This window comes from Parabacteroides sp. Y3-G-102 (assembly GCF_023656845.1).
Classification (GTDB): Bacteria; Bacteroidota; Bacteroidia; order Bacteroidales; family Tannerellaceae; genus Parabacteroides; species Parabacteroides distasonis.
The window spans coordinates 1-57671 of sequence record NZ_JAMOKU010000029.1 but is presented as its reverse complement, the minus strand read 5'-3'; the positions used below and the strand labels follow the sequence as shown (position 1 = coordinate 57671).

General features: G+C 46.2%; 47 protein-coding genes (1 of these 47 running past the window's edge). 27 read left to right on the top strand and 20 right to left on the bottom strand.

Translation table 11 applies throughout. From position 1 onward, the window contains the following. The 8 genes from NBH16_RS15005 to NBH16_RS14970 all read left to right on the top strand — a co-directional run. A protein-coding gene (locus NBH16_RS15005; RefSeq protein ID WP_122297420.1) for a SusC/RagA family TonB-linked outer membrane protein crosses the window boundary here: on the top strand, positions 1-418 show its 3' portion. Its footprint begins 2780 nt before the window's first position; 418 of the gene's 3198 nt are visible here — the last part of the coding sequence; its start codon lies off the left edge, out of view; it ends in the stop codon at positions 416-418. A 22-nt stretch (positions 419-440) separates the two neighbouring features. Next, a complete protein-coding gene (locus tag NBH16_RS15000) occupies positions 441-2009 on the top strand; it encodes a SusD/RagB family nutrient-binding outer membrane lipoprotein (protein WP_048928384.1) in 1569 nt (522 codons plus the stop codon). A gap of 481 nt (positions 2010-2490) precedes the next feature. Beyond that, complete coding sequence (locus NBH16_RS14995) at positions 2491-3762, top strand: replication-associated recombination protein A (RefSeq protein ID WP_005865358.1); 1272 nt, start codon at positions 2491-2493, stop codon at positions 3760-3762. A 132-nt stretch (positions 3763-3894) separates the two neighbouring features. Beyond that, complete coding sequence (gene serC, locus NBH16_RS14990; RefSeq protein WP_005855647.1) at positions 3895-4962, top strand: 3-phosphoserine/phosphohydroxythreonine transaminase; 1068 nt, start codon at positions 3895-3897, stop codon at positions 4960-4962. A gap of 17 nt (positions 4963-4979) precedes the next feature. Next, positions 4980-5903, top strand: a complete 924-nt coding sequence (locus NBH16_RS14985; protein WP_250788824.1) for an NAD(P)-dependent oxidoreductase — start codon at positions 4980-4982, stop codon at positions 5901-5903. Between the two features lie 72 nt (positions 5904-5975). Beyond that, positions 5976-7223, top strand: coding sequence for a DUF1015 domain-containing protein (locus tag NBH16_RS14980; protein WP_217773601.1), 1248 nt, complete (start codon positions 5976-5978; stop codon positions 7221-7223). Positions 7224-7345: 122 nt separating this feature from the next. Further along, the gene (locus tag NBH16_RS14975) at positions 7346-7978 is read left to right on the top strand and encodes an HAD family hydrolase (protein ID WP_048928386.1); all 633 of its coding nucleotides are present in this window, start codon (positions 7346-7348) and stop codon (positions 7976-7978) included. 38 nt (positions 7979-8016) lie between these two features. Continuing rightward, positions 8017-10398, top strand: a complete 2382-nt coding sequence (locus NBH16_RS14970) for a hybrid sensor histidine kinase/response regulator (protein ID WP_250788823.1) — start codon at positions 8017-8019, stop codon at positions 10396-10398. 69 nt (positions 10399-10467) lie between these two features. Here the strand turns inward: NBH16_RS14970 and galE are convergent, their stop codons facing one another. The 9 genes from galE to NBH16_RS14925 all read right to left on the bottom strand — a co-directional run bounded on the left by galE (position 10468) and on the right by NBH16_RS14925 (position 18666). Further along, entirely contained in the window at positions 10468-11508 is a 1041-nt protein-coding gene (gene galE / locus NBH16_RS14965) for a UDP-glucose 4-epimerase GalE (RefSeq protein ID WP_250788822.1), read from the bottom strand. 25 nt (positions 11509-11533) lie between these two features. After that, on the bottom strand, positions 11534-12106 hold the full coding sequence (gene rsxA / locus NBH16_RS14960; RefSeq protein WP_158532476.1) for an electron transport complex subunit RsxA: 573 nt from the start codon (positions 12104-12106) through the stop codon (positions 11534-11536). 12 nt (positions 12107-12118) lie between these two features. Beyond that, positions 12119-12703: an RnfABCDGE type electron transport complex subunit E gene (locus tag NBH16_RS14955; protein WP_008771709.1), complete on the bottom strand. Its 585-nt coding sequence runs from the start codon at positions 12701-12703 to the stop codon at positions 12119-12121. 17 nt (positions 12704-12720) lie between these two features. Further along, positions 12721-13335 (bottom strand): RnfABCDGE type electron transport complex subunit G, encoded by a 615-nt coding sequence (locus NBH16_RS14950; RefSeq protein ID WP_008771710.1) that lies wholly within the window; start codon positions 13333-13335, stop codon positions 12721-12723. 2 nt (positions 13336-13337) lie between these two features. Then, on the bottom strand, positions 13338-14306 hold the full coding sequence (locus NBH16_RS14945; RefSeq protein WP_005855664.1) for an RnfABCDGE type electron transport complex subunit D: 969 nt from the start codon (positions 14304-14306) through the stop codon (positions 13338-13340). Between the two features lie 12 nt (positions 14307-14318). Further along, entirely contained in the window at positions 14319-15650 is a 1332-nt protein-coding gene (gene rsxC / locus NBH16_RS14940) for an electron transport complex subunit RsxC (protein WP_005865372.1), read from the bottom strand. 11 nt (positions 15651-15661) lie between these two features. Then, positions 15662-16594: a Fe-S cluster domain-containing protein gene (locus NBH16_RS14935; RefSeq protein ID WP_172514325.1), complete on the bottom strand. Its 933-nt coding sequence runs from the start codon at positions 16592-16594 to the stop codon at positions 15662-15664. 9 nt (positions 16595-16603) lie between these two features. Further along, positions 16604-17020, bottom strand: a complete 417-nt coding sequence (locus NBH16_RS14930) for a SoxR reducing system RseC family protein (RefSeq protein WP_005865376.1) — start codon at positions 17018-17020, stop codon at positions 16604-16606. Positions 17021-17121: 101 nt separating this feature from the next. Then, on the bottom strand, positions 17122-18666 hold the full coding sequence (locus NBH16_RS14925) for a DUF3078 domain-containing protein (protein WP_121962406.1): 1545 nt from the start codon (positions 18664-18666) through the stop codon (positions 17122-17124). A gap of 417 nt (positions 18667-19083) precedes the next feature. On the opposite strand from NBH16_RS14925, the gene pyrG reads away from it, so the two are divergent. The 3 genes from pyrG (at position 19084) to NBH16_RS14910 (ending at position 24577) form a co-directional block, all read left to right on the top strand. After that, entirely contained in the window at positions 19084-20691 is a 1608-nt protein-coding gene (pyrG, locus tag NBH16_RS14920) for a CTP synthase (RefSeq protein WP_005865380.1), read from the top strand. 10 nt (positions 20692-20701) lie between these two features. Next, positions 20702-22603 (top strand): membrane protein insertase YidC, encoded by a 1902-nt coding sequence (gene yidC, locus NBH16_RS14915; protein ID WP_250788821.1) that lies wholly within the window; start codon positions 20702-20704, stop codon positions 22601-22603. A gap of 249 nt (positions 22604-22852) precedes the next feature. Then, a complete protein-coding gene (locus tag NBH16_RS14910; RefSeq protein ID WP_227713851.1) occupies positions 22853-24577 on the top strand; it encodes a DUF6057 family protein in 1725 nt (574 codons plus the stop codon). 16 nt (positions 24578-24593) lie between these two features. On the opposite strand, the gene kdsB is transcribed toward NBH16_RS14910, so the two are convergent. Beyond that, the gene (kdsB, locus tag NBH16_RS14905) at positions 24594-25346 is read right to left on the bottom strand and encodes a 3-deoxy-manno-octulosonate cytidylyltransferase (RefSeq protein ID WP_121961317.1); all 753 of its coding nucleotides are present in this window, start codon (positions 25344-25346) and stop codon (positions 24594-24596) included. 17 nt (positions 25347-25363) lie between these two features. Continuing rightward, positions 25364-27634, bottom strand: a complete 2271-nt coding sequence (locus NBH16_RS14900; protein ID WP_008771717.1) for a monovalent cation:proton antiporter family protein — start codon at positions 27632-27634, stop codon at positions 25364-25366. Between the two features lie 70 nt (positions 27635-27704). Between NBH16_RS14900 and NBH16_RS14895 the strand changes: the two genes are divergently transcribed. Further along, positions 27705-28340, top strand: coding sequence for an AlbA family DNA-binding domain-containing protein (locus NBH16_RS14895; protein ID WP_005855682.1), 636 nt, complete (start codon positions 27705-27707; stop codon positions 28338-28340). 6 nt (positions 28341-28346) lie between these two features. Here the strand turns inward: NBH16_RS14895 and NBH16_RS14890 are convergent, their stop codons facing one another. Continuing rightward, the gene (locus NBH16_RS14890; RefSeq protein ID WP_158532472.1) at positions 28347-29726 is read right to left on the bottom strand and encodes an NfeD family protein; all 1380 of its coding nucleotides are present in this window, start codon (positions 29724-29726) and stop codon (positions 28347-28349) included. Positions 29727-29991: 265 nt separating this feature from the next. Between NBH16_RS14890 and NBH16_RS14885 the strand changes: the two genes are divergently transcribed. Continuing rightward, entirely contained in the window at positions 29992-30501 is a 510-nt protein-coding gene (locus NBH16_RS14885) for an RNA polymerase sigma factor (RefSeq protein ID WP_005855686.1), read from the top strand. Positions 30502-30551: 50 nt separating this feature from the next. Here the strand turns inward: NBH16_RS14885 and NBH16_RS14880 are convergent, their stop codons facing one another. After that, positions 30552-32210, bottom strand: coding sequence for an AMP-binding protein (locus NBH16_RS14880; protein ID WP_005855687.1), 1659 nt, complete (start codon positions 32208-32210; stop codon positions 30552-30554). Positions 32211-32350: 140 nt separating this feature from the next. Between NBH16_RS14880 and mtgA the strand changes: the two genes are divergently transcribed. Genes mtgA through NBH16_RS14865 form a run of 3 tightly spaced genes read left to right on the top strand, consistent with a single transcriptional unit; the run spans position 32351 to position 34696 of the window. Then, positions 32351-33151, top strand: coding sequence for a monofunctional biosynthetic peptidoglycan transglycosylase (gene mtgA, locus NBH16_RS14875; protein WP_005865395.1), 801 nt, complete (start codon positions 32351-32353; stop codon positions 33149-33151). Further along, positions 33097-33762, top strand: coding sequence for a lipoyl(octanoyl) transferase LipB (gene lipB, locus NBH16_RS14870; protein ID WP_008771720.1), 666 nt, complete (start codon positions 33097-33099; stop codon positions 33760-33762). Before mtgA ends, lipB begins: the two co-directional genes overlap by 55 nt. Before the next feature lies 1 nt (position 33763). Further along, complete coding sequence (locus tag NBH16_RS14865; protein WP_122383122.1) at positions 33764-34696, top strand: tRNA-dihydrouridine synthase family protein; 933 nt, start codon at positions 33764-33766, stop codon at positions 34694-34696. Here the strand turns inward: NBH16_RS14865 and NBH16_RS14860 are convergent. Further along, positions 34653-39116 carry a translocation/assembly module TamB domain-containing protein gene (locus tag NBH16_RS14860; protein ID WP_350457263.1) on the bottom strand — a complete coding sequence of 1488 codons (4464 nt, stop codon included), beginning with the start codon at positions 39114-39116 and terminating at the stop codon, positions 34653-34655. The genes NBH16_RS14865 and NBH16_RS14860 overlap by 44 nt on opposite strands. A gap of 139 nt (positions 39117-39255) precedes the next feature. On the opposite strand from NBH16_RS14860, the gene tsaD reads away from it, so the two are divergent. Both tsaD and NBH16_RS14850 read left to right on the top strand, forming a co-directional pair. Then, the gene (gene tsaD / locus NBH16_RS14855) at positions 39256-40275 is read left to right on the top strand and encodes a tRNA (adenosine(37)-N6)-threonylcarbamoyltransferase complex transferase subunit TsaD (RefSeq protein ID WP_048928394.1); all 1020 of its coding nucleotides are present in this window, start codon (positions 39256-39258) and stop codon (positions 40273-40275) included. Positions 40276-40337: 62 nt separating this feature from the next. After that, the gene (locus NBH16_RS14850; RefSeq protein ID WP_005855698.1) at positions 40338-40874 is read left to right on the top strand and encodes a CinA family protein; all 537 of its coding nucleotides are present in this window, start codon (positions 40338-40340) and stop codon (positions 40872-40874) included. A 12-nt stretch (positions 40875-40886) separates the two neighbouring features. Here the strand turns inward: NBH16_RS14850 and NBH16_RS14845 are convergent, their stop codons facing one another. Beyond that, complete coding sequence (locus NBH16_RS14845; protein WP_250788819.1) at positions 40887-42626, bottom strand: SGNH/GDSL hydrolase family protein; 1740 nt, start codon at positions 42624-42626, stop codon at positions 40887-40889. An 82-nt stretch (positions 42627-42708) separates the two neighbouring features. Here NBH16_RS14845 and NBH16_RS14840 point away from each other — a divergent pair, with 82 nt between their 5' ends. The 5 genes from NBH16_RS14840 to serS all read left to right on the top strand — a co-directional run bounded on the left by NBH16_RS14840 (position 42709) and on the right by serS (position 48520). Further along, positions 42709-44700, top strand: coding sequence for a retaining alpha-galactosidase (locus NBH16_RS14840; protein ID WP_146376285.1), 1992 nt, complete (start codon positions 42709-42711; stop codon positions 44698-44700). Between the two features lie 99 nt (positions 44701-44799). Continuing rightward, complete coding sequence (locus tag NBH16_RS14835; protein ID WP_250788818.1) at positions 44800-45822, top strand: sensor histidine kinase; 1023 nt, start codon at positions 44800-44802, stop codon at positions 45820-45822. Further along, positions 45819-46529: a LytR/AlgR family response regulator transcription factor gene (locus NBH16_RS14830; protein WP_011966047.1), complete on the top strand. Its 711-nt coding sequence runs from the start codon at positions 45819-45821 to the stop codon at positions 46527-46529. The genes NBH16_RS14835 and NBH16_RS14830 overlap by 4 nt, the downstream gene beginning before the upstream one ends. Before the next feature lie 129 nt (positions 46530-46658). Beyond that, the gene (locus NBH16_RS14825) at positions 46659-47198 is read left to right on the top strand and encodes an NlpC/P60 family protein (protein ID WP_005865414.1); all 540 of its coding nucleotides are present in this window, start codon (positions 46659-46661) and stop codon (positions 47196-47198) included. A gap of 47 nt (positions 47199-47245) precedes the next feature. Next, entirely contained in the window at positions 47246-48520 is a 1275-nt protein-coding gene (gene serS, locus NBH16_RS14820) for a serine--tRNA ligase (RefSeq protein ID WP_008780959.1), read from the top strand. A 75-nt stretch (positions 48521-48595) separates the two neighbouring features. On the opposite strand, the gene NBH16_RS14815 is transcribed toward serS, so the two are convergent. The 5 genes from NBH16_RS14815 to NBH16_RS14795 form a co-directional block, all read right to left on the bottom strand. After that, the gene (locus tag NBH16_RS14815) at positions 48596-51064 is read right to left on the bottom strand and encodes an FAD-dependent oxidoreductase (RefSeq protein ID WP_121962419.1); all 2469 of its coding nucleotides are present in this window, start codon (positions 51062-51064) and stop codon (positions 48596-48598) included. Between the two features lie 67 nt (positions 51065-51131). Further along, positions 51132-51497, bottom strand: a complete 366-nt coding sequence (locus tag NBH16_RS14810; RefSeq protein ID WP_005855716.1) for a MarR family winged helix-turn-helix transcriptional regulator — start codon at positions 51495-51497, stop codon at positions 51132-51134. Between the two features lie 209 nt (positions 51498-51706). Beyond that, positions 51707-52684: a dihydroorotate dehydrogenase-like protein gene (locus NBH16_RS14805; protein ID WP_250788817.1), complete on the bottom strand. Its 978-nt coding sequence runs from the start codon at positions 52682-52684 to the stop codon at positions 51707-51709. Between the two features lie 29 nt (positions 52685-52713). Continuing rightward, the gene (locus tag NBH16_RS14800; protein WP_022193158.1) at positions 52714-53382 is read right to left on the bottom strand and encodes a YggS family pyridoxal phosphate-dependent enzyme; all 669 of its coding nucleotides are present in this window, start codon (positions 53380-53382) and stop codon (positions 52714-52716) included. A gap of 4 nt (positions 53383-53386) precedes the next feature. Continuing rightward, positions 53387-53890: a DUF4494 domain-containing protein gene (locus tag NBH16_RS14795; RefSeq protein WP_005855722.1), complete on the bottom strand. Its 504-nt coding sequence runs from the start codon at positions 53888-53890 to the stop codon at positions 53387-53389. Between the two features lie 155 nt (positions 53891-54045). On the opposite strand from NBH16_RS14795, the gene NBH16_RS14790 reads away from it, so the two are divergent. The 4 genes from NBH16_RS14790 (at position 54046) to NBH16_RS14775 (ending at position 57612) form a co-directional block, all read left to right on the top strand. Next, positions 54046-54978, top strand: coding sequence for a tyrosine-type recombinase/integrase (locus NBH16_RS14790; protein WP_009276318.1), 933 nt, complete (start codon positions 54046-54048; stop codon positions 54976-54978). A 509-nt stretch (positions 54979-55487) separates the two neighbouring features. Next, complete coding sequence (gene nusG, locus NBH16_RS14785; RefSeq protein WP_250788816.1) at positions 55488-56600, top strand: transcription termination/antitermination protein NusG; 1113 nt, start codon at positions 55488-55490, stop codon at positions 56598-56600. A gap of 5 nt (positions 56601-56605) precedes the next feature. Then, positions 56606-57010, top strand: coding sequence for a hypothetical protein (locus NBH16_RS14780; RefSeq protein WP_005863167.1), 405 nt, complete (start codon positions 56606-56608; stop codon positions 57008-57010). A gap of 173 nt (positions 57011-57183) precedes the next feature. Continuing rightward, positions 57184-57612 carry a BT0820 family HAD-type phosphatase gene (locus NBH16_RS14775; protein ID WP_250788815.1) on the top strand — a complete coding sequence of 143 codons (429 nt, stop codon included), beginning with the start codon at positions 57184-57186 and terminating at the stop codon, positions 57610-57612. Positions 57613-57671 lie beyond the last annotated feature (59 nt).

Here is a 57671-nt window from a genome sequence, read left to right as displayed (position 1 = left end):
TACAAGTAAGTTATCTGGAGAGGTTCGTAAGAGTGATAAATATCATTTTGACTATGCTGCTGTTGAACAGAAGGGCGTAGATGCGGATGGTAAACCTATCTATGTTCCCTATACGGGTGGAGTGAAAGGATCAGATGCAGAGGAGTATTTCAAAAGCGTGAGGGGCATTGACGAAGCCTATGTTTATGACAACTCGTTCTTGAAATTGCGTGAACTTTCATTGTCATATCCTGTATATAAGAAAGATAACTTGAATGTAAACGTGAATGTTTTCGCCCGTAATATCATTGTATGGTCTGAGATAAAAGGCTTCGATCCAGAGGCTACTCAAGGAAATAACAATATGGCTGGCGCTTTCGAGCGTTTCTCCTTACCGGGTACATCTAGCTACGGTTTTGGTGTCAACGTAAATTTCTAATTTATAAAGAAGACAGATATATATGAATACAATAATAAAATCATTTAAAGGGTTGGCTGTTATGTCGGCCGTATCCTTGGCATTGGCTGGATGTTCCGAGGATGTAATGGATCGGATTAACCAAGATACGAGCCATACAAATAGCGTGGATGGCAAATTTATCTTGGCCGACTTGATTACTTCTACTGCATTTTCCAACGTTAGCGGAGACTTCAATACCTATTCATCTTCCTACGTGGAATATGAAGTGGGTATCGAAAACCAGTTATATAACGCGGAAATTCGTTTGAATGAGCCTTCTGCCTCTTCTACGTTTGAGAATACGTGGGGAAATGTTTATACAAGCTTGAAGAACGCTCGTGTTATTATCGGTCAATGTCAAGAAGGTAAGCGTGATGAGGGAAATTTAGTGACGAGAGGTATCGCTGAGGTCATGGAAGCTTACAATGGCGCTCTATTGGCGGATATATTTGGAGATACACCTTATAGTGAAGCTTCTTTATTGGATGAGAATGGCTCACCGGTGAATATGAATCCTAAAATAGATAAGCAAGAGGAGATTTATGTCTCTATAATAGCCTCCTTGGACAAGGCGATCGAGGATTTGAATCAGTCTGATCGTTCACCGGTTGGTACGTATGATTATTTGTATAATGGAGATGCCGAGAAATGGATTAAATTCGCTTATGGTTTGAAGGCTCGTTATACGATGCGTCTGATCAATCGTTCCACGGATAAGCAAGCTGATTTGAATAAGGTTTTGGACTATGTATCAAAATCTTTTACTTCTGCGGATGACGAGGCTGCATACGCTGTCTATGATGCGAATAATATCAACCCATTCTTTGGTTACTTCGATTCTCGCGCTGGTTTTGCCAATAGCCAGAGCTTGACGGACAAGTTGATTGAGCGTAAAGATCCTCGATTGGAAAGAGTGATGCTTTCTCCTACTACGGCTGACAAGAAACGCGTACAGGTTACAGGCTCTGCTGATAAGAACTTAGTTCCGGCCCCGAATGGTACTCCTGAGCAGAATATGCAGAAATATGGTGTTTCCGCCTTTGTATATTCAAACACGGCTCCTACGATGTTGATGAGTTATCATGAGTTGAAATTCTTGCAAGCTGAGGCGTTATGTCGCTTAAACCGTACGTCTGACGCCGAGAAAGCGTTGAAAGAGGCAGTAGCTGCCGGAATCGCAAATGCTGAAAGAAGTGTCTCTTCTGCTATCACTTATATGGGTAGCAAAATGGTCGTGAATTCAGAAAAAATGACAGAGGAGACGGCCAATACATATTTCGATAACCAAGTTAAACCACTGTTTGCTGTAAATCCTTTGAAAGAGACCATGATCCAGAAATATCTGGCTTTGTGGGGAGCATCGGGAGAGGCTACCGAGACTTTTAATGATATCCGTAGAATGAAAGGATTAGGAGAGAATTTCGTGACATTGGCGAATACGAAAAAATTCCCTCTTCGTATGCCTTATGGTAATAGTGACGTGGTATCAAATCCGGAAGTAAAAGCCGCTTATGGCGACGGTCAATACGTATATTCAGAGCCTGTATGGTGGGCTGGCGGAACTCGCTAATCTAACATATATAATATAATGTATAGGGTGCCTCTCCGATTATGGAGGGGCATCTTTTTTTGTTATATATCTTACATGTTTTGATAGCTTCCCTTATCCCATTTCCTTGGAAGGCTTATTGGTTTTATATGGAAATATAGATCATCTAACAATTGGTGCATGATCATCTAACAGTCGTTGCATGATCATGCACCAACTGTTGGACGATCATGCACCAGTTGATAGATATTTAATGCTTCAAGAAAGAAGGTATAATGTGTTAAGAAGATATCGCTAAAAGTATGGGATAAAAAGGATAGGGAACTAAGGGAATGTTAAATTTTTATTGTCATAATGTTAGTATATTATATGGGTAAAAGTGTGTTTGTGATGATTACTCTTTCATTATGTCACTATTTCCTGTTGTTTAACATTCTTTTTATACGATAAATTTCTTGACTTATCCTTTGAAAAGTAAATAAAATGTCCGACTTTTGCTTCCATGATGAGTCAACCATTAGCAGAGAGATTACGTCCGAAGACGTTGGATGATTATATCGGACAGAAGCACCTGGTAGGCCAGGGAGCCGTGTTGAGGAAGATGATTGATGCGGGACGGGTTCCCTCTTTTATATTGTGGGGGCCGCCGGGAGTCGGGAAGACTACCTTAGCGCAGATCATAGCGAATAAGTTGGATGCGCCTTTTTATACGTTAAGCGCGATCAGTTCGGGAGTGAAGGACGTGCGGGAGGTGATAGAGAAGGCCAAGAGCAACCGCTTCTTCAATACGGTATCACCGATATTGTTTATTGATGAGATACACCGGTTCAGTAAGTCGCAGCAAGACTCATTGCTGAACGCCGTAGAGACGGGCGTGGTGACGCTGATTGGGGCAACCACGGAGAATCCCTCGTTCGAGGTAATCCGTCCTTTGTTATCCCGTTGTCAGGTGTACGTGTTGAAATCGCTGGACAAGAATGACTTGCTTACGCTATTGCATAAGGCGATCGCCGAGGATGTCGTTCTGAAGGATAAAAACATAAGGCTGACGGAAACGGATGCCATGTTACGTTACTCGGGAGGAGACGCTCGGAAGTTGCTGAATATTCTGGAACTGGTGGTGTCTGCCGAGGAGAGTGACGATATTGAGATTCTGGATGAGAAGGTAGTGGAGAGGTTGCAGGAGAACCCTGCGGCGTATGATAAGGGAGGGGAGATGCATTACGATATAATCTCCGCTTTTATCAAGTCGATCCGGGGTAGCGATCCCGATGGCGCCATTTACTGGCTCGCCCGTATGGTGGCCGGGGGAGAAGACCCTGAGTTTATCGCACGGCGGTTGGTGATCTCCGCTTCTGAGGATATCGGATTGGCGAATCCGAATGCGCTTTTGCTGGCGAACGCATGTTTCGATGCCTTGAAGAAGATCGGCTGGCCGGAGGGCCGGATCATCCTGGCCGAGACGACCGTTTATCTGGCTTGCAGCCCGAAAAGTAATTCGGCCTATATGGCGATCAACGACGCTTTGGCACTTGTTAACCGGACTGGGAATTTACCCGTACCGCTTCATCTACGCAACGCGCCTACCAAATTAATGGCTGAATTGGAGTATGGCAAGGAATATAAATATGCGCACGACTACGAAAATCATTTTGTAAAGCAGGAGTATCTTCCGAAGGAAATTTTGGGCGAACGTTTGTGGAAAGGACAGGAAAATCCGGCCGAGCACAAACTAATTGAGCAAATGAGGCGCCTTTGGGGAGATCGTTTTTAATTGACATATTCTGATTGTAAATTAAAAAATGCTCGAAAAGTGTCGGCAAATGAGAAAAAATAGTTACATTAGCCGCCTGTTTTTGAAAAAATACTTACTTTATTTATAATAACATTCTAAAAAGACATTGGTATGAAGAAGCACAATTTTTATGCAGGTCCTTCTATCTTGAGCGAGTATACAATTAAGAATACAGCCGCTGCGGTAGAAAATTTTGCGGGTATGGGGTTATCACTTCTTGAGATCTCTCATAGAAGTAAGGAGTTTGTAGCCGTAAACGACGAGGCACGTGCGTTGATCAAGGAATTACTGGATGTTCCGGCAGGCTATGAGGTTGTATTCATGGGCGGTGGCGCCAGCATGCAGTTCTGTATGGTTCCTTACAATCTGTTGAATAAGAAAGCCTCTTATTTGGATACCGGCACATGGGCTTCGAACGCTATCAAGGAAGCTAAGTTGTTTGGGGAGGTAGATGTTGTCGCTTCTTCCAAAGACAAGAACTATACTTACATCCCGAAGGGTTATGCGATCGCTGATGACTCGGATTATTTCCATTTTACTTCTAATAATACGATTTACGGAACAGAGATGCGTAAGGATCCGGATGTGAAGCAACGTTTGGTTTGCGATATGTCTTCCGATATTTTCTCTCGTCCGATCGATATTTCCAAATATGATATTATCTATGCGGGTGCTCAAAAGAACTTGGCTCCTGCCGGCGTGACTTTGGCTATCGTTCGTGTGGACGCTTTAGGGCATGTAGACCGTCCGATCCCGACCATGTTGAACTACGCTACCCATATTAAAAAGGATTCCATGTTCAATACACCTCCTGTATTGCCTATTTACGCGGCTTTACAGACCTTGAAATGGTATAAGGAACAAGGTGGTATCGCCGCTATGGAGAAGAAGGATCTTGAGAACGCGGCGATCTTATACGATGAGATCGATCGCAATAAGTTGTTCCGTGGTACGGTAGCGGAGGAAGATCGTTCGATCATGAATGTTTGTTTCGTGATGAATGATGAGTATAAGGAGTTGGAGGACGAGTTCAGTAAATATGCTACTGCCGCTGGTATGGTAGGTATCAAGGGACACCGTTCTGTAGGTGGTTTCCGTGCCTCTCTTTATAACGCGATGCCGAAGAGCAGCGTGGAGGCTTTGGTAGCTTGCATGAAAGAGTTCGAGAAACAACATTAATTAAGGAGGATTCAGACATGGCAAAGATATTAGTTGCTACAGAGAAACCTTTCGCCGCTGTCGCTGTGAAAGGCATCCGGGAGGTAGTGGAAGGCGCTGGCATGGAACTGGCTCTTTTGGAGAAATATACAGAGAAGGCGCAATTGCTGGATGCGGTTAAGGATGCTGATGCCGTGATTATCCGTAGCGATAAGGTGGACGCTGAGGTATTGGATGCCGCTAAGAACCTGAAGATCGTGATTCGTGCCGGTGCGGGGTATGATAACGTGGACTTGGATGCGGCTACTGCCCATAAGGTATGCGTGATGAATACGCCGGGACAAAACTCTAACGCTGTCGCCGAATTGGTATTCGGTATGTTGGTGTACGGGGTTCGTAATTTCTATAACGGTACTTCCGGAACAGAGTTGAAAGGAAAGAAATTGGGTATCTTGGCTTATGGAAACGTGGGCCGTAACGTGGCTCGTATCGCTAAAGGCTTCGGTATGGAGGTTTACGCTTACGATGCGTTCTGTCCGGCTTCCGTGATTGAGGCCGATGGTGTGAAGGCTGTAGCTTCTACAGCCGATTTGTTTAAGGCTTGCCAAATCGTCTCTTTGCATATTCCGGCTACGGCCGAGACGAAGGGTTCTATCAATTTCGAGTTGATGAATTCCATGCCGAAGGGAGCTATCGTAGTGAATACGGCTCGTAAGGAGGTGATGGATGAGGCTGGACTCGCTAAGATGTTGGAAGAGCGTCCGGACTTCAAGTACTTGACAGATATTATGCCCGCTATCCATGCGGAATTGGCCGAGAAATATGCCGGTCGTTATTTCAGCACCCCGAAAAAGATGGGTGCCCAGACCGCCGAGGCTAATATCAACGCTGGTATCGCCGCCGCCAAGCAGATCGTTGATTTCTTGGTGAATGGCAATGAAAAGTATCGGGTTAATAAATAAGAATATCCGGTTGTAGAGACGGGGCACGCCCCGTCTCTACATTGATACATAAACCAATTAGATTTAATTACCATGGCAAAAATAAAACCTTTCAAGGGAGTTCGTCCGCCAAAAGAATTTATAGAGGAGGTGGCTTCCCGTCCCTATGACGTATTGAACTCGCAAGAAGCTCGTGCGGAAGCGGAAGGAAACGAGAAATCCCTTTACCATATCATTAAACCGGAAATCGATTTCCCAGAAGGGACGGATGAGCATGATCCGGCTGTTTACCTGAAGGCCGCCGCCAATTTCAATAATTTTCAGGAAAAAGGTTGGTTGGTTCAGGATCAGAAAGAATGCTATTATGTTTATGCCCAAACCATGAATGGCAAGACTCAATATGGGTTGGTAGTCGGGGCTTATGTTCCCGATTATATGAATGGCACGATCAAGAAACATGAGCTGACCCGCCGTGACAAGGAGGAGGATCGCATGAAGCACGTACGTGTCAACAACGCTAATATCGAGCCGGTATTCTTCGCTTATCCCGACAACTCAGAGTTAGACGCTATCGTTATGAAATATACGGCTCGTGAGCCCGAATATAATTTCGTGGCGAAATTAGACGGTTTCGGCCATACGTTCTGGATTATCGATGAGGATAAGGACATCGCCCGCATCACGGAGTTATTCGGGGAGATGCCTGCGTTGTATATTGCCGACGGACATCATCGTTCCGCCGCTGCTGCTTTGGTAGGAGCGGAGAAGGCCAAGCAAACCCCGGGTCATAAGGGAGACGAGGAGTATAACTATTTCATGGCTGTTTGCTTCCCGGCCAACCAATTGACCATTATCGATTACAACCGTGTGGTAAAAGACTTGAACGGCTTGACCGAGGAACAATTCGTTGAGAGATTAACGAAAAACTTCGTGGTAGAGGAGAAGGGCTCTGCTATTTACAAACCGGGTGCCTTGCACAATTTCTCCCTGTATTTAGGAGGGAAATGGTATTCTTTGACCGCTAAGCCCGGTACGTACGATGATAATGACCCGATAGGCGTATTGGATGTCACGATCTCTTCGAACTTGATTCTGGATGAGATTTTAGGCATTAAGGATTTACGTTCGGACAAGCGAATCGATTTCGTGGGAGGTATCCGTGGCCTGGGTGAATTGAAACGCCGTGTGGATAGCGGTGAGATGAAGGTTGCCTTGGCTTTGTATCCCGTTACGATGAAGCAATTGATGGATATCGCCGATACGGGTAATATCATGCCGCCGAAGACGACGTGGTTCGAACCGAAGCTTCGCTCCGGTTTGGTGATCCATAAATTGGATTAAGTCTTATATACATAAATATAGCTTTGGATTGGGGTATAATCGTTGAAGATTATACCCTTTTTTATCCTTGTAACCTAGATATACGGAATAAATTGTATCTTTAGGACTTAAATAGTATCGCAATGGGTAAAATAAAAAATATAGTATTCGATCTGGGGGGCGTTATCATAGATTTGGACCGGGATGAACCTGTTCGTCGTTTAATAGAGATTGGGGTCAAAGATGCCGATGGATTGATAGATCCTTACGAACAAAAAGGGGTTTTTCAAGATCTGGAGACCGGAAAGATCGGAGTAGAGGAGTTTTGTCGCTATTTACGGAAGTATACGGGTAAAGACCTTTCTTATGAGGATATTTGTTGGGCTTGGTTTGGCTTCATTGGCGGCGTTCCCCAATATAAATTGGATTACATATTAAAACTCCGTGAGAGATATCAAGTCTATTTATTGAGCAATACAAATCCGATCATACAGCTTGAATGGGCACAGACAAAAGAGTTTACGCCGTCGGGCCGTCCATTAAATGATTATTTCGATAAATTGTATCTCTCTTATGAGATCGGTGTCACGAAGCCGGATCGTGAAATTTTTGATCGCATGGTCTTGGATTCAGGAATCAAACCAGAGGAAACATTATTTGTAGATGATGGTAAGAATAATATCGTAGTGGGGCAGGAACTAGGGTTCCATACCTATCAGCCTTTGAATGGAGAGGATTGGAGAGGGAGGCTCGATGAAATACTCTCAAAATCATAGGATCTCTATTCCTCTTAATTAAATCTATATCATTGAAAATGACAAATACTACTTTAAATTTGGAAGAACTACTCTGTGGTGTAAACGAGCTAGTCGATACGCTTTGGATCGTCACATTAGGTAATGAAAAGGTTGAGATAATCAAAGATTCGATGACTCCCGAAAGGGAAGGAGAATGTTTGGATTATACAGAACTTTGCCAGACTTACATTCAAGAATATGTATATCCTGCGGATTTAGGGAAATGGGAGGAGATCTTATCCTTGAATTCATTGCGGCAAATGGCGGCTAGCGGCGTAGCGAATAAGAAGTTCGACATGCGTTTCTGTAATGATTTGTTTGGTTTTGAGTGGCATGAGGCTTTTATTCGTATCTTGAAAGATAAGAGTGGAATTCCGGATCGTATCATTCTTTCCAGCCGTTATGTGAATCATTGCCGCAAGGCACAGATCGTAGAGGCTGCCGTTCAGACTGAGTATGATTATGTCGTTTATATAGAGGCAAACACGAATAGCTATGTCATGTATACTTCCAATCGTGAAAGTGGGACGCCGGTCCCCCCGATAGCGAGTAATGACTATGAAAAAGAGGTAGCCGAGTTCCACCACAAATATGTGCCTGAGGATCAGCGAGATGAGTTAACCCGAAATCTTTCCCTAGATCATGTCTTATCTGTCTTACGAAATTCCCGTGAGTATGTCTTGTTCTGTCAGGTGATGGAGAATGGCGTTTTTAGGGATAAGAAGATGCGTTTTAGCTTTTTCGATAAGGAGAGGAATATACTTCTTTTGACCCGGACCGATATTATGGAGGTTCGTGAGGAAGAGCGGCAAAGGCAATTACTTCAAGATGCCCTACAAGTGGCTAAATCGGCAAATCAGGCTAAATCGGATTTCTTATCCCGTATGAGCCATGATATACGTACTCCGATGAATGCCATTATCGGTATGACCACTATCGCCAGTATGCATATCGACGATCGGGAGCGTATAGTAGATTGCTTGAAGAAGATTATGGTTTCTTCCAAATTGTTATTGAACTTGATCAATGAGGTCTTGGATATGTCTAAGGTAGAGAGCGGACATATTTTGCTGACAGACGAGGAGTTCGATATGGGCGAGTTATTGCAAAGCGTAATTACTATGGTTCAGACTTCGGTCAGTCAGAAGTTTCAGGATTTCCGGGTTCACTTGTTTCAAGTCAAACATGAAAAGCTGATTGGCGATGTGCAACGGATTCAGCAAGTATTGTTGAATTTGCTGTCGAACGCCATAAAGTATACGCCGGACTATGGGAAAATAACACTTGAGATACGGGAAAAGCCAATTAAAAATGGTAATTATGGTTTATTTGAGGTTACGGTTATAGACAATGGTATCGGAATAAAGCCGGATTTCTTACACAAGGTTTTCGAGCCATTTGAACGTGCGGAAGACGCAACCCTGCGGAATATACAAGGAACCGGCTTAGGCATGGCAATAAGCCGTAATATCGCTCATATGATGAATGGTGAGATTCAGGTGGAGAGTGAATATGGCAAAGGTTCCGTTTTTACATTTACGATGCAGTTGAAATTGCAGGATCAAGGGTGTTTTGAGGATGATCATTTAAGGGATTTACCGGTTCTCGTGGTAGACGATGATATCGTGTGTTGCGAGAACGCATGTATGAGGATTAACGAGATCGGTATGAAAGGCGAGTATGCCATTTCTGGTGAGGAGGCTATCGGGAAAGTAGAGAGGGTACATCATCTTAATGATGACTATTTTGCCGTTATCCTTGATCTGAAAATGCCGGGAATGGATGGGATCGAGACCGCTACCCGTATCCGAAAAGTCGTTGGCCGGGATATTCCGATCATTATTCTTTCCGCTTATGATTGTCCGCATTTTGAGGAAATAGCCCAACGAGCCGGTGTCGATGGATTCATAAGTAAGCCGTTGATGAAATCCAAGTTATTTTATTTGATGAAAAGTTTCGCTATCAAGCAAGAGAAAAAAGAGGAAGAGACGGAGAAGCCTCAATATCCTTTCGGTAACTTTGAGGGTAAGCGGATCTTGCTGGTGGAAGATAATAGCTTGAATAGGGAAATAGCGACTGTGTTACTAGAAGAGACCGGTGCGGTGGTAGAGGAGGCGGAAAATGGCCTTGTCGCGGTGAATATGGTAAAAAACTCTAGTCCGGGATATTATGACTTGGTATTTATGGATATCCAGATGCCGGTCATGAACGGGTACGACTCTACTCGCCATATTCGGGCATTAGAACGTCCGGATATCAAGTCCATGCCGATAATAGCCATGTCTGCGAACGCATTTGCGGAAGACATCAAGTTGTGTAAAGAATCCGGAATGAATGAGCATATCGCTAAGCCGATCGATTTCGGGAAGGTTCTTGAGATCTTAGAGAAGTACTTGTAGATATAAGGATATAAAAAAGGCCGTATCTTAGCTAAGCGCTATCAGATACGGCCTCTTTTTTTGTGTTATTTACTGGATGCCACGTTCTCTCAAACGTTTCTGCCAGTTCCATGCGGATTGCAGGGTGTCGGCTAAAGTCTCCTTGGCGGTCCAACCTAATACCTTATTCGCGTGCTCCGGATTGGCCCATACCTTCTCGATATCCCCTTCACGACGGCCCACGATCTTGTGTGGAACCTTAACGCCTGTTGTCTGCTCGAAGGTATTGATCAGTTCAAGGACAGAAACACCATTGCCGGTACCTAGGTTGAATATCTCGATATGCTCATCAGACTTATTCTCAAGCATACGGTCCATAGCGATTACATGTGCTTTCGCCAAGTCTACGACATTGATATAGTCACGGATGCAAGAACCGTCTGCTGTATCATAATCATCGCCGAATACGCTTAGTTCCTTGCGGATACCCATAGCCGTCTGTGTCAAGTACGGGATCAAGTTCTGGGGAACACCATTCGGCAACTCGCCGATCTCTGTGCTTGGGTGTGCGCCTATCGGGTTGAAGTAGCGCAAGATGATACTCTTGAAAGGCGCTCCTGCGTGGATCGTATCCCGGATAATCTCCTCGTTGATCTGCTTCGTGTTTCCATAAGGAGACATAGCGGGTTTGATCGGGGCATTCTCGGTTACCGGCAAGTTCTCCGGGTCCGGTTGTCCGTATACCGTACAAGAGGAAGAGAATACGATACCTTCGATATTGAATTCAGGCATCATCTCCAACAAGTTCACCAAAGTGACAATATTATTGCGATAATACTTCAAAGGCTGCTGTACGGATTCTCCTACCGCCTTGCTAGCGGCGAACAAGATAATGCCTTTGATGCCCGGATGAGCTTCCAATGCCTTGCGAGTACCTTCCTTATCCTTTAGATCCAATTGGATAAACTCCGGACGGATGCCCGTGATTTTCTCGATACCATCGAGCACCTCGATATTCGAGTTTGACAAATCGTCGATAATGACTACCTCATATCCGGCGTTCTGCAATTCTACTGTGGTGTGTGAGCCGATATAACCGGTTCCGCCCGCTACTAAAATCTTCTTTTTCATTCTAGTGTTCATTTAGATAAGTTTGTTATACGATACCCGAGAATCCCATAAAAGCCATAGCTAGCAAACCGGCCGTTATCAAGGCGATAGGAGTGCCTTTCATGCCTTCCGGAATATGCGTCATGGCTAGTTGCTCCCGAATACCCGCGAAGATAATCAAAGCTAGCGCAAATCCAATAGCGGTCGAGATAGCATATACCACAGATTCCAATAAATTATACTCTTTTTGGATTACAAGGATAGCCACACCCAAGATACAGCAGTTCGTGGTGATCAACGGAAGGAATACGCCCAACGCTTGATAAAGGGCGGGAGAGACCTTCTTCAATATGATTTCCACCATCTGTACCAAGGCGGCGATAATCAGGATAAAACTGATCGTCTGCATGAACCCTAATCCGAAAGCGTCCAATATGTATTTTTGCACGAGGAATGTAACAATCGTGGCGATCGTAAGCACGAACGTAACGGCGGCTCCCATGCCTGCGGCAGTCTCCACTTTCTTAGATACCCCCAAGAACGGACAAATTCCCAAGAACTGTGCCAGTACAACGTTATTAACGAATACGGCGGCGATAAATATCAATATATATTCCATATGATCCGTTTATTATGCTTTACGCAGTTTGTTTACTATTGCTACCAGATAACCCAAGGCGATAAACGCTCCCGGAGCCAATACGAAGATCAACGAACCGTATTCCTCGGGCATCAAGGTTACGTTGAATAACTTACCGGTTCCCAAGAACTCACGGCAAGCGCCCAGCAGCGTAAGAGCCATCGTGAAACCAAGTCCCATTCCGATACCATCAAGGGCCGACGGGATAATTCCGTTCTTTGCGGCGAAAGCCTCGGCACGTCCTAGTACGATACAGTTTACCACGATCAACGGGATAAATAATCCCAAGCTAGCGTATAAAGCCGGGACGAACGCTTCCATGCACATCTGCACTACGGTCACGAACGTCGCGATCACAACGATATATCCCGGGATACGCACCAAGTCGGGGATTACGTTTTTCAAGGCGGAGATCACGATATTCGAGCAAATCAATACGAACATCGTAGCCAATCCCATACTCATGCCGTTGATGGCCGAAGAGGTCGTTCCCAAGGTCGGACACATACCTAACAGTAATACAAATGTCGGGTTCTCCGTGATGATACCATTCATCAATATTTTTAGATTACTCATTGTTCTGTCCTCCCTTTTTATTTGTTATCAGTTGAAGTGGCACCCGTTAATCCGTCTACGCCTGCGAATGCGCTATACGCACGGTTCACGGCATCGAGGAACGCACGGCTGGAGATGGTCGCTGCCGTGATAGCGTCCACGTCGCCACCATCTTTTGTTACTTTTAAGCCTCCGTCCGGAATCGTACGTCCCAAGACACTTTGCTTGTTCTTGTCCGCACGGAACCATTCTTGCATCTTGGCTCCCAAACCCGGAGTCTCGGCGTGTTGCAATACGGAATAGTTCAAGATCTTGCCATCCATATCGAAACCTACGATAACCCGTATCTCACCGCTAAAGCCTTTTTTCGTATTACTCTCTACGGCTCCGCCAACGACTTGTCCGCCTTTCTTGGCAGGATAAATCTTGAGGGAATCACCATCGGAGGAGACGGCCATATAGACGTCCTCAGTCGGTTTGTTGTCGAACTCGGGAGCAACGGCTTTAATCGCTTCCTCCAAGGCGGTCGCTTTAGCTACCGCTATAGGGCCGGCGGTAAACTGGTTCACTCCGGCTAGGATCGCCCCTGCTACCAAGCAAATGCCTGTTAGTGAAAGGAGCATATTGGGTAATGTTGATTTTAATTTTGCCATGCTTACTTTCCTCCGAAATGTTTAGGTTTGATATAGCTGTTGATTAGCGGAGTAAATGCGTTCATGATCAGGATAGCGAACGACATACCTTCCGGGTAAGACCCGAACAAACGGATCACCGTGGTAAGGATTCCGATTCCCACGCCGTAGACAAGCATTCCGTTCTTGCTCATCGGTGAGGTTACGTAGTCGGTCGCCATAAAGATGGAGCCTAATAACAAACCGCCGGATAATAAGTGAACAAACGGGCTGGCGTATTGTACCGGATTCACCAAGTGCATGATGCCCGTGAATACGAATACGGTAGCCAAGATGGATACCGGGATCTGCCAAGTGATGATCTTTTTCCATAGCATGAATAAAAGACCGAGGATCAAGGCCACGGCGCTCACTTCACCGAGACTACCTCCCATAGCTCCTACAAGCATGTTCCCGTAAGACGGAAGCTCGGTCACGCCTTCGTTCATCAACGACAATACCGTTGCGCCGGTCTGGGCATCCGTATAAGTCATCGGGAAAACGTTCAAGGCATCTACCACCGGCCAAGTCGTCATCTGTGCCGGGAAGGAGATCAATAAGAATACACGTCCGACTAACGCCGGATTGAAAATATTATTACCTAATCCACCGAAAGACATCTTGCCGATGCCGATCGCCGCCAACGCTCCGATAATAATGATCCAGACCGGAAGGTTGGAAGGTAGGTTGAAGGCCAGCAATACACCTGTCAGGATAGCGGAGCCATCGCAAAGGGTCGGTTCCTTTTTCATCAGGAATCGCTGGATCAAATACTCGAATATCATACAGGCCAAAACCGATACGACCGTAACGATCAACGCTCCCAGACCGAAGAAATAGAGGGATACCAAGAAAGCCGGGATAAGGGCAATCAGTACACCATACATATTTTTGCTTATGCTGTCGCCACCATGGATGTGGGGCGAGGGCGATACGTATAAATTATTTTCCATGTTGCTCTTGTTTTATGACTTTCTAGACCGGATAATACCCATAACTTTTCCTTTACCCAACCGGATCTGATCCAGCAACGGACGGTTGGCCGGACAGGTATAACTACACGACCCGCACTCGATACAGTCGGTGATATAGTTCTTCTCCGCCAATTCCCAATTCTGGAATTCCGTGGCGTTCATCAATAGGGTAGGGTTTAATCCCATCGGGCAGACACCTACGCATTTGGCGCAACGGATGCAATCCCGGATCGGCTTGCGGACAGACTCCTCTTTCGTCAGTAATAAAACGCCGGAGCTTCCTTTGCAAACCGGCACCTCGGCGCTGATCAACGCTTTACCCATCATCGGTCCGCCACCGATAATCTTACCCGTATTCTCGGGCAGGCCACCTGCGGCCTCGATCAAGCAACTGATCGGGGTTCCCATACGAACCAAGAAATTGGAAGGATTAGCTACCGCCTTACCCGTGATCGTCACCACACGCTCGAACAACGGTTTGTTCTTTTGTACCGCCTCGTAAACGGCATAAGCAGTTCCTACGTTCTGTACCACGGCACCCGCCGAGATAGGAAGCGCACCGCTTTTTACCTGACGGCGAATAACGGCGTCGATCAATTGTTTCTCGCCTCCTTGCGGATATTGTACCTTAAGCGGCATGATCTCTATACCTTTATAATTTACCGCCAACTTTTGCAGATGGGCGATAGCGTCCGGCTTGTTATTCTCGATACCGATCACGGCCTTGTTCACGTTGACCGCTTTCATTAGGATCGTGACACCGACTAGGATTTGCTCGCCTTTCTCCAGCATCAACGAATGGTCGGAAGTAAGATAAGGCTCACACTCCACGGCGTTGATGATTACGATCTCTGCCTTGTTTCCGGGAGGCGGCATCAATTTCACCTGCGTAGGGAAAGTCGCTCCACCCAGACCGACGATACCGGAAGCGGCGATCTTATCCACGATTTCCTTGGAAGACAGCGCACACTCCTTCACTAAGGTCTCGCTGCGGTCGATCGTCTCTTCCCATTCATCACCTTCCACATCTATATAGATAGCGGGACGTTTGTATCCGCTAGCGTCGAGAGCGTTATCTATCTTGTTCACTTTGCCGGATACGGAAGAGTGGATGTTCGCTGATACGAAACCACCCGCCTTGGCTAGCAATGTACCCACCTTTACCAGATCCCCTTTCTTCACCACGGCCTGCGCCGGGGCGCCGATATGCTGGCTGAGGGGGATAATCACCTGTTTAGGCGTAGCGAGAGCCGTAATTTTCTTACCGGCAGACAGTTTATTCTCGGGGGGATGTATACCTCCGATTCGAAATGTCCTTAGCATACTATTAGATTTTAATTTAGATTTGTTTTTTCTTCACTTGTAGCTTTCGGAGCGGCTTCCGGTTTCACGGTAGCCTCTGCCTTCGGCGCCGGTTTCACGGTCTCCGCTTTCGGAGCGGGAGCGGCTTCCTTGCGAGGAGGGAAATTCAGCTCATGAATAGCTCCTGTCGGACATACAGCCACGCATTTGCGGCACATCCGGCACTTCGTATAATCGATATAAGCTACGTTGTTTGTTACGGTGATCGCCTCGAACGGACATTCCTTGGCGCATTTGCCACAGCCGATACAAGCGTTGGCGCAAGCCTTGCGGGCGGCGGCTCCCTTATCTTTATTTACGCAAGACACGTAAATCCGGCGTGATTTAGGTCCTTTCTTTCTCAACTCGATGATACTCTTCGGGCAAGCCTTCACGCAAGCGCCGCATGAAGTGCATTTTTCCTCGTCCACCTCGGCGATTCCCGTAGCCGGGTTGATGTGGATCGCGTCGAAAGCGCAGGCGTTCACACAGTCGCCATAACCTAGGCAACCGAAAGAACAATTCGTCTCGCCTCCGTAAAGGGTAGAGGCGATGGCGCAACTTTTCGTTCCATCATAAGAGTTTGTACGTGGACGGGCCTGACAAGTTCCGTTGCAACGGACAACGGCTACCATGGGTTCGGTTGTACCCGCCTCTTTACCCAGTATCGTAGCGACCTTGGCCATGACCGGGCCACCACCAACGGGGCAGAGCAATCCGTCTAATGAGTCAGCTTTTACGCAAGCGCCCGCGAATCCGGCGCAACCCGGATAACCGCAACCTCCACAGTTCGCCCCGGGAAGGACTTCCTGTACTTGCGCGATGCGAGGATCTTCGTAGACTTCAAATTTCTTGGAAGCAGCGTAGAGGAAAACCGCTCCGACCGCCCCGATTGCTCCTAATGAAATAACGGCAATTAAAATCATGATATATTATCAATTAAGTTTTTTCAAAGTAAATATAAATCGTCTTTTTAGTTTGTCACGCATTAAGTATAGTATACAGTAATAAGGCAGTAAAAGCGATAAACCGGTTAACCCGCTTGTGGTCTCGTCCCATTGTAGATTCGTACCGATCACGATGGCCCCTACGACTATCACCAAAGGAATGACAAATGCCAGCAATACGGCCTGAAGCCCCATGGAATTTTGTCCGCATATTATCACTTCCTCGTTAATGCGAAACCGTCCCGACCGATCGGGTACCTCAATGATCTTATCCTTTTTCTCGGATGCCGAGCACATAGACTGTGCGTGGCATCCCGAGCATGCGGATTGTTGGGTAATGCGGACGAAGACGGTGTCACCATCGATCTTCTCTACAAATCCTGTATGATTTATACTTTCGCTCATATTTGTAATCTCGACATTGCAAAATCAAGGCAAAAGTAAGTATAATTTAGAAACTATGTCACGATTAACAAAGTTTATTATTCGAAATCTTAAATCCTAGCTTACCATTTGTAATTAAAACCGAAACTTAACAACTCATTAAGCTGGAAATAACTCTTGTTATCCTCTGTTTTTTCCACTCCATCGTCGTATCTAAGGTGAAAATAGATACGTGTGGAGAAAAAGCGGCTGATGGCCAGAACCAAGGTATTCTCGAACTCCCCGATGGTATGATCGCCATAAGTGGTAAAGAAATAAAGACGGGATTGCCAGCTTACGTTACGGTTGAAATCAAAGGCGAGGTCTGCACGGATCGTGGAACCTATTTGGCTTAGCTTGTTATTGAACTCACCGGTTTCCTCGTTTTTCTTGAAACCGTGACGGCTATAATCGATCTCTTGTGTCGTATACATATATGTATAGGAGATCGGCGCCAAGTTGGTGCTGAATTTAACCTTCTTATGCTTGTCGGTAAATTGTTTCTCCAGCTCGTATTTCATACCGAGACCGAAGTTGATAGAGAACGGGGCAAGGAACGCGGCCTGTTTGATGTGCTCGTTCTCTTGATAGTTAGTGAAGAACTGGGTCTTGAACTCAGCGTCGAACGTATAGTACCATTTGTTGAACGCTTGGTAGCCGACGTTGCTGTGTATACGGAATACGTCGTCACCGATCTTATAGTTCCTTAAGGTATCCTTCGGTGCCGTATATACGCTGGCTTTGAATTCCAGTTCGTTCGTTACTTGTACCTTATCTTTCTTATAGTCGTATTTTAAATTGTTCTTGGTGAACAGGTTCAAGTTACTACTTCCACCCTTGTACCAGTTCTCCGAAACGTAGTTCTGGGAGAATTGGACGGCGCTCTCGAAGGCCGATATCCAGTATCTCCGCTCCGGGATAAAGCGAGCGGGAGCGTCTACGTCCTCAAAATTGGCATCAGCCTCCACCTTGATCGGCAAGTCCTCATAAATATTCTTCTTGATGAATTTAGGTTTGATCACCTCATTGGGCAGATCCCTCTCGGAGTAGCGGAAATAAGTCGGGTAATTGTTCTGCACATATTTGTAAGCCATCTCCTCGAACTGTTTGTTTCGCTCCAGATCTTTGAAGATGGAGTCTGTCCGGTATAAGTTATCATAGGGAGTCCTCTCCTTCAATGAATCGAAGTTGTAGAATATCAAGTTCTTGGGTAGATAATCTCCCCGGAAAACGATCGGCATGAATAAAGGGTTTACGATCACGGTGTCTCGGAAGGTCATCGTATTATCGAAAGCCGTGGAGGCGTCTCGTACCAGACGGGCCCAATACATCGCCTCGTCCGAGATCTCCAGTTCGTCTTTTTTCAAGAAACGCAGTAAATTCGTGCTTGGGGCCAAGGGCGCCGAGTAAGTCTTGTTTTGTTTCTCGAATTGTTTACGAATGTCTACGATGTTGTCTAATTCCTCTTCGCCAAGATTGATCGCAGGAATCGTATCATCCGATACGACTTGCTGTGCGGGACGTTGAACTATCGTTCCGGTAACTAGTTGGTTCTCTTGGCTGTATGCCGAGCTCCCAATTAGTGAAAGTAATAATAGCGCATACACACCATGCCTCTTCATCATCATAATACCTTATTTACATCTATTAGTTGTAGTGGTCGCAAAATTAGCTAAAAAGAATGATATACAACATACGATTTGATATTTATCTGGGTAAAAGTTACGATCACTGAGGCAAAGCAGGTGTGTCTAGCGAGGCTTATACGGACTTGCCTCAGTACTCCGCAGGAAGTACTGGAATACTTCGGTCAAAGTACTTCAGTACTTCCTGCGGAGTACCGAAGTAATTCCATGAGAAGTACTGTCTTTAGTGCCGTGCTTCGGGTCGGGAATCGGAAGAGTCCTGCCGAAGCACGGGTCAGTTCTGGAGATATTCAGCGAGAAATAAAAACATTAAATTTGGCATGTCTCGATGAAAATCGCTAACTTTGCGGTTTCGAAATGCAGGTGTGCAATTAAAAAGATAACTAAAATATTACTATCGTGGCAGATACAAAGTACATTTTCGTTACAGGCGGCGTGGTCTCTTCCTTAGGTAAGGGAATTATTTCCGCTTCTTTAGGTAAGCTCCTTCAAGCAAGAGGTTACAAGGTTACTATCCAAAAATTTGATCCTTACATCAACATCGATCCGGGTACGTTGAACCCTTATGAGCATGGGGAATGTTACGTGACCGTTGATGGACATGAGGCTGACTTGGACTTGGGCCATTACGAGCGTTTCTTGAATGTCCAGACTACCCGTGCGAATAATATCACTACCGGACGTATCTATCAAAGCGTGATCAACAAGGAGCGTAAGGGGGATTATCTGGGTAAGACGGTGCAGGTGGTACCTCATATCACGGATGAGATCAAGCGTAATGTGAAATTATTGGGTAGCAAGTATAAATTTGACTTCGTGATCACCGAGATCGGTGGTACGGTGGGTGATATCGAGTCTCTGCCTTTCATAGAGAGCGTTCGCCAGTTGAAATGGGAGCTGGGTAAGAACTGCCTTTGCGTACATCTTACTTATGTGCCTTATATCGCGGCGGCGAAAGAGTATAAGACGAAGCCTACGCAACATTCCGTGAAGCAATTGCAGGAGTTAGGCATCCAGCCGGACGTGTTGGTTTTACGTACGGAGCATGAGCTGAATGCGAACTTGTTACGTAAGGTGGCGTTGTTCTGTAACGTGGCCGAGGATTCCGTGATCCAGTCGATCGACGTACCGACGATCTACGAGGTTCCTTTGGTATTGCAACGCCAGAAGATGGACGAGGTGGTCTTGCGTAAGGTCGGTATGGAAGTCGGCCCGACTCCGGAGTTGAAGCCTTGGAAGGAATTCCTTGCCTTGAAGAGCACGGCTACGGATACGGTGAAGATCGGTTTGGTAGGTAAATACGTGGAATTGCAAGACGCTTATAAGTCGATCGACGAGTCTTTGTTGCAAGCCGCTATTTACAATCATCATAAACTGGATTTGCATTTGTTCCATTCGGAGAAATTAAATAACGAGAACGCCGCCGAGCAATTGAAGGATATGGATGGTATCTTGATCGCCCCCGGATTCGGGCAGAGAGGTATCGAGGGTAAGTTTGCCGCTATCAAATACGCTCGTGAGCATGATGTCCCTTGCTTGGGCATCTGCTTGGGTATGCAGTGCATGGTGATAGAGTTTGCCCGTGACGTATTAGGTTTGGCGGATGCCAACTCTACGGAGATGGAGCCGAATACGGCACATAAGGTGATCGACTTGATGGAGGAGCAGAAGAACGTTACCAATATGGGAGGTTCCATGCGTTTGGGTGCTTACGACTGTACGCTGAAAGAGGGCTCCAAGGTATTGGAGGCATACGGCAAGGAGCATATCCAAGAGCGTCATCGCCATCGTTTCGAGTTCAACAACGAGTATAAGAAGCAATATGAGGCCGCCGGTATGATGTGTACGGGTGAGAATCCGGAGACAAATCTGGTAGAGGTGGTAGAGATCCCCGCCTTGAAATGGTTCGTGGGCGTTCAATATCATCCGGAGTACAACAGTACCGTGGTGAATCCGAATCCTCTTTTCCTCAGCTTCGTGAAAGCTGCTATCGAAAATAAAAAATAATTGGTGATAAATGGATAAAAACACATTAATAGGTTTTCTGCTGATCGGTGTCGTATTATTTGCGTTTAGCTGGTTCAACCGGCCAACGCCTGAGCAGTTGGAGGCGCAACGTCGTTACCAAGATTCAATCGCGAAGATTGAGTATGCCCAGCAACTGGAATTGCAGAAACAAGAGAACAAAAGTGCTTTAGTGGAGGATTCGTTGGAGAACGTGCCGGACTCGGTAAGGGCGCAACGTTTGCAGCAGAGCTTCGGCGTATTCGGCGAAGCTATGGTGGGTACGGAAGATTACACGACCCTGCAAAATGACTTGGTTGAGCTTCGTATCAGCAATAAGGGCGGACGTATTTGTTACGCACGCTTGAAGGAGTATGATACGTATAATGACGAGCCTCTCGTTTTGTTCGACGAGAAAGAGTCTAATTTTAATTTTACGTTGGTCACGGCTACGAACCGTGTCGTGAATACGGGCGATTTGTATTTTACCCCGGTTAAAGGTAATGATCCGAATTCTGTGATCATGCGTTTGAACACCGGCGAGGGTAGTCATCTGGATTTTACCTATACCTTGAAACCGGATGATTATATGGTGCAATACCAGATTCTGGGTACGGGATTGAACGGTGTCTTGGCACCGAGCACGAATGCCTTGGATTTATTGTGGGAGCAGGATATCCGCCAACAGGAAAAAGGACGTAAGTTTGAGGATCGCTACGTGACCTTGAACTACAAGTTCATGGCGGACGACGTGGAACACCTGAGCGAGTCGAAGAGTGACAGCAAGCAGATCCCGAACCGCTTGAAATGGATCGGTTATAAGGATATGTTCTTCTCTACCGTATTGATCTCGCAAGAGGGCTTTGAGGCTACTACCTTAGACTCGAAAGCGATTCCGGAGGGGGATGTATTGAAACAATTCAAGACGACCACTTCTGTACCTTTCGACTTGCAAGGTAAGGAGGCCACGAACCTGTCCTTGTATTTCGGACCGAATAAGTTCGCCTTGTTGAAGTCCTTCGATAAAGGTGTCGTTGCCGAGCAGCAACTGGATCTGGAGAAGTTGGTTCCGCTTGGTTGGGGTATTTTCCGTTGGGTGAATCAATATTTCGTGATCCCTTTGTTCGACTTCTTGGGTAAGTTTATCCATAATTATGGTATCTTGATCCTTTTGATGACGATCATCGTGAAAACCATCCTTTTCCCGTTGACGTATAAGTCTTATATGTCGTCCGCCAAGATGCGTGTATTGCGTCCGCAAGTGGAGGAGATCAACGCTAAGTATCCCGGACAGGATAAGGCTATGGAACGGCAGAAAGCGACGATGGAGCTATATAGCCGTGCGGGGGCGAGCCCGATGAGCGGTTGCTTGCCGATGTTGTTGCAGATGCCGATCTTGATCGCTTTATTCATGTTCTTCCCGTCGGCGATCGAGTTACGTCACCAGAGTTTCCTTTGGGCGCACGACTTGTCTACTTACGACGCTATCTTTAGTTGGAATAAATATATTCCGATCATCACTCCGTATTTCGGAAATCACATCAGTTTGTTCTGTTTGTTGATGACGATCACGAATATTTTTTATACCAAGTATAATATGGAGATGACGAATACCGGGCAGCAACAGATGCCGGGCATGAAGGCCATGATGTACATGATGCCGTTGATGTTCTTGGTGTTCTTCAACCAGTATGCTTCCGGTTTGACGTATTACTATTTCATCTCTACGTTGATCACAATCGTGCAGACATTGATCTTCCGCTATACGATCAATGAGGATAAATTGTTAGCTAAGTTGGAGGCAAACAAACGGAAACCGATGAAGAAATCCGGTTTCATGAAACGTCTGGAAGAGGCTCAACGAGCACAGCAGGAGACGTTGCGTAAACAACAAGAGGCTAAGAAAAAACGATAGGATAATAGTAATTGTTGTCCTTGAAAAAGGTCCCTTTATTTGCTTATTGGTAGATAAAGGGATTTTTTTTGTATATCTTGGCTCCTCTACTTGAAAAACAAGACGTCTTGATCATGATTCTATTTGTTTATTTGTATTTATTCAAAACTTTTTGTTTGTTTGCATTGTTTTGTATTCAAAAGATTGATGAGGAAATTGATTTTTTCTATATTGAGGAAATAGGGAGGTTATAAATAAGAGATTTTGTCAATGACAAAAAATGAACGATCGCTTCAATGGGTAATAGCGGGAATATTCTTCGTAGTATGCTTTGCTTTCTTTCAATGGATTTACCCAAACCATTTGTTCTTCAAAGAGCAGATGAGGATTTTTTTGTATACCACCGATTATTTTATCTCGTTCTGGGATGAGCCGGCCTGGTTGAGCTGTTATGTGGGGAATTTCTTGATACAGTTCTTCCATTTGACTGTGATAGCTCCGTTAATCGTGACGTGCGTGTTGTTGCTCTTATGGTATTACTCTATGCGGGTTTTACGCAAGTTCGGGAATGGTAATATGGTCTCCATATATGCGTTGTTTCCGGTAGCGTTAGAGTGGGGATTGATTTGTCGGTTGTCGTATAGTATAGCGTCTACGCTTACGTTGATTTTCGTGCTATGGCTCTTCTTGGGATACATCCGGATTAAGAATAAGAGAACGTCCGTTTGGGTGGCTTTTATACTTCTTCCCATAATTTATAGCATGGTCGGTAGCCGGCTGTTTGTCTTCTCCTTGATGGTGATATTCTATGAGGGAGCCAAGAATAGGAAACGGTGGTGGTTCTGGCTTTCTCTTTTGTTATCGAGTTATTTATATCCGTTGTTCATGCGTCATTTTTATGGATTGAGCATTGAGGAGGCCTATAAATATTCCCATGTGGATGGCTTGAGCGTATATTTCCCCGCTTTAGCGTTGATTCTAGAGATATTCGCTTTGGAGATTAAAAGTATACGTAGGATACGTCTGAATCGGCATAGCTTGCTTATAACCTTTTTAGTCGTATTTGGATTCTTTTCATTTGTTATAGCGGGTACGAACCGGAAGCGGGAAAAGGTTCTGGCAGTAGACCAAGCGATCTATAGGGGTGATTGGGAGCGAGTCTTGGATTTGTCTGCCGGATTTGATTCTCCCGATATCTTGGTAAGTTATTATAGGAATATCGCTTTCTCCAAGAAGAACGAGTTGCCCCAGAATTTGATGGATCATTATCAACGAGGGGCGGACGCCTTGTTCTTACCGATCGATTTGAGGTCTTCTATACTTCCCGTGTTTTTCAGTAATGAGGTGTATTATCAATTGGGAGATATGGATATGGCCCGTCACCGGGCGATCGAAGGAATCTTGTTCAGCCCTAAACAAAGAAGCGTACGGCAGATCAAGCGGCTGGTGGAGATTGATATGCGGCGAGGGGATATTGAGGAGGCTAGAAAATACCTGAACCTATTGGACGCGACGTTATTTTATCACTCATGGGCAAGGTCGAAGGAGGAACAGTTGAAGGGTGAGGAGACCTTGTCGATGGAGAAACGTTTGCCGAGGAAAAGTGATTGGGAGCGAGAGCACGACATACTAATGTCCATATCCGATTATCCGGGCGTACTGTCAAGTTTGGTGGCGGAATATCCGGAAAATAAACAGGCATTGGATTATTTGTTGTGCTATTATTTACTGAACGAGAATTTGAATAGTTTTAAGAATACGTTCGATACTTATTATAAAGGAAAATTTGAGGTTGTACCCCGTTTGTATGAGGAGGCTTTGGTACAAGTCTTATCTAAAAGCTCGGACGAGGAGATAGCCGGTTATCAGACACCTCAGGATGTTATCGAGGATTACCAAGATTACATCCATTGTAAATCGGGTAGAAAAGCAAAGGAGGAATTACGAGAACGTTATTCCTCCACCTATTGGTACTACTCTGACTATATTCATTGAATAATAGTGTAAGTGATCAGCGGTTCGCGAGGAAGGCTAAGGCTTTCTCCATGTCCTCCGGTGTATCTATACCGATCGTTTCTTGCTCTGTGATGCCGACCTTGATTTTATATCCGTTTTCCAACCAGCGTAATTGCTCAAGGCTTTCCGCCAGTTCTAAAGCGGATTGAGGTAATTGGGTGATTTCTTTCAGCACTTGCGCACGATAGGCATATAACCCGATATGTTTGTAAAAGGTATGACTCGGCAACCATTCCGTATATTTCTTGCCCCGGATATAAGGAATAATAGATCGACTGAAATACATAGCCTCGTTGTTTTTGTTGAGTACGACTTTCGGGGAATTGGGATTGAATAGGGTACTCTCGAAATCATCGTCCGAACGGAAAGGCTTTACCAATGTCGCTATTTGCGTGTTTGCGTCGGCGAAGCAGGTTTTGATCGTCTGGATTTGCTCGGGATGGATAAAAGGCTCGTCACCTTGGATATTGACAATCACATCATACCCTTCGCCTATTTTCTGATAAGCCTCGTAGCAACGATCCGTACCGCTACGATGTTGATCGGAGGTCATGACGACTTGGCCGCCGAAGGTTTTAACCGCATTCTCTATCCGGATATCGTCGGTAGCTACGCAAACGGAGTCTAAGACATCCTTTACTTGCTCATATACACGTTGTATCATGGGCTTTCCGTTCATATCCGCTAATGGCTTCCCCGGAAAACGGGTAGAGGCGTATCTCGCCGGAATAATTCCTATAAACTTCATCATTCTATATCGTTTTGTTAACTGGTTACTACTTTTCCTTCGCTTAACTGGATCAACTTATCCCGTTCGCCTACGATCCATACGATATCTCCTTCCTCGAAAACCGTACTGGGAGGCGGATTCTTGATCGAGCTACTTCCACGTTCGATACCGATTACCAAACAAGCGGCTTTATCACGGATACCGGACTCTATGATGGAGCGGCCGATCAATCGGGAACCTTCCGAGATAATGATTTGCTCCATGTTCATCTCTTCCTTTCTTGTGTTCGATTGCTCGGCGTATGATTTCTTGTAGCGTTCCTCCAGATATTTCCTAAAGTGCTCCAGATCATCATCGGCGCCAACTACTACCAGTTTATCGAACGGGTAGAGCCGCTCGTCTCCTCCCGGTATATTGATTCGCTTCTCTCCCCGGATAATCGTTACGATATTTACGTTGCACTTTTGCCTGAAGTTTAATTCTTTCAGGCTTTTTCCCATACTGGGGGAATTCTGCTTCACCTCGAAATCCGCTAAATGGAGATCTCGTTCTAATAAGTGGTTCGCGAAACGCTGGTTGATCGGGGCTTTTCGCTCTTGTTCCACTTCCCTCGCTACAAGGTTACTGAAAAAATGCCGTTCCATCAGGATCGACTGCCTCTTTAGCCGTTTGGAGAATATCATTAATACGATAACGGCGGAAGCGACCGCTAGCATAATTCCTAGCGCAGCATTCAATAACCGTGCGACAGGAAGCATGACGAGACCGATACAGAGCAGGATTCTGAGGATCACGAGTGAGACTAGGGGACCCCGGTTATATTTATTATCGTTCCATAATTGCTGGAACTCCACGGAATGATTCTTTTTCATCATGATCGCCCGCAACATCGGGGAGATCAGAGCTAGGATTAAGATCAAGGAGATTAGATTTCCTTGGATGCCGGGCAAATGTTTGCAGATGAACGGTGTCACGATTTGTAGCCATAAAAAGATAAGTACTAGGCAGACGGCGGTATAAGTACCGACGATGCGGACCAAGGCTTTTAGTAACTTATTCCATGCGCTTTTTTGACGGATCGTATTGGAACCGGATGAATATCGCTCCAAGAACTGTTTCCAATTCTCCGGTATGATCCGCTCCGCCCATTTGTAGGCAGGTTCCGCTAGCCGGATCATATAAGGTGTGAAGAATGTCGTGATCACGGATACGGCGACAACGATCGGATACAGATATTGATCCGTCACGTTTAATGATAGTCCCAAACCTGCGATGATGAAGGCGAATTCTCCGATCTGCGCTAACGAGAAACCAGACTGGATGGCTATTTTTATCGGTTGTCCGGACAGTAATACTCCGAAGCTGGCGAAACAAATCTGTCCGGCCATGACTACGAGCGTGATAATGAAAATCGGGATTTTATACTCCCAGAGCATCTGAGGATCGATTAACATGCCTACAGACACGAAGAAAATCGCTCCAAATAAGTCTTTTACGGGTTTTACCAAATGCTCGATCCGTTCAGCGTCAATGGTCTCGGCCAAAATCGAACCCATGACAAAAGCTCCGAGAGCCGATGAGAATCCGGCTTTTGTGGCGATCATAACCATACCAAGGCATAGCCCGATGCTCACGATCAACAGAGTCTCCTCATTTAGGAAGCTTTTTGCCTTTTTCAGAAAAGAGGGGATCAAATAGATCCCGACGACGAAACAGAATAAAAGGAAAATGCCTAATTTGACTACGCTATCCAGCATCTCCATGCCTTCCACGTGTTTACTTACCGCTACGGTAGAAAGTAATACCATTAATAATACGGCGAATAGATCCTCTACCACCAAGATACCGAATACGACACCGGCGAATCGTTGGTTACGCAATCCCATGTCGTCGAATGCCTTGAAGATAATCGTCGTGGAAGACATCGATAACATACCTCCGAGGAAAAGACTGTTCATATGTCCCCAACCCAGTGATAAGCCCGTGATATATCCCGCTGTCATCATACCTATAACAACGGTTATGGCTCCAATGACGGCGGTTCCTCCCACCTTCATCAACTTCTTGAAACTGAAATCGAGCCCCAAAGCGAATAACAGGAAGATAACGCCTATATCAGCCCAGATACGGATACTTTCCACATCTGTAACTGTCGGTATTTGCTCGATGGAAGGCCCGGCGAGTATTCCGGCTACGATATACCCCAATACGACCGGTTGCTTTAACTTTTTGAATAACAGGGTAACCAACCCGGCGGATATGAGTATGACCGCAAGATCTGATATTAGCGCAGGTATCTGAGACATCGTTTATTGTTTTTTCGATTGCCAAAGTTAGGTATTTATTTTAATTTTGTGTCTCAAAACAGAAGCCAAAATGAAGAAGAAACATCCGATTGAAGCGCTTATAGAGCAAGGGGAACATCAACAACTTGATTTTAAGTTTGAGGTGAGCGACAGTAAGAAGATCGCCCGGACGTTGAGTGCGTTCGCGAATACAGATGGCGGGCGTCTGCTGATTGGAGTGAAGGATAACGGCGCTATTTCCGGTGTGAGAAGTGAGGAGGAATATTATATGATCGAGGCTGCTTCTAAAATGTATACGCATCCCGAGGTGCCGTTTACAGCTAAGCGCTGGGATGTCAACGGGAAGACCGTATTGGAGGTCTATATCGCCCCAAGCGATGAGAAACCGCATACGGCACCGGATAAAGACGATAAATACAAGGCCTATATCCGGGTTGCGGACGAGAATATATTAGCGAACGAAGTCCTCATGCAAGCATGGAAGAAGCAGAAAACCAAAGAAGGTACATTGCTGAAAATAAGTAAGCCCGTCGAGATCCTGTTTTCTTGGCTCGACGAACATCCGTATATCAGCATAAAGCAGTTTTGCCGTATCGCCCATATCAATTATTATGCGGCCCGTAACATCCTAAGCGATTTGATGGCTATGGGAGCGATGGAATATGTCGTGATTGATAAATGTATTGCCTATAAACGGATCGCATAGACTCGTTTATAGGTTGATTACATAGACTTGCGCGCTCTCGAATCTGACGACTTTGATAGGAGTCCCTTTCTCGATGAAGCCAGACTCCGATACGCCGTCATACAACTCTCCCTCGATAGATACCTTACCCGAAGGACGTAAAACGGTAGCGGCCGTGCCCTCTTTTCCGATCAGTTGTGTCAAATTGGGGCTGGATACCGCTTTTTCCAAATCAGCGTTTAATGCCATTTTCTTTAGCGGTCCTTTATGTCCTATTTTGTTGGATAACCATATCACTAGCGTGAATCCGATACCCAGACCTAATAGAACCGTTAAAGCGGCTCTGCCCGTATCCATTCCAGATACGTTTTGAAAATCAAAAACAGTATTGTTCAGTAAGCTCATTGTAAGTCCGCCGACCACGAGAATAATTCCACTTATCCCCGCTATGCCAAAGCCCGGGATCACGAATATCTCCAGCATTATTAATATAACGCCGAGAATGAATAACAGGATTTCCCAGTTTTCAGCCAACCCGTCCATATAGAGAGGAGCGAAGTAAAGGATAGCCGCTATTATCGCGGCAGCGGATGGAAAACCAAGCCCTGGGGTTTGCATCTCGAAATAAATACCACCGATGATAATGATGATTAATAAGCCCTGTATTACCGGACTCATAAAGAAACCTTTTACATTATCGAACCATGAGGGTTCATAACTTTTAATCTCATAGTCCTTACATCCGATATATTCTGTGATTACTTGACCCGGACTCTCGGCGATGCCATCGCAATAACCCCATTTGAGTGCTTCTTGAGAGGTAAGTGTCAATACTTTACCACTATCGATGAGGTTGGGGACGATCACTCTGTCATCGACCATCGCTTCGGCGATTAAAGGATCTCTTTTCCATTTATAGATCGTGTCGCCGTTTTGTATAAGCGTATCTTTCCCTTGCGCCTCAGCCGTCGAACGGATCATGGAACGCATATAAGATTGATATTTATCAGGTAGAGCCGCACCCGTTTGATTGACAACCGTTGCCGCTCCTATATTCGCCCCTTTCCGCATATAGATTTTCTTGCATGCTATGGAAATTAAAGCACCTGCTGAAGCTGCGTTATTATCGATAAATACATATACCGGTATGGGACTATATAAAATAGCCGTTCGCATAGAATCTGCAGATTCCAGTAATCCGCCGTATGTGTTCATATGCAATAAGATGGCATCGGCGTTCAATTGCTTGGCCTCTGATAATCCGTTATGGAGATAAATCCACGTGGTGTTATCGATCTCTTTTTTTATATCAATTGTATATATTAAGGACTTCTCTTTAGCCTCCGATTGAAGAGAGATTGCAAGTATTAATACTATAGCTGTTAACATTGTTAATAAACGTTTCATCTTGTTTGTATTATATTCGTTTTTAATATTTGGTTGAAAATTGTAACTGGCTTGTTGTAAATGTTGATTTTTGTAACTTGTGCAACTTGTAAATAATACTCATTTTCGGTAAGATTTACAACAAAAATATTAAGTTACGATTTTTAATATTAATATTTATCAAAGAACTGTATATCTCCATTTTTAATTTATATATTTGTTGCATCCTTCAATGTTTGAGGGATAATACTTATACAGTATTAAACTTTATTTAACTAGTAACAATATGAATGCGTTGCAATTTCAGAAAAAATTATTGAGCATGCAAGAAAACATGATGAATTTTGCGCTTATGCTTACAGCGAATAGGGATGATGCCCAAGATCTGATGCAGGACACAACGCTGAAGGTTTTAGACAATCAAGAAAAATTTGTAGACAATATCAATTTTAAGGGCTGGGTCTTGACTGTGATGCGTAACATTTTCATTAACAATTATCACAAGATCGTTCGCACGCAAACTGTCGTAGATCAAGGTGTCGACTTATATAACTTGGATGTCGTGAACGATTCAGGTTTTGACTCTCCGGATGGCGCTTATCAAATTCAAGAGATCACGAAAGCGATCAACGGTTTGAACAATGAGTTGAAGGTTCCATTCTCTATGTTTTTGAGTGGCTATAAATACAATGAGATCGCTGATAAACTGGATGTTCCTCTGGGGACGGTTAAGAGCCGTATATTTTTCGCTCGACAAGAATTACAAAAAGTTTTAAAAGATTTTCGTCAAGGATAAAATTTACTTTATATAAAAGAAGCCGTCTTTAACAAAAGACGGCTTTCTTTTTATTCGGCCGGTTGGTATAAATATCTCTTGATGCTTCTTTTGGGTGTTTTCTCGAATTCTTCTTGATACAGCTTGAAACAGGTGATTTTACTGTAATTCGGCATCTCCTCGTTTACTTGGTCAATGTTGGTCTGCATCAACTTCTCGATTTCGGAATGTTGTATACCTGCCTTATCTACTTGCTCCCAATCGGGATAGATGAGGGCGACTAGTTTACCTCCTTGGGAGATGATGAGCGATTCCGCTACATATAGCATATTATTCAAGCGATCCTCGATCTCTTCCGGATAGATATTTTGTCCGCTGGGGCCTAGAATCATGGTTTTACTACGGCCGCGGATATATAAAAATCCATCTTTATCGAGGGTTCCCAGATCGCCGGTACGCATCCATCCGTCAGGCATCATAACGGCTTTCGTAGCCTCCGGATTCTTGTAATAACCGAGCATCACGTTCATACCCTTCACCAATATTTCTCCCACCTTGTTTTCCGGGTCCTCTGAATCGATGCGGACTTCCATACGGTCGACGATACGTCCTACGGAACCGGGCTTAAACTCATCCCATTGCGCATAGGAGACTAGCGGGCCACATTCGGTCATCCCGTAGCCTACGGTATAGCGGAAATGGATGGAATGAAGGAACGTCTCCACTTCTTTATTGATAGCGGCTCCTCCGATAACGATCTCCCCGAAGTTCCCTCCGAAAGACGCCGTTAACTTGGCGGAAATGGTATCCAGTACTTTCTGGTCTATATAGGGGACTTTCAAGAGCAATTTAATCAAAGGCTTCTCCAGTTCGGGGAATACCTTGTTTTTGATGATTTTCTCGATAATCAGAGGTACGGCTAGGATCAGCGCCGGCTTGATTGTCGTAAAAGCTTCCGCTATGATTTTCGGGCTGGGGGTACGTGTGAGGAAGTGTACATGGCAGCCTTTATTCACGGAATTCAATACCTCGAATGCCAATCCGTACATATGGGCCATCGGAAGCATACATACGATATTATCTCCCGGATGGATGAACGGTAAATTGTCGTAAGCGAATTGCGTATTACTCCATAAGCTCCGATAGGGGATCATAACCCCTTTCGAGAAACTGGTGGTTCCGGAAGTATAATTAAGTACCGCTAATTCTTCCGGCTTTTCCACGTGATACCGAACATCGTTCGACGTGAATGAACGAGGATACTTTTTACCGAAATATTCATTGATCCGGTCTCTTACTACCCGGACTTCTTTGCTTTTACTGTGAATGATCGAGAAGTTATCCAGCATCATGAACAGTTTCACGTCGGGCATCATGCGTTCATTCATATTCTCCCAGTTGCTGGAAGCGGCAAGGACTGCCTTTGCCTCGGAATGATTTACGATATGATGTATATTATCCGGTTTGAATTCATGTAGGATAGGCACGGCTACGGCTCCATAAGCCAAGATCCCGAAGAAACAGATCGCCCAGTTGGAGGAGTTCCGTCCAACTAAAGCCACCTTATCCCCCTTTTTAATGCCGGCATGCTCTAGGATAATATGAAATTTCTCGATTCGACGAGCTACATCTTTATAATGGAAGGTATGTCCATTATAATCGGAGAACGCCGGGAGATCCCAATGCTCCTTGATGCTATTCTCTATGAGTCCTAAAAAACGATTCTCCATACTAATTTATTTATCAAATAACCATATGACAGGGTGGAAAGTTGTCAAAAGCCAAAGATAGTGCCTTTTCTGTAAATTATGAGTTTCAGTCTGCCGGAAACTGAAATATTCTTTACCTTTGTCTCTCCAAATAGAAGAATATGGTAGCACCTCTGGTAAAACGGATATGGATCTGGTGCAGGAATCTGTTGATCTTCCTGTTTGTATCCAGTATATTGGCGGTAGTGGTATATAAATTTGTACCCGTATATTATACGCCATTGATGTTTATTCGTATGTATGAGCAGCATCAGGATGGGAAGAAAATGAAACTCGATCATACGTGGGTTCCTATATCCAAGATCGCCCAGCCTTTGGTTCAAGCGGTCATAGCGTCGGAGGATAACCTGTTCATGGAGCATAATGGCTTTGATGTGGAACAAATCCAGAAGGCACGGGCCGAGGCCGAGAAAGGTAAAAGGGTAAGAGGTGCCAGCACGATTTCCCAGCAGACCGCTAAGAATGTATTTCTTTGGCCGGGGAAAAGTTATTTACGGAAAGGTATCGAGGTCTATTTTACCTTCTTGATCGAATGGATATGGGGAAAGGAACGTATTATGGAAGTCTATCTGAACTCGATAGAGATGGGGGAGGGCATCTATGGTGCGGAGGCGGTAGCGGAGGCTCATTTCGGTAAGCATGCCTACCAATTGACCAAAAGCGAGGCAGCCCTAATAGCGGCCACACTTCCAAATCCCCGGAAGTTTAATTCTGCTAAACCGTCACCTTATATGCTGAAACGACAAGCGAAAATAATTTCCTTAATGGGAAAACTGATAAAAGTAGAAATGGGATATGGTGCCGGGCAAGTTGATCCCGGTACCGGAAAGGTTAAAAAAAGAAAGAAATGGAGAGCTTCCGTTATCATGACTTGGGACGAATCGCTTATGCCGATGCGTTAGAATATCAGACAGCTGCTTTCGAGGTCTTATTGGATGCGAAGGCAACGGGAAAGAAAGAGGATAATCAATTATTCTTTTGTGAGCATTTACCGGTCTTGACGATCGGTAAAAGTGGCAAGGACTCTAATTTGCTTATCCCCGAGGAAACTTTACGGGAACGAGGGGTCTCGTTTTACCATATAAACAGAGGGGGGGATATAACGTATCACGGTCCGGGACAGATTACCGGTTATCCGGTATTTGATCTGGAATATTGGAATCTGGGATTGAAACAATACATCTATATGTTGGAAGAGACGATCATCCGTTTCCTATCGCTTTACGACTTGAAAGGGGAACGTTTGGAAGGGGCGACGGGTGTATGGCTAGACCCTGAAGTACCGGGACGTGCCCGTAAGATCTGTGCGATTGGCGTGAAAAGCAGCCGGTTCGTTACGATGCATGGCTTTGCTTTGAATATAAATACGGATCTGAGTTACTTTTCATTGATCAACCCTTGTGGCTTTACGGATAAAGGCGTTACCTCCTTGGCTATGGAGTTGGGGGCACCCCAAGACTTTGAGTTGGCAAAAAGTCAATTGAGATCGATTTTCATGGAAATCTTCGCTTGATATGGCAGTCATTCATTTCGCTCCTTTGCAAGGATATACGGATTCGGTTTATAGAGAGGCGCATACCCGAGTATTCGGGGGCGTAGATACCTATTATACTCCTTTTGTAAGGATAGAGAAAGGTGGTTTCCGGAATAAGGACTTGAAGGATATCGCTTGCGATAGAAATAGGCAGGTACATGTCGTACCGCAATTGATCGCTTCCACACCAGACCAGTTTCGGTCGATCGTGCGTTTATTCCAAGAGAATGGGTACCGGGAAGCGGATATTAATTTAGGATGCCCTTTCCCTATGCAGGTCCGTGCCCATAGAGGCTCGGGACTTTTGCGGTACAAGGAAGAGGCCGAGTCTTTATTACGTACGATTGAGGAGTTCCCGGATATTTCTTTTTCTGTGAAAATGCGTTTGGGGTGGGAGTGTGCGGACGAGTCATTCGTGCTTCTGTCCTTATTAAATAAGTTACCTTTGAAGCATATAACCTTGCATCCCCGGTTAGGGATACAGCAATATAAAGGAGCTATCGATTGGGATGGATTCTCCCGTTTTTATGAGGAATGTAAACTTCCTTTATATTATAATGGAGATTTAGTGGGGCTGGAAGATATCCGAGGTATAAAGGAGCGTTTTCCGGGGCTTGCCGGGCTTATGCTAGGACGAGGGTTATTGGCCTCTCCTTGGCTGGCCACTGAGTTTGTGTCCGGACAAGTCTTGACCGTGAATGAGAGGCGGGATAAACTAGTCATGTTCCATGAGTCGTTGATGGATGAATATGCTGCCCGGTTGGAAGGTGGCGAGCATCAGGTATTATCCAAAATGAAGACAATCTGGGATTATCTTTTGCCTGAGGCCGATAAAAGGCTTCGCAAGAAAGTATTGAAAAGTACTTCCCTTACTTCTTATCAGTCGGCAGTGAAAGATTTGTTGAGTCTTTGACTACGGGAGGGACATTCGTAGAGTCTTTGGGAATCAAGGGTAAAAGAGGTCTCTTTCTTCTTCTGAAAATCTCAGAGAAATTTGTAAAGTCTTTCCGGTACATGATTCCTACACCTTGTATGGTTAATGCTTGCTTCAGGCCGAAATACATATCTCTGGCATGGTTATAAGCCTTTAGCCGGATCTCACCGGAGGGGGTTAACTTATATTCTAGGTCGAACTCCCCGATAAAGGTGTTATTTTTGCCTGTAGTGACCGTATTTCTCATACCGAAATTACCATTGATCAATAAGCGGTTGTTTAGCAACTGGCTGGATAATATCATCTCGTATTCCGTGTCTTCCTTGAAACCGTCTTGTCCCGCTCGTATGTTTGTCCCTATTTGCACTTTATCCGTGAAACTACCTAACAGATTGGATAATTGCGCTGAGATAGCGGATGAAGCCACGGCGTTTAACTCGCTAGACTTATAACTCGTTTGGGCATATTCTGGTGTGTAGAATTTATTTAACACCAGCAAATAAACAATTTGCCGAGTCATCATATCCTCTGTGTCTATAAACGCTTTGACTTGACGCTCTAATTCCTCGTTAGAGTTCGGAAATTCTAAGTCGAAGGAAATAGACGGGCTGCGCAATGCGCCTTCAAGGTTTAAGACGCAATTGACGGGTATGTTTGTTCGAGAACTTTCTTGTAAGAGACTCTGATCCAAGTCTCCGATATTTGCGGTCAGATTGTAGATCGCATTGATATCCATATGGGCATTAAAGGGATCGCCACGGAAATTGATCGTGCTACCGTCTCTGATCTTAAAGTCTTTATGGATGATTTGCTGTAAGCTGAAATTATAGTTTCCTTGTACGATATTCACGTCGCCATACATACGAAGATCACTTCTTGTTCCATATTGTATTTGTAAACTTCCACTGGCGTTTCCTTTGATACGGTCTCCCGCTATCGGGTCCATGATTAGCTCTATATCGGCATCGGGTGTGATATCAAGGAGGAAGTTCATTCGTAGTTCGGCTCCCTCGTCAGTCTCGTGTACGATATTCAATGGGTGTGTGGACGTGGAATCTACGTTAGCGGCCAACTTGCTTTTATCGACGAACGTGATAAAATCATAGTCCGTAGCCGAGTTATTATTCATGAAGTCCAGATAAATAGCGGTCTTAGGTTCGCTTTTCATGTTAATATCAAAGTCTATCAACTTACCGTTGCCCTTGATTTGCGCCGTTCCGCTGGCGAATACCGTTCCATAGATCAGCGGATTCTTTTTCTGGTTGGCGTTATACATCAACATCTTATTACCCTGCACGTTTACGAGGAAGCTATAATCCCGGAAATGCAGATGATTGAACTTAAGGCTGACTTTTCCGGAGTTGCCGAATTGATCCTTGACCGTGATATTCCGTAAATTGACGGACGTAGAGTCAAGGTGGACGGAATCGGAGAAGGTATAATACGTATCCAAGAAATCAACGCCTACCCCTCCATCCATGACATAGGCATCTCCCTCGACATTCAGCTCCTTAAAGGGGCCGTGCAAATGTATACTTCCGAATCCCCGGCCTTGCAAGTTCTTTATGACCGTATCGACAAAGGGTTGCAAGAAGGCCAGATTGATATCATTGGCATCGAAATACAAGGATAGCCCCGCATTGGGCCCGACTGGAAATACATAACCGTTCACATCCGTCCAAGTGCTGTCGTTCTTGTAGATGCTTCCCAGCATAAGGATACCTTTCTGTGCGTCGTCCCATTCGCTGAAGAGATTGAGGCGACCCAAGGGGGTTTGGTTGAATGAGAAATTCTTTACTTCCAGATCCGTATTTAGCATGCGGCTATTGAATAAGTCGTTCACATAGAACTTACCGGTCGCCTCACCCCCGAATTGCAAGACTGGGATATTCAATACGTCGAAGACATAACTCAGCTCTATTTGCTTCAAGTCTACCAATAAAGTATCTGCCGGATCTTTCGAGATCGTCCCTTCCATAGATAAATACTGGGTCTCATGATCTACCCGGAAATGCTCGATACCGATCTTGCCCTCACGAATTGTTATATTCGCCGGATTGATGGTCCAGAGCGTGTCTTTAATAATGAGGGGGCTTTTATTCAACGTGACTTCCGTACGTAACTTGGCCGGCCCTTTCTCGCTTTCCTCCTCGACAAAAAGGGTAGAGGCGGAGATGTCGGCCTTAAATAACCGCTCTTTATTATTCGCCCACCCAATCATGGTATTCACCAGATTGTCTTTAGCGTCTGCCTTGAGATCAAGGTAATTACGCAGTCCCTTGTCGTTGTAATTAATCGTTTTTAATTGGAGGTTTACCTTATCGTTCGGATTGTCGCAAACCAAGTAGCCGGATTCGAACATGGATTTCCCGAGATTGAACTTCGGAAGCCACGCCTCGATACGGAACTTATTATAAATATTATTATAATGTCCCGTGATCCGTCCGGGTTGCACCATCGTGAACGGTAGTTTCAATGTCGTAGAAAGCGCTTCCGTATTCTCGATCGTTAATAGGAGGGCGAAGTTATTCTCCTTCACGATTTGTTTTTTCCGGGTCGTGTTGATCAAGGCTGGCACATATCCCTTGAACGTATTCATAAGGCTGGGGATTAGCGTGTTGAATGAGTAAGACCCGGTGACCTCTCCATTCAAGATATCGGACGTTATGGTTAATTGCCGGTCGAGACTATGCCCCGAGGCAACTACTTCGAATTTCTTAAGGAAGAAGCTGCTGGGAGTGGTCTCGAAAGAAAGACTGTCCAACGTGATGCTACCTTCCAGATTATCGATATTATCTCCGGTGAAATCCGCGTTTAAAGCCAAGGAGATATTCGGCGCCTCATATTTGTCCGTCAGGTTCAATCGGTCCGGCCGGAAATGATCGAGGCGGGCGGTGAAATTAAACAAGGAGTTTTGCCCTTGGTGCTGGAAGATACCTTGGGCGTATAACTCGCCATTGGGATCGTTTACATGGATAGTCCCATCGAAACTACTCTTCTTGAAATTACCGGAAAGATTTATATCCTTGTATTTATAAGCTTTATAATCGAACTCCTTGACTTGTGCTTGGATATTTCCGGAGAAATTTCCGCCAACAGGTCTACGGGTATCGATATTGATGTCGAAGCGAGCCTCCCCGAAAGGATTATTCTCGCCAAATAACTCATGGAACCGCAAGTTGCTGGAGGCGATGCGTCCCCGTAGGTAAGCGGCTATATTCTTATCCTTGTTGCTACCAAATATCAAGTCTGTCTGTATGGAGCCGATGGAAGACGATAATTTTCCGAAAGCGACTAGGTTATCAAAAAAGCCTGATATCTCGCCCGTGAAATTGATCGTCCCCAATTTGACGACCGGGGCCGGGAGACTCTTCGGACGCTCATTGAAGTTATTGGCCAAACTGGAGATGCCGTCTGTCGTGATATACATCTTATTCACCTTCCCTAAAAGATACGTTTCCTCGGGATGGGTGATGTTCTTTAATTCCATCTGGCCGATAAACAGCATCTTATCGCTATATTTCAAGGTGAGGCGCTTCAAGTTGAAATTATTGATGTAGCCGTTTGCCTCGGCCGATAACTCGATCATGTCGGCGAAGTTCTTGAACGCCGGGACGAAAGGGGATAAGTCCTTCAGGCAGATTTGCGAAGGCGTTATATTCAAATCGATCGGAGCGTTGTTCAAGAGAGCGGGAAGGCTATCGATCTTACTTAAATCGATCCGGGCAAGGCCGATCTTCAAGTCTGTCTGCGGCAAGCGTACCTCGAAGTCCTGCACGAAAGCGCTATCCCGGTTCCCGACCACGTTCAGCGATAACTTATTCAAGGAGAAACCGGACGCCTCGTCGAAACTCATCTTCTTGATATGGGCGTTCACGCTGTCCTTGTTAAAAGCCTTGAGGGATATCTTGGCACTCAGGTTCTTGATATCGATATGCTTGGCGTTGAACTTTCCCGGGGTCTCTTTCTCGCTATCCACGTTATAGCTGAAATTACCTCTTCGGATCATGATGGAGTTGAAACGGAGATCGATATTCTTCTCTTTCTTTATCGAATCCTTGCTGGCGAAAGCGTCGATGACGAATTGCAGGTTCAAGGGGCTTTCAGGCGTATGTTTTCGTAGGTTGAAGGAGAAACCGAACAAGCGTACCGTCGTGAAGACAAACTTCCCTTCCAGTAACGGCATGATCTCGAATCCCGCCGCCACATGGTTCGCCTCGAACATGACTTTCCCGTCTTGGTCTTCCAGATAAAGCCCTTCCAGTACCAGACGATTGAACCATTCGATATCCACGTTACCTATCTTTACGGGCACACCGAGATGGCTGGATAACTGGGTCGTGGCTACTTCCGAGACTTGGGTTTGAATGTAAGGGATTCTCAGCAAGATGCCCGGCAGCGCATAGAATATCCAGAATAACGTAAGTAGGGTAATGATTATGTATTTAAGTCCTCTGATATCTTTTCTATTTATTTAGCGCAAATCTACAACAATATCGCGATAGATTTCGTTAATTCGCGGAAAAAAAGACGAAGATATGAGTATAACAATATTAGGAATCGAGTCTTCTTGCGATGACACTTCCTCTTCCGTGATTCGGGACGGCGTGATGCTGTCCAACGTAATAGCCAGTCAAGCCGTTCATGAGGCCTATGGCGGGGTTGTCCCCGAGTTGGCTTCCCGTGCCCATCAGCAGAATATCATTCCGGTAGTAGCCGAGGCCATCAAGCGTGCCGGCATCGATAAGTCCGAGTTGAGTGCCGTGGCGTTTACTCGTGGGCCGGGTTTGATGGGTTCTTTATTGGTCGGGACCTCGTTCGCCAAGGGGTTAGCCGCTTCCTTGGATATCCCGATGATCGAGGTCAATCATTTACAGGCTCACGTGTTGGCTCATTTTATCAAGGAGACTCCGGACGACGACCATGCTCCGTCGTTTCCTTTCCTTTGCTTGTTGGTTTCGGGCGGTAACTCGCAAATCATAAAGGTGAACGCTTATAATGATATGGAGGTGATCGGCCAGACGATCGACGACGCCGCGGGAGAGGCTTTCGACAAATGCGCCAAGGTGATGGGACTGGGTTATCCCGGTGGCCCAGTCGTGAATCGTTTGGCGAACGAGGGCAATCCGAATGCCTTTACGTTCAGCAAGCCGCATATCCCCGGATATGACTATAGCTTCAGTGGCCTGAAGACCTCCTTTTTATATACCTTGCGTGATCATTTGAAAGATGATCCGGATTTTATTGAGAAGAACAAGCGAGACCTATGCGCTTCCTTGCAAGCTACGGTAATCGATATCTTGATGGGTAAATTGCGTAAGGCGGCGAAGGATTTGCATATAAAGGAAGTAGCCGTCGCCGGAGGTGTATCGGCCAATTCCGGTTTGCGTGAGGCATTCTTGGATCACGCCAAACGTTATGGCTGGAAAGTGCATATCCCGAAGTTCTCGTTCACCACGGATAACGCCGCTATGGTAGCTATCACGGGATATTATAAGTATATGGATAAGGAGTTCTGTCCGATGGATGCCGCTCCTTTTTCTAGGGTTGTCTTATAGGAAAATAGTTTTACTATAGAGAAACAAAAGTTTCTTCTAGGGAAAACAAAAGTTTCTTCCTAATGAAACTATTGTTTTCCCATAATGAAACTCCTAGTATCATTATAACAATGGAAGTAGATGATTTACCAATAGAGTTAGAAGTAGCGGACGCACTCAAATCAGGACACCTGATGATGGGTACGGCAGAGAGTTGTACAGGCGGAAAGATTGCCAGCATGATAACCTCCATGGCGGGCAGCTCGGAATACTTCACCGGGGGCGTGGTAGCCTATTGCAACGAGGTGAAGCATCATGTGCTCGGTGTCTCCGAGGCGGACTTGAACACTTTCGGGGCCGTAAGCCAGCCGGTCGTGGAGCAGATGGCCCGTGGAACTATGCGGGTATTGGGATGTGATTGTGCCGTCGCTACCTCCGGGATCGCCGGGCCGGGAGGCGGGACTCCCTCGAAACCGGTGGGAACGGTATGGATTGCCGCCGCTTATAAGGAGAGGATTCTCTCCGAGTGCTATCATTTCGGGGAGAATCCTCGTATGGAGAACATTCGCTTGTCGGCAGAGGCGGCGTTGCGTATGTTGCTGGGATTGATTCGTGAGTAAAGGGACTATCGCTTAATGGGCGATCTCGTCCACGATTTGTTTATAGCCTTCCTCGTTCGGGTGTAATCCGTCTGAGAATAAGGATTCGTTTATCTTGCCGTCTTCCTGAAGCAACTTCGTACCCGGGTTCTTGAACGTGTACCATCCGGTCTCGGCCATTTGACGGATGCGGAGATTGAGATTCCTTACCCGTTCTTCTTGGTTGCGGCGGGGCAAGATGCCGATTACCTTGATCTTGGCCTCCGGTTGCCGTTGCCTGATGGCGGAAAGCAAGAAACGAATGCCTTCCACGATCTCGTTGTCATTGTTAATTCCGATGTTATTCGTGCCGATCATCAATACTACTTCCTCAGCCTTGTATCCATCCAATTCACCATGATAGACTCTCCAAAGTACGTTCTCGATACGGTCGAAACCATATCCGAGATTGTGGAATCCAGCCGGACGCATGATTTTCTCCCATGTTTCCATACCTCGCACGGACGGTCCTTTGGGCTCTCCTCCCCAGAAATGTGTGATGGAATTACCTAGGATCACCCGTCGAGGCGGGTTGCTTTGATTCAGCGAGAGAATATCCCGGTGACGTTTTTGCCATTCGTAATTATTGGGTTCCCGGCGCTGGGTGACAGGCTTTGTAGTAGAGAGGTCTCCTTCGGGGATGCGTAATATTTCCCGTACTTTCCGCTCTACGGCGTTCGCCTGTGTTTCCATGCCCCAGTCGGAAGGATGGACGTAATCTACCCAAGCGTCCGGGTGCGGTCCCAGCTCTTCTCGTGTAAGGTAGTAGATATCTTTTATCCCTTGTGCCTGCAATTCCTCGAATGCTTTTTTAGCTCCTTCGTTCATGCGTGTATAATCTTGTAACTTCGTATCGTTGGCGAGTGCGTTGCTATATCCGGCATGCTCCACTAATAAGATCGGAGAGGAGTGGGTGGCACGTATTTGCTTGACTGCGTCCGATACGAGTTGCGTGATCTCATCTTTGCTCTTTGGCGTGAGGTTGGGCAGGCAGTCAAGGATATAAAGGCGTGCGTCTATCTCACAAATAAAATCCAATACCTCTTTCTCTAAACGTCCGTTACCGGAGAAGCCTAGGTTGATAAGCGGATATCCCAGAGAACGCTGCAAGATCGTGCCCCAAGTCATGCCCGGGCGAGAGGCGCATGCGCCTTGGGCGATCGAGGTTCCGTATAAAAGAATCGGTTTCTCGGGCGATACGGGGATAAACGTAAGCTCATCGTTTTCGGGCACGCCGATTTCCAACCACTTTATCGTATTATAAGGAGGCAGGCAGAGGCGGAACTCATAGCCCCTGTCATGATACAGATCTTTGCCTATGTTCGTATAATGATATTGAAGCGTATCTCCGGAAGGATAACCGCCGAAATAAAATCTCCATTGGCCATCGCTATCGATACTATATAGATCTACACCGGATACGCCTGTCGTGGGCATATGTGGCATATTCAGCGGTCCGCTTACTTGATAGCGTACTTTTAGTTCAGGGGCGTTGCTGAAAAAATGAATTGCCAAACCGGCGGAGTTGCGGGATAAATCCCAGACGGGTTTACGTACCTTGCCTTCGGCTCTTTGGGGAAGCCGAACGTAACGGTCTCCGATCTCTTCGGTCCATCCTTGGTTTTGTATGACAGGGAATCCACATTCGAGCGGGTTGAGCCATTTCCATTGTGCGTGGGCGGAGAGAACCGTGAAACATACGAGCGTTAAGAGGATTTTGTGAAGTCTCATCATTTCGGTATTATTTGTTTTTTGTTATGAATATGACAAAGATAATATATATTTGTATTCATAAACAAACTTAAATCAATAAACCATGAGTAAAAACATTCTATTTGCTTTTCTCTTTTTAATGGGCGCTATCCCATCGATCGCCCAGAAGAATTACCAAGTCCAGTCTCCGAACCGGGATATAAAGGTGGAGGTTACGGTAGCCGATAAAGTCACTTTCGCTATCGTACAGGATCATTCGGAGGTGATGAATTCTGCCGTATCTATGACTTTACAAGGAGGTGAGGTACTTGGCGCTAACCCGAAAGTCTTGAAAGTGACGAAGACCTCGGTAGACAAGGAGATACCCTCTCCGTTCTATAAGAAGGACGTAGTAAAGGATATCTATAATGAGATGCAAATCTCGTTTCGGGGAAACTACGGGCTGGTTTTTAGGGTGTATAACGATGGAGTCGCTTACCGTTTCACGACGAAAAGAAAGGAACCGATCGTTATCGCCGACGAGGAGGCCGTCTATAACTTCCCCTCGGATTATAAAACATTCACCGCTTACGTGAATAGTACGAAGCCGACGTTCGAGGAGCAATTCTTCAACTCCTTCGAGCAGCCCTACGTAAACGAGACGATCACAAGCCTGAATGATAAACGCCTGAAGATCCTGCCTCTTTTGGTGGATCTGGGAGACGGTCGCAAGGTCTGTATCACGGAAGCCGATCTGGAGGATTTCCCCGGGATGTTCTTGAATAACGAGACAGGAAAACCTTCCTTGAAAGCGGTTCATGCGCCTTATCCGAAAGTGAAGGAGCAAGGCGGCCATAATCAGTTACAGATGTTGGTGAAAGAGCGTGAGAACTATATCGCCAAAACATCCGGAACCCGTTCTTTCCCTTGGCGTGCGTTTATAATCTCCCAGAATGATAAGGAGTTGGCCGATTGCGATATGGTCTACCGTCTGGCTTCTCCCTCCCGGGTAAACGATATCTCTTGGATCAAGCCGGGTAAGGTGGCTTGGGATTGGTGGAACGACTGGAATCTATACGGTGTGGATTTCCGTGCCGGAATCAATAATCCCACCTATAAATATTATATCGACTTCGCCGCCGAGCATGGCATCGAGTACGTAATCTTGGATGAGGGCTGGGCCGTGAACCTGCAAGCGGACATGATGCAAGTAATACCGGAGATCGATCTTCAAGAATTGGTGGATTACGGTAAGTCCAAGAATGTCGGAATTATCCTTTGGGCGGGTTATTGGGCTTTCGCCCGTGATATGGAGAATGTCGTGAAGCATTATTCGGATATGGGCGTGAAAGGCTTCAAGGTGGATTTCTTGGATCGTGACGATCAGGAAATGGTGAACTTTGTTTATGAGGCCTCCGAGGTATGCGCTAAATATAAGATGCTAGTGGATTTCCATGGCGTATTCAAGCCGACAGGTCTTCAACGGACCTATCCGAACGTATTGAACTATGAGGGTGTGAATGGCTTGGAGCAACTGAAATGGTCTCCCGAGTCTTACGATATGGTGACGTACGATGTCACGATCCCATTCATCCGTATGATCGCCGGCCCGATGGATTATACGCAAGGCGCTATGCGTAACGCCGTTAAAGGTAATTATCGCCCGGTAAACTCGGAGCCGATGAGCCAAGGAACCCGTTGCCGCCAGTTGGCTACTTACGTGATCTTCGAGTCTCCTTTCAATATGTTGTGCGATGCCCCGTCTAATTACAGGAGGGAAAAGGAATGTACGGAGTTTATCTCTAACATTCCCACTATCTGGGATGAGACGGTCTCATTGGATGGAAAGGTCTCCGAGTATGTAGCGATCGCCCGCCGTCATGGTAATGATTGGTATATCGGGGCATTGACCAACTGGACGCCGAGGGAGCTGGATTTAGACCTGTCTTTCTTGGGCGAAGGTGATTATACTTTGGAATTATTCAAGGATGGCATAAATGCCGATCGTGCTGCCCGTGATTATAAGAAAGAGGTAATCCCAGTCCCGACAGATCGCAAATTAAAGATCCGTATGGCTCCCGGTGGAGGCTATGCGGCTCGTATCCAGAAACGATAATTCTTTTTTCGTCTAAAGCGACCCTGCCACTCGTCGAATAAACGCTTGCGTTCATAGGCGCAGGCGTTAGATTCGCTTACTTTTATAAAAAACGGTATTATGAAATTCACGAGGCAAGATTATATATTGGCGGGAGGACAGGCTTTATTGTGGATCACCTTATGGCTGATTCCTCCTGCGATCGATTTTTTCATACGCTTTAATCCGAGTTCGGCTTTCGAGGTGTGGAAGATTAATACGGGGTTCATTACTCCGTTGGCTATTGTTTTCACCGCTAATTTCTATGTATTGGTTCCCTATTTGCTTTATCGGGATCGGAAGATGCTCTTTGGTTTGATGAATTTGCTATTGATCACGGGGGCTAACCTATGGATATTTTCTCCTAAGGCGGATTTCCCGGACGAATGGCGTTCGGGAATGTATATGGTCGCTTTCGGAGCGTTCTTCTTACATTTGCTAGTGATTGGATGTGCCGTGGGGTTCCGTTATATCGTACGCTGGGGCGATATGCAGATGCGTTTGAAAGAGGAACGGCAGAAAAACGCCGAGGCGGAACTGGCTTGGCTGAAGAACCAGTTGAATCCGCATTTTCTCTTTAATACCTTGAATAATATTTCCAGCTTGGTCCAGATAGACCAAGATACGGCGCAAGAAAGTATCGGGCAATTGAGCGATTTGCTGCGGTATACGCTCTATGAGTCGAACCATGAGCTGGTACCGGTGGAAGGCGAGATCGAGTTCATGAATAATTACATCGAGCTGATGAGGTTGCGCTGCAATGAACTGGCTACCGTGGAAGTGGATTTGCAAGTTCCGCCTAAACCGATGAGGATCGTGCCGCTTTTGTTCATCTCTTTAATAGAGAACGCATTCAAGCATGGCGTGAATAGCCGTAAGTCGTCGTTCGTACGTATTCGTTTCAAGGCGGAAGGAGATGACCTTGTTTTTACCTGCGAGAATAGCGACCATCCGAAACCGGACGTGAACCGTAGCGGATCGGGGATCGGGCTGGAGAATCTGAGGCGTAGGCTGGATCTGGCTTATCCCGGTCGTTACCGATATGATCAAGCGCTCCGGGAAAATAGTTACTTTGTTCAAATAACACTTCGAGACTGCTTATGAAAACACTGACTTGCATGATCGTAGACGATGAGCCCTTGGCGGTGAAGATGCTGGAGGACTTCGTAAGCCGTACGCCTTATCTGAGGCTGGCGGCTTCCTTCAATGATCCGGTACTGGCACTCTCCACGTTGCGTGAGTCTTCGGTGGACGTGCTTTTCTTGGATATTCAGATGCCGGATCTGGACGGGCTGAACCTCTCCCGCATGGTGCCCCCCGGTACGAGGGTGATCTTCACGACCGCCTTTAAGGAGTATGCCTTTGATAGCTATGAGGTGAATGCCCTCGATTTCCTGCTGAAGCCCATCCGATACCATAAGTTTCTCGGAGCTGCGGAGAAGGCCCGCCAATGGTTTGAGATGAGTAGCGTGAAGGAGGAGAGAGGCAGCCTTTTCGTGCGGGTGGATAGCCAGTTGCGGCAGGTGGAAATCTCCCGGATATTATACGTGACGGGTTTGAAGGATTACGTGATGATCTATCTGGAAGGGGAGGCCCGTCCGCTTATCACCCACGTGACGATGAAGGCCATGGAAGAGATGCTGTCTACCGGTCGCTTTATGCGGGTCCATCGTTCTTATATCGTGGCGTTGGATAAGATCCGCTCCGTCGACCGGAATAATTGCGTTTATATCGGGAAGGAGATCATCCACGTGACGGATGCCTACAAAGAGGCGTTCAACGCTTATCTGAAAGCTGCTCAACCTTCTTGAACTTGGATGCCCATTCAAAGCTCCTTACAATGGGCATTCTAACGACCTTACAATGCCCATTGTAGGAACCTTATAATGGGCATTCTAAACTTTATGTGTATATTCGTGCCTTAATTAAGAGAAAACGATATGAAGAATAGCATTCCTTTAGGGTTTATCCGGATCTTTATCCTGCTTATATGTCTGACCTCGTGCGGTAGCAAAAAGCAACAAAAAGTAGCTTTGCCCGCCGATTTCAAGGGACCGAAGGAGTTGGCTCGCTTATATGGGGTACGTATCACACCGGAAGATAATATATTCTTGTACAACGAGGGGGCCCGTTGGTTGGGTGTACGTCATAAATTGGGAGGGAGCACGAAACGGGGCGTGGATTGCTCCGGTTTCGTATCGATCGTTTATCGGGAGGTATACGGAAAGCAGCTGGCTCGTTCCTCGGCGGATATGCTGAAGTATAATTGCAAGAAAGTGAGTCGTGCCAAATTGCAGGAAGGAGATCTGGTATTTTTCAAGACGGGCCGTGGCGGGAAGCGTGGCGTTCCGAATCACGTGGGGATTTACTTGAAAAATGGGCGCTTCATCCATACCAGTACTTCTAGCGGCGTGATGGTAAGTAGCCTTAGCGAACCTTATTATACAAGAACTTGGTTAACGGGTGGTCGGGTAAAATAAAATTACTAAATTCGCGTCTTAGAAAAACTATTAAACATAAATAGAATATGTTGACAATCAAATTAATCACTGAAAACACGGATGCCGTAATCCGTGGACTGGAAAAGAAACATTTTAAGGGTGCGAAAGAAAGCATCGATAAAGTGTTGGAATTGAATGATAAAAGACGTATCGCACAAAATCAATTAGATAAGAACCTAGCGGAGGTAAACGCAACCTCTAAGTCGATCGGACAATTAATGAAAGAGGGCAAGAAGGAAGAGGCGGAGGCCGCTAAGAAACATGTTTCCGAGATCAAGGAGGTGAGCAAGGCTTTGCAGGTTGAGATGGATCAGGCTGCCGAGGAGCTGCAGAACTTACTTTATACGATCCCGAACGTACCTTACGATGAGGTACCCGAGGGTATCTCCGCGGAGGACAATGTGGTAGAGAAAATGGGAGGTATGGAAACGGAACTTCCGAAGAACGCTCTTCCGCACTGGGAATTGGCGAAGAAATATGATTTGATTGATTTCGATCTGGGTGTTAAGATCACGGGAGCAGGTTTCCCGGTCTATAAAGGACAGGGCGCTCGTTTGCAACGTGCGTTGATCAACTTCTTCTTGGATGAGGCCCGTGACGCCGGTTACTTGGAGATCATGCCGCCTACGGTGGTGAACTCGGCTTCCGGTTATGGTACGGGGCAGCTTCCGGATAAGGAGGGACAGATGTATCATTGCGAGGTAGACGACCTATATTTGATCCCGACGGCGGAGGTGCCCGTGACAAATATTTACCGGGATGTCATTCTGGATGAGAAGCAGTTACCGATCAAGAATTGCGCTTATACACAATGCTTCCGTCGTGAGGCAGGTTCTTATGGCAAGGATGTACGCGGTTTGAATCGTTTGCACGAATTTTCTAAGGTGGAGTTGGTTCGGATCGATAAACCGGAGCACTCTAAGCAATCTCACCAAGAGATGTTGAATCATGTGGAGGGATTACTTCAGAAGTTGGAGTTGCCGTATCGCATCCTTCGTCTTTGTGGGGGTGATATGAGTTTCACGGCTGCCCTTTGCTTTGACTTCGAGGTGTATTCCGAGGCACAACAACGCTGGTTGGAAGTTAGCTCCGTGTCCAACTTCGATACGTATCAAGCCAACCGCTTGAAATGCCGCTATCGTGACGAGAATAAGAAAACGCAACTTTGCCATACCTTGAATGGTAGTGCTTTAGCTTTGCCTCGCATCGTAGCCGCCTTATTGGAAAACAACCAAACCCCCGAAGGTATCCGCATCCCGAAAGCGTTGATCCCTTACACTGGGTTTGATATGATTAAATAAGCATCAGATCATTTATATAAAATATCCCAGCATTGTCCTTATTGTGGATATGCTGGGATATTTTTTTTGAATGAATTAGATGAATAAGTTTACGTTTGCGTCTTCCGCACGTTCCAGATAGGTGGCTACGCCTCCTAGGACAACGTTATCCATCAGTTCTTCTTTTTTGACGCCCATTACGTCCATGCTCATCGTGCAGGCGATCATCTCGATACCATTCTCTACGGCTTGTGCCATAAGGCTTTCCAAGCTGTCGATCCGTTTCTTCCTCATGATAAGGCGCATCATCCAACTGCCGGCTCCACCCATATTCATTTTAGATAGTTTCAGCTTTTCGCTATTTGCCGGAAGCATCCAGCCAAACATCTTGCCGAAGATATCTTTTGATACGGCAGGTTTTTCCCGTTTCTTAATCACGTTAAGTCCCCAGAAAGTAAAGAACATAGTCACCTTCTTTCCGGTGGAGGCAGCCCCGTTCGCTATGACGAATGAGGCCAACGCCTTATCGAGGTCATCGCTGAAAACGATCAATGTCTTGTTGTCGGCACTATTACCACCTGTCGCTATTTTGCATTCAGCTTTTTTTTTTCGTACCGTGGCGGCGATCGTGCCTCCCTTATTTTCCAGAGAGACTAACTCTGCCCCGGTTATCTTGCACCATGAAGAGACATCTTTTCCGAAAGCCTGATCTGTTGCGGTGATTTCCAATGACTCATCTTCCCGCAAGTTCTCATAGTTCTTTTTCAACTGCATGATCGGTCCCGGACACATTAATCCGCAAGCGTCTACCTTAATCGCCGTAGCTGCCGGAGTCGATTTGCAAGAGCTACTTTTACCAGATGCCTTATCAGAAACAGCTTCGGACGAACAAGGTGCGCAGGCCGGCTCATTCTTGATCTTTGCTGTCGCTACACTCCAAGTCTTGTAACCACCGGATAGGTTTCGGACATTCGTGAAGCCATTTTGAGTCAGGATGCGATAAGCCAAATAGCCCCTTAATCCAACGGCGCAAGTCACTACGATTAGTTTATCCTTAGGCAGTTCCGCCAAATGTTCTCTTAACTCATCAACCGGTATATTGATGAAGCCGGGGATTGTCCCTAAGCTGTACTCGTCACGGGTACGGACATCGATACGTACGGTATCTGGCGATAAGTTCTGGATCTCTCTCCACTGGATCGCTTTCGCTTTTCCCGTAAGTAGGTTCTCCGCTACGAACCCGGCCATATTTACGGGATCTTTAGCGGCTGAATAAGGAGGAGCATACGCATGTTCCAACTCCGTCAGGTCATAGACCGTACCTTTCCGCTGGATAACTTGCGCTAACATCTCGATCCGTTTGTCTACGCCTCCGAAACCTACGACTTGCGCCCCTAACAGTCGTCCGTCTTCCGGCGCAAACAATATCTTGATCGATAAAGGCACGGCTCCCGGGTAATATCCCGCATGCGAGGCTCCATGCGTATAGGAGGATTGATAAGCGATTCCTTCCCGTTTCAACAGCTTAGCGTTAGCTCCCGCCGTGGCGACCGTCAAGTCGAATACCTTGGCGATAGAGGTTCCCATCGTCCCGTCATAAGTTTCCTTATTGCCGGATACGATATTATCGGCTACGATACGTCCTTGCTTATTCGCTGGACCCGCCAATGGGATCAAGGCTGGTTTGCCTGTCACGAGGTGGCGTACTTCCACGGCATCTCCCAACGCATAAATATCCGGGTTCGAGGTCTGCATATATTCATTGACAGCGATACCGCCGAGTGCTCCGATCGTAAGTCCCGCTTCCTTGGCCAATCGGGTTTCCGGACGGACACCGATACTCAATAAAACCATATCCGCCGGGATCTGCTTCCCACTTTTCAAATGAACGGTCACGCCTCTGGAAGTCTCCTCGAAACGAGATACGCCATCTTCCAGCATCAAGCCTACCTGCTTGCCGATCAATTGCTGATGTACGATAGCGGCCATGGAATAGTCGAGGGGTGCCATCACTTGGTTAGCCATTTCCACGACGGTGACATGGACACCCAGCTCATGCAAATTCTCCGCCATCTCCAAGCCGATGAAACCACCCCCTACAACAACGGCGGTACGGGGCTTTTCCGTGTTCACGTAATTCTTGATCGTGTCCGTATCCGGCACGTTACGTAACGTGAATATCTTTTTACTCTCGATTCCTTCGATGCGTGGACGCAAAGGCTCCGCACCGGGAGAGAGCACTAGTTTATCGTAAGTCTCCGTGTAGGTTTCTCCTGTGCCGAGTTTCTTTACCTCCACTTGTTTGGATTCGGGAAGGATTCGGGTCACTTCCTGCTCCGTACGGATATCGATGCGGAATCGATCCGTGAAGCCTTTCACGGTTTGTACGAATAATTTATTCCGGTCGTTGATCGTGTCTCCTATATAATAAGGTAATCCACAGTTTGCGTAAGAAACATATTTTCCACGTTCGAAAAGGATGATTTCCGCTTTCTCGTCCATTCTACGCAGCCGGGCTGCTACGGTAGCTCCACCGGCTACACCTCCAATAATCAAGTACTTCATATCCGTTTATATTTAATTTATATTATACATATTTGTTAGTAGACAATAATTAGTTAAAAAAAGGGATTCATCCCTTTTGTATGTATTCCTTGAGTTGATTGAACAGGCTGTCCATGTTTAGCTCGGCCTGCATCATCTGTTGTATTTTCTCTTTCCCTTTTGGGGTGAGCGAGAAAAACATTTGCCGCTTATCCTCTTTATTGATGTTCCTGCGGATAAACCCCTTGTTCTCGACAGAGGTGATCACCTTTGAGACCCGGGAGTTTGAAAGACCGATATAATCGCAAATCATTCCCGCCGACTTTGCCTCATTATCCTTTAAGCAACAAAGCAACATGGCCTCGTTGATGGTAATAGCATGTACTTCCGAGAAATTTTTCTCGAACTGGTACAGTATCTTATAGATATCCTTTATGGCGCAAATTGGTTCCATATTTCTTTATAACTTGTTTGATGATGCAAAGATATAACTATTTTTCAATAAAAATACTTTCTAGCGGAAAATAATTAAGACTATTGTATATTACCCTATAGTAGAGACGGGGCGTGCCCCGTCTCATCACCGTCTGAATAGTATCTTTAAGTTACCATTTAGCTGGGATGAGACGGGGCACGCCCCGTCTCTACTACTAGGTATTTCTTTTAATCTCTGTTGGAGAAATATTTCATGAATTGTGAACGCTCATACATCGCCGGGTTCGGGATATTGGCGTAATTCAATTTGCCTTGGAATTGGGAAAGGGATTGGTAATGTGCCTGATGCATCCACTCTTCCACGCAAGTCAATACTTGGGAGATGATTTCCGCTCCATGTGTATAGACTGCGCTACACATCTGTACGGCGGAAGCGCCGGCCAATAGACATTTAACGACATCTTCCCAATCATGCACACCGGTAGAGGAAGCGATACTGATTCCCGGGATCTTTCCGGATACGATAGCCGTCCAGCGAATCGTGTCACTCAAATCGGAATGATTGCTAAATACATTACCCGAAACGATCTGCATATTATTAATGTCGATATCCGGCTGGTAGAAACGGTTGAATAGCACGACACCATCAGCACCGTTTACTTTCAACAAATTAACCAGCGAAGGAATATTGCTGTAATTCTTTCCGATCTTCATGATAACCGGAATCGATACGGTCTCTTTTACCTTGCGGATGATACTGACATACGTATCCCGGATACTCTCGAGATCTTCGGTCAGCTCGGTTTCCATGAAGAACACGTTCAATTCCAAAGCGTCCGCTCCCGCTAACTCAATTTGGCGGGCAAAGTCGATCCAAGCGTCCGCCTTATAGCAATTGATGCTGGCGATAATGGGGATCGTACATAATTCCTTGCTCTTCTTGATCAGTTCCAGATAATCATTTACTTGATTCGCTTTTACATAACCACGGATATAATCCGCCGCTTCGGGGTAATCGGAGTCTTGCATCAAAGCCTCGCTCTGCATCTCGATCTGCTCTTCGAAAAGAGATTTCAATACGATAGCTCCAGCGCCTGCTTTCTCAAAATCCCTGTTACGTTCCGCCTTATTGGTGAGTCCGGAGCTCCCGACGATAATCGGATTGCGAAGTGTTAACCCCGCGTATTGGGTTTTAATGTCAATCATGTTGCCTATATTTAGATTTAATAATTACTTTAATATTCCCGTTCGCCAAAGATACTGGTACCCACCCGTATCAAGGTGCTTCCTTCTTGGATAGCGATCGGGTAATCGTGGCTCATCCCCATGGATATCTCCTTGAAATCGACATTATCTTTACAGAGCGTCTCTTTCAGTTCGATAAATAAATCATGGATCTTGCGGAATTCTTCCCGTATCAACCCCGTATCATCGGTATTGGTAGCCATGCCCATCAATCCGCAAATACGAATATGCTGGAATTCGGCCAAGGACTCGTCACGCAACAACTCCTTGCATTCCTCAGGACTGAGTCCGTGCTTGGATTCCTCTTGCGCCACATGGATCTCCAATAATACCCGGATCGTGCGGTCGTGTTTTTTCGCTTGTTTATTCACCTCAGCCAAAAGCTTCAAGGAGTCTATGCTATGGATCAAATGAATAAAAGGAGCGATATCTTTTACCTTATTGCTTTGTAACGGGCCGATAAAATGCCATTCGATATCCTCAGGTAGTACTTTTTGCTTGGCGCTCAGTTCCTGTGCCCTGCTTTCGCCAAACACCCGCTGTCCGGCGTTGTAAGCCTCCCATAGAGCCTCCACCGGGTGAAACTTAGAGACGGCAACCAACGTCACCCCTTGCGGGAGCGACGTTTTCAGTTGTACTATGTTTTGAGCGATACTCATGTTTTTATCCTCTTTGTTCAGCTTGTTGTTTTTGCTCCGCTATCAGTTCCTCGCCACTTTTCTTCTCGCCGGGAATACTGTTCGCATCGAATGGGAATACATCCATCAACTGGGTTTCCGTTACCGAGGCGATGGTATAATCCGCCAATGTACCCTTCATTCCATCTTCCAATACGGCGATGGCCTCTTTCAGCGTAGTGGCTTGGGCAAGCATTTGTGCGGCGGTTTTCTTTTCCGCTCCGCTCTTCTCGTCCAACGTGATAAAATAAACCTTGATCTTATAGAACCGATCACCATTCTCGTTGAAGAATAATTCGGATAAACGAGCTCGTTTGATGTCTGTTACCGTGAATTCACCCGTGATGAAGGGGCGGATCTCCTCGATGATGCGAGCTTCCGCTTCCGTAAAAGACAGGGCGTCTACCAAGTAAGGCTCGGTTACTTTTTTCTGCATGCCATTTTCCAGCATTTTCTCGTAAGAGACCTTACATTCAAACCAATTGTGCATATGCTTTACTTTTTAATTTAGTCTGTACTCTGTTTAAAACAACGTACAAATATAGTGGCTATTCGTCAATAAAACAACTTGCCGCAAAAGATATAATTTGTCAGGATGTCTAATTTCGCGTGTTTGTTTTCAGTTGGAATTTAAAATAGAGAGATATGGATGAGAAAGATTTGGTGGAAGGGATGCGAGAGTATATAAGTCTGTTACAAAAGGAAGGACGGTATTCCTCGGCGAAAAGTTATCAGGATGCGATGAACTCTTTTATACGGTATAGCGGGACGGATCGTATCCCATATACATATATAAATAAGGATACTCTTCGCCGGTACGAGGCTTATTTGTTGGAGAAAGGCTGCATGCGTAATACGGTCTCCACGTATATCCGCCGTTTGCGTTGTATCTATAACAAGGCGGTGGAGAATGGCGAGGCGGCGTTTATCCCCTCTTTATTCAAGGGGGTTTTTACGGGTGTGGAAAGCCAGCGCAAGAAATCCTTGCCTCTGGGAGATTTGAATCGCTTGATGACTGTCCCGGTAAAAGGAGAGAAGTTGAGGAAGACACAGCTGACGCTTTGCTTGATGTTTCAATATGGGGGGATGTCGTTCGTTGATTTCGCCCATTTGAATAGGGGTAATATCAAGAACGGCATATTGGATTACAATCGCCAGAAGACCGGGACCTCTATGCGGTTGGAGGTCTTGGATACGGCGGAGGCTATGTATAAGGAGCTGGCAGGTGAGAGGGGTGGAGGCTCCGGCTATTTATTTCCCTTTTTAAGTGGGACGAAGAACGGCCATGAGGAATATCTCGAATACAATGCGGCCTTGTCCCGGTTTAACCGGAACTTGAAGACGTTGAAGGAGGTTGCGGGAATAGCCTCGGATGTGACTTCTTACACGATCCGTCATTCCTTCGCCATGGCATTGAAGGAACAAAATGTCCCCATTGAGATGATCAGCGAGTTATTGGGGCATAAGTCCATCAAGACAACCCAGATTTATCTAAGAAGTTTCTCGTTGGAGAAGATGACGGTGGTAAATAAGTCTTGCTTTGAGAATGTATATAATTATATGCCAGAGGTGGGTTGAGGCTACTTGGGGAGTAGCGTTCATTTCACGGTGCAAATGTAGCAAAAAATAGCAAATAACAAGCAATCATTAGTTTTAGTTTGTGCTCCGACCTTGATTCTCCTTAAATCTTCGTTCTTATTCCTAGTGTATAGACATGGCAATAGAGACGAAATGATCTCGTATTTCCTACATCATCACGTCCCTTCTAAAAATCGAACATACATTCTTGTAGAGACGGGGCGTGCCCCGTCTCATCCCCTCCAAATGGTAACTTAAAGATACTATCACCCGGTGGGAGACGGGGCACGCCCCGTCTCTACAACCGGGTGATAAGCGTTCTCGCACCTTTTAGGCTACTCCCCAAGTAGCCTAAGATTTCAAGAGATGGTAATTTTCAGTAATGCCATATTTAAAAATATAAAACGCTGTTTATCAAGATGATATAAAAGATTCTTGGTAGGGCTCTGAATTGCCGTGGGGTCTGTTTTCGGGCCACGGGATAACCACTAGAAAAGATAATCATAGAGATGGATATATTGACAGGCAAGTGCTCGGATAGGTTCATGGCGCATGTTCTGAAGCGACGTGACCAGGAGGCCGTCCGCTGGTACGTGCTCACGCTCCCTACCGCCGGTGGCGGGCGTGACAGGATCAGCCCCTCGAAGGGGCTGGACGCTGAGCTTTCCCGCCGTGAGCGTCGTGGTGAGGCGTTGTTCGAGTATTTCTCCCCCTCGTATGTCGAGGCGAGGAAGGTGGGCGGTAAGATGGTCAACACGAAACGGCCCCTGCTGTACAACTACGTGTTCGTCCACGCCTCGGAGGACGAGATCTTCCGCCTGAAGCGTACGCTTCCCCTGTATAATTTCCTCCCCCGGGTTTCCTCCGGCGGGCGGTCTTATTTCCCGTACCTCTCGGATCGTGAGATGGATACCTTGCGTTGGGTCGCAGCTTCTTACTCCAACGAGCTTCCCGTATACGTGCCAGATAGCGGCCGCTTGTTGAAAGGCGACCGTGTGCGTATCACCTCCGGCCCTTTTACCGACATGGAGGCGGAGGTGGTGGTGCAGCCGGGCGGTGGGCATAAGGACGTGATGGTGCGTATCCTCGACTGTCTGTGGGTCCCCTTGTTCGAGGTGAGAGCTGGGGAGTACGAGTTGATCGAGCTGAATACCAAGGGTAAGCACGTCTATACCCATTTGGACAACGACCGTCTGTCGGAGGGCTTGCACGATGCCTTGGGCCGTTACCACGCCTCCGGCGTGGTAGTGGATGAGGATGCCCGTCTGGCCCGTGAGGTCCTGCGTGGCTACGCCTCTCTCCGTGGTGAGACCGACGTGATCCGTTGCAAGCTTTACTCTTTGCTCCTTCCTGCCTATCTGCTTTTGGGCGAGTCGGATGAGTTCGATCGTTTGCGCTCCACGATGCGCAGCATGCTCCCGGTGATAAAAGCGGGGCAATCCCGTGCCTTGCTGCTGGTCACGCTGTACGGCTGTACGGACAGCAGCCTCTACCAACGCATGGCGCACGAGCTGGTTGACCCTTGGATGGAGGAGGCCTCGCCCAAGAGGAGCAAGTCCGTGTTGATACGTCGTTTACGTGATTACGACCGTTGGTTCGGGCACGGGAACGGCGATAAATAAAAGATATGAGAGAAGAGAGAGAGACATGCGGCGTCCCTTCGGGCATCCGGCTGATGAGCCTGTTGCGTGAGCGTTTGACAGAGATCATGGATCGTGAGCGTGCGAACCGAAACTCAATACACCTGTACTGCACGGGTCCCTACTGGGTAGCGTTCGAGCGTTCGGCCTACCAACTGCATCGTGCGTTCCCGGATAGCGAGATCACGCCGTTGCGCCTGTACGCCTACCCGTTCCCGATCGTGATGGTGTCTGTTACGGATCGCTCGCTCCGCTCATATACTCGCAAGCATATCTTGAGAAGAGACGGGTCGGATTACAAGCTATTGACCGTCCCCGGGTTTCCCTTGGCGGATTACCGTGAATGGCACGCCGGCGAGGTGGAGGGATTGCCCCGGTTAAGCGAGAATTAGATAAGGGCAGAAAAGAAACGGTCGGATCCCCCGGATGGCAATGGCCGTCTCTAGCGGCTAGGAGACCCCTTGGCTTTGGCCGATAGGCTGACCCCGCTTTAACATATACCACTCCGGCCGTCCGGTGGTCCGGCCCTTTTATAATTGAGAATTGAAAATTGAGAATTAAAGAGATGATAATAGCGGTAGATTTCGACGGTACGATCGTCGAGCACAAGTATCCGGCGATCGGGCGTGAGCTTCCTTTCGCCATCGATACGTTGAGGAAATTGCAATCGGATCGGCATAAGCTGATCCTTTGGACGGTCCGTGAGGGCGGGCTCTTGGAGGAGGCGTTGTCCTTCTGCCGTGAGCGTGGCTTGGAGTTCTACGCGGTGAACCGTGACTACCCGGAGGAGGAGAGAGACCGGAACAACCACTTCTCCCGCAAGCTGAAGGCGGACGTTTTCATCGACGACCGCAACCTCGGCGGCCTCCCGGACTGGGGCACGATCTACGAGATGGTGACCAAGGGACTGAGCTATGAGGACTTGACGCGTAAATACGAGTCGGAATACGAGCCGGAGAAACCCAAAGGTTTCCTGTCCCGCCTTTTCCGTTAAGTCCGTGTCATCCGTGTTTAAAGAAATAAAAACGATAACAAAATAATATGAAGATCAAA

Coding starts and splice junctions, on each gene's coding strand:
- NBH16_RS15000 (WP_048928384.1), top strand. CDS start 441: ATGAATACAATAATAAAATCATTTAAAGGGTTGGCTGTTATGTCGGCC.
- NBH16_RS14995 (WP_005865358.1), top strand. CDS start 2,491: ATGATGAGTCAACCATTAGCAGAGAGATTACGTCCGAAGACGTTGGAT.
- serC (WP_005855647.1), top strand. CDS start 3,895: ATGAAGAAGCACAATTTTTATGCAGGTCCTTCTATCTTGAGCGAGTAT.
- NBH16_RS14985 (WP_250788824.1), top strand. CDS start 4,980: ATGGCAAAGATATTAGTTGCTACAGAGAAACCTTTCGCCGCTGTCGCT.
- NBH16_RS14980 (WP_217773601.1), top strand. CDS start 5,976: ATGGCAAAAATAAAACCTTTCAAGGGAGTTCGTCCGCCAAAAGAATTT.
- NBH16_RS14975 (WP_048928386.1), top strand. CDS start 7,346: ATGGGTAAAATAAAAAATATAGTATTCGATCTGGGGGGCGTTATCATA.
- NBH16_RS14970 (WP_250788823.1), top strand. CDS start 8,017: ATGACAAATACTACTTTAAATTTGGAAGAACTACTCTGTGGTGTAAAC.
- galE (WP_250788822.1), bottom strand. CDS start 11,508: ATGAAAAAGAAGATTTTAGTAGCGGGCGGAACCGGTTATATCGGCTCA.
- rsxA (WP_158532476.1), bottom strand. CDS start 12,106: ATGGAATATATATTGATATTTATCGCCGCCGTATTCGTTAATAACGTT.
- NBH16_RS14955 (WP_008771709.1), bottom strand. CDS start 12,703: ATGAGTAATCTAAAAATATTGATGAATGGTATCATCACGGAGAACCCG.
- NBH16_RS14950 (WP_008771710.1), bottom strand. CDS start 13,335: ATGGCAAAATTAAAATCAACATTACCCAATATGCTCCTTTCACTAACA.
- NBH16_RS14945 (WP_005855664.1), bottom strand. CDS start 14,306: ATGGAAAATAATTTATACGTATCGCCCTCGCCCCACATCCATGGTGGC.
- rsxC (WP_005865372.1), bottom strand. CDS start 15,650: ATGCTAAGGACATTTCGAATCGGAGGTATACATCCCCCCGAGAATAAA.
- NBH16_RS14935 (WP_172514325.1), bottom strand. CDS start 16,594: ATGATTTTAATTGCCGTTATTTCATTAGGAGCAATCGGGGCGGTCGGA.
- NBH16_RS14930 (WP_005865376.1), bottom strand. CDS start 17,020: ATGAGCGAAAGTATAAATCATACAGGATTTGTAGAGAAGATCGATGGT.
- NBH16_RS14925 (WP_121962406.1), bottom strand. CDS start 18,666: ATGATGATGAAGAGGCATGGTGTGTATGCGCTATTATTACTTTCACTA.
- yidC (WP_250788821.1), top strand. CDS start 20,702: ATGGATAAAAACACATTAATAGGTTTTCTGCTGATCGGTGTCGTATTA.
- NBH16_RS14910 (WP_227713851.1), top strand. CDS start 22,853: ATGACAAAAAATGAACGATCGCTTCAATGGGTAATAGCGGGAATATTC.
- kdsB (WP_121961317.1), bottom strand. CDS start 25,346: ATGAAGTTTATAGGAATTATTCCGGCGAGATACGCCTCTACCCGTTTT.
- NBH16_RS14900 (WP_008771717.1), bottom strand. CDS start 27,634: ATGTCTCAGATACCTGCGCTAATATCAGATCTTGCGGTCATACTCATA.
- NBH16_RS14895 (WP_005855682.1), top strand. CDS start 27,705: ATGAAGAAGAAACATCCGATTGAAGCGCTTATAGAGCAAGGGGAACAT.
- NBH16_RS14890 (WP_158532472.1), bottom strand. CDS start 29,726: ATGAAACGTTTATTAACAATGTTAACAGCTATAGTATTAATACTTGCA.
- NBH16_RS14885 (WP_005855686.1), top strand. CDS start 29,992: ATGAATGCGTTGCAATTTCAGAAAAAATTATTGAGCATGCAAGAAAAC.
- NBH16_RS14880 (WP_005855687.1), bottom strand. CDS start 32,210: ATGGAGAATCGTTTTTTAGGACTCATAGAGAATAGCATCAAGGAGCAT.
- mtgA (WP_005865395.1), top strand. CDS start 32,351: ATGGTAGCACCTCTGGTAAAACGGATATGGATCTGGTGCAGGAATCTG.
- lipB (WP_008771720.1), top strand. CDS start 33,097: ATGGAGAGCTTCCGTTATCATGACTTGGGACGAATCGCTTATGCCGAT.
- NBH16_RS14865 (WP_122383122.1), top strand. CDS start 33,764: ATGGCAGTCATTCATTTCGCTCCTTTGCAAGGATATACGGATTCGGTT.
- tsaD (WP_048928394.1), top strand. CDS start 39,256: ATGAGTATAACAATATTAGGAATCGAGTCTTCTTGCGATGACACTTCC.
- NBH16_RS14850 (WP_005855698.1), top strand. CDS start 40,338: ATGAAACTATTGTTTTCCCATAATGAAACTCCTAGTATCATTATAACA.
- NBH16_RS14845 (WP_250788819.1), bottom strand. CDS start 42,626: ATGATGAGACTTCACAAAATCCTCTTAACGCTCGTATGTTTCACGGTT.
- NBH16_RS14840 (WP_146376285.1), top strand. CDS start 42,709: ATGAGTAAAAACATTCTATTTGCTTTTCTCTTTTTAATGGGCGCTATC.
- NBH16_RS14835 (WP_250788818.1), top strand. CDS start 44,800: ATGAAATTCACGAGGCAAGATTATATATTGGCGGGAGGACAGGCTTTA.
- NBH16_RS14830 (WP_011966047.1), top strand. CDS start 45,819: ATGAAAACACTGACTTGCATGATCGTAGACGATGAGCCCTTGGCGGTG.
- NBH16_RS14825 (WP_005865414.1), top strand. CDS start 46,659: ATGAAGAATAGCATTCCTTTAGGGTTTATCCGGATCTTTATCCTGCTT.
- serS (WP_008780959.1), top strand. CDS start 47,246: ATGTTGACAATCAAATTAATCACTGAAAACACGGATGCCGTAATCCGT.
- NBH16_RS14815 (WP_121962419.1), bottom strand. CDS start 51,064: ATGAAGTACTTGATTATTGGAGGTGTAGCCGGTGGAGCTACCGTAGCA.
- NBH16_RS14810 (WP_005855716.1), bottom strand. CDS start 51,497: ATGGAACCAATTTGCGCCATAAAGGATATCTATAAGATACTGTACCAG.
- NBH16_RS14805 (WP_250788817.1), bottom strand. CDS start 52,684: ATGATTGACATTAAAACCCAATACGCGGGGTTAACACTTCGCAATCCG.
- NBH16_RS14800 (WP_022193158.1), bottom strand. CDS start 53,382: ATGAGTATCGCTCAAAACATAGTACAACTGAAAACGTCGCTCCCGCAA.
- NBH16_RS14795 (WP_005855722.1), bottom strand. CDS start 53,890: ATGCACAATTGGTTTGAATGTAAGGTCTCTTACGAGAAAATGCTGGAA.
- NBH16_RS14790 (WP_009276318.1), top strand. CDS start 54,046: ATGGATGAGAAAGATTTGGTGGAAGGGATGCGAGAGTATATAAGTCTG.
- nusG (WP_250788816.1), top strand. CDS start 55,488: ATGGATATATTGACAGGCAAGTGCTCGGATAGGTTCATGGCGCATGTT.
- NBH16_RS14780 (WP_005863167.1), top strand. CDS start 56,606: ATGAGAGAAGAGAGAGAGACATGCGGCGTCCCTTCGGGCATCCGGCTG.
- NBH16_RS14775 (WP_250788815.1), top strand. CDS start 57,184: ATGATAATAGCGGTAGATTTCGACGGTACGATCGTCGAGCACAAGTAT.